Consider the following 57,671-nt stretch of genomic DNA (forward strand, 5'->3'; position numbering starts at 1 on the left):
ACACGCGTACCGGTAGATCTGTATTACTCGACGAACCAGCGAAGTTTTATTCGTATTGGTTCAGCAGAGGATCAAGTCAAGCGGTTTGTCATTCTCAATGATCGGTTACGTCAAGTACCTTCGGAACAGCTACGAGATACGGCGACCTACAAATATAATCGCTATGGCGAAATTCATCCAGGAATGATGAGTGAACGGACGTATCAGGAATATTACCGGGATAAATTTACGAAAATGAAAACCCCTGTAGGTGGATACAGTCTGCTGCTGATGCCTGAGCAATTACGTACGTTTATCGGACCCAAAACGAATATTCCGACGAACGCAAGTGCGGATGTACTTCGTGCAAATGCTGCCATTCAGCAGTGGTATGGAGAGTATAGTCTGCCCGCCGAGCCTTACGTGGTTCAAGCCGGAACGAATCTGGCCGAATATGGGCGCACCCATGGTGGGTTGGATGCGAAGTCACCGATCTTCCTGAAAAATGGTTATATTGTTGTGAACTTTAACTTGGAGTCGATCCAGGAAGGGAATCTGGGGGCTCCGCATCTGCAATATATCCATGCACCGCTAATGAACCAATGGTTGCTGGAAGGATTCCAGCGTCAAGTCGAAGATAGCTACGGCAACTCGTTCACTTTAAGGGACGGAGACGTGGTGTTCTACCATGCTGATCGTTCCAGCCGAGATGATTTCAGTGCACAGGTGCCACATTAAGCGAGAATATACAGTTAAAATAAGCCCCAAATAGGCTGAACGTTTAGAACACAATAGGTTGAAATAAGCAAGAAATAGAGTCCGGCATCGGACAGATGGAGAACGCGATGAGTAGAATACAAGTAACCCCGGAGCGTTTGTTTGAAGCCTCACGAGAGGTTGAACGGACTCGCGCGCAAATGGGAGATACACGAGAGGAACTCGTTCGATTGATCCGCTGGATGGAATCGATGTGGTCCGGGATGGTACGAGAACGGTTTTTAGAACGATTTGAAGAAACCCAGCCCCGCATGATCGAAACGCTGGAGCATTTGACCTACATCGCGAAGGAACTCCGAGACATTAGTGTCCGTTTTCAGCAGGCAGATGAGATGAGCGGGGCAGCAGTGGCAGGTGCCGTAGCTACGTTGTCTATCGGGCTGAAAGCAGCGAATAGTCCTAGTGATAAAGGATATCGAATGGTGTACAATTCTCAGTGGCATATGTGGCTACCGGTTAATGAGAAGGGCGTGACAGATCAGGCAGCCCTTCAGGCGTTTGAAAAGGATAAGGGTAATTTAGATATTAGTACCTTGAATCAGGGCTCTGGTCCTGTCGAACCACTAGATCAGGATTTGATCCAATTACAGATTGAAGCTTTCGAGTTGGGTGTTAATCCCTTTACAGGAGAGCCGGTCACGGAATCCTATGCCAAACTGATGATTGCATCGCTAAAATGGAGTCAAATTGTAGCCGGAATCGGGCTGGTCACTGGAAGTCTATCTGGAGGGAAAGGTCCATACAAAGGACGCGGGACCAATCCGGCAATCGCCAAGGTGAAACAGACCATTAAGGATGCAAAGGTGAAGAGAGAGAAGTCGAGCAATGACGCTAACGGAACGAGTAAAGGACTTAAAATACCACAAGGATTAACGCAAAAACAATTTGATAAAGTTTCAGCGATGATTCGGAAAAAAGTTGGACATTTGAGTGATGATATCGTTGTTCAAGGCAGTAGAGCAAAAGGAACAGCTAAAGCTACCTCAGATATTGATTTTGCGATACGTGTCTCACCAGAGAAATTTAACGAATTAATTAAGGATTCATTTAGTAAAATAAAAGCTCCAAATCCAGGTTCTGCTAAAGAAAAAACAATGTTACATGCTATTGAAACGGGTAAAATTCAATCTGGCGAAGCAAAGTTGAGTAAATTTAGGGAACTACTGCAACAGGAGTTAGGTATAGATGTGGATATTTCTATAATTAAAATAGGTGGACCGTTTGATAATCCTCCATTTACCCCAATTAAATGATGAGAGGTGCTTTTAGTGGAATATCAATATGATTTGTTTACAAAAATATTTTTAGATACAGATTTGGAGAAAACATCAGTTGTAGAAACAGTATCATTAATGGTTAAGGGCTCTACTGCAGGTTCAAGGATTGTGACTGAACAAGCTGAAATATTTATATTTAATAATGGGGATTTTGATGAAGAGAGAAGAAATAGGGGGAGTGATGAGTTTCTATATTATAAATATTATCTTGATATAGAGCCAATTGAGGATGTCGAAGAAACGCTCTATATCAAAGAAATTTCGAAAATTCTCACAAAATTGTGGGACTCAGGATACAAAGCAGTTGCCTCATGTGACTTTGAAGAGGAGCTCCCAAGAAAAGGCGGTTATAATTTTGAAGAACGTTAAGATGTAGAGTTATTCCCTGAATAAGCATTTCTAAATATGTGATCCTGTATTACCTGTAAACTATCCCTGAGTCATGAGCAAGCTGCAGAGCAAAATAGCGGCGCGGGGAGTGTATCTCCCTAAGAGCGGTTTGAAATGCACGCCTTGCTTTCTCACCAATTGAATGTGTTGAATTTGAATGAACAAGCCGGTCCAATTGTGGGCTGACTTGTTCATTTTGAGTCAAAGGTACTATGAGGGATTTAGTTAAGCCATGGCATTGGATTTACCCACCCAATCCTGTACAATGAATAACGACAAAAACAAAGGTAGATTAAGGATGGATTAGCACGATGAGAATTATCATATCACCAGCTAAAAAGATGAAGATCGACACCGATCTGATGGCTATCGCGCAGATGCCGCATTTTATAAACGAATCAGAACAGCTATTGAGTTTGCTTCAAAAGTTATCCTATGACGAGCTCAAAGCGATGTGGAAGTGTAACGATGCAATCGCTGAACAGAACGTGGAGCGGATTCGGAATATGAATATAAAAGCAAATCTTACACCGGCCATCTATGCCTACGAGGGTATTCAGTATCAATATATGGCGGCGGGCGTTTTTCAACATGAGGAACTGGCGTATCTTCAGCAGCATTTACGCATATTATCCGGTTTTTATGGCATTTTACGGCCTTTGGATGGCGTTACGCCGTATCGGTTGGAGATGCAGGGTAAGCTGCAAGGTCCAGGTTTCAAATCGCTCTATCAATTCTGGGGCAGCAAGTTGGCGGATCAGCTTCAATCTGAAAGCAATTGTATTCTGAATTTGGCTTCCAAAGAGTATAGCAAGAACATCACGCCTTTCCTGAAAGAGGAAACCCAGATGATCACTTGTGTATTCGGACAAATGGTCGATGGAAAACTTGTTGAAAAGGCAACCCGGGCCAAGATGGCCAGAGGTGAGATGGTACGATACATGGCTGAGCGGAAGATTACAGATGTGGAGGATATCAAGAGCTTTGACCGGTTAGGTTTTGTTTTTTCAGAAGAGAAGTCGGAAGAGAGTACTTATGTATTTATATATTCAGAGGGACAGTAGCCTGTTGTACAATGGTTTATAAATTTTGGTTCGTATAGAGTTACACATTGGTAAATGCCATCAAATAATTTGATGGCTCTTTTTTTTGTAAGACTAAGGCAGTCTTGTTCGGAATATGTTTGTATCTACAGAGGTCTACAGGAAGTGACGCCGAATATCCTTGAAACCTAATATGAATTTACAAAGTATATATAAAGAAGGATATAATTAGTTGCTATTTATAAATTTGTACTCGGTTACATCCAAAGAGGGGAGGACGAATATGCCATTTATTGGGGGAATCATTTTAATCTTGATCCTAGCATTTATTCTATGGGCATTAATGATCCCGCTATTCAATAAAATAGGTAGTAGAATTCTGAAGAAATATAATAAATTCAAACAAGAGGAGAATGTTGATGAAAAATTCAAAGACGTTTAGAACAGGGGCGATCACGGTTGCATTGGTTATTATCGTGGGAGTATTACTGGTGACCTTCTTTGTCACACGAATTCCTAACGGATATGTTGGGGTTGTATATTCACCCAATGGAGGCGTAAAAGATAGCACACTGAGTCAAGGGTGGAAACTGGTTGGAGCGTTCGATAAAGTAACCAAATATCCGATCCGAATTCAAACGGTGGAATACAGAGATATTCAAATTGCTACATCTGACGGAAAAAACATCACAATCGATTTTGCTTACAACTACCAAGTAGAACCAAGTAAAGTATCTTCTATATTCAATACATTTGGGCCAATTAGCATTCAAGAAATTGAGGATACATATCTCAAAACACGTTTCCGTGACGCAGCTCGTAAAGGTATTTCCAAGTTTACAGTCATTGATGTGTATGGTGAAAAGTCATCTGAAGCAGGCGTGGACGTGCAACAACGTTTCTCTGATGACGTTAAAGAGTTAGGTTTTATTGTATCCAACGTTACTGTAGGTGTTCCTCAACCTGACGCCAAGACTCAGGAAGCCATCGATAAACGTGTCGAAGCATCTCAAGAACTGGAACGTAAAACGACTGAACTGGAGATCGCCAAGAAAGAAGCAGAACGCAAGCGCGTGGAAGCACAAGGTAATGCAGACAAACTATTGATCGAAGCAGAGGGTCAAGCTAAAGCCAATAAAGAGCTTCAACAATCCTTATCGAGCCAACTCGTTGAATATGAAACCATCAAGAAATGGGATGGAGCCCTTCCATATGTGAGTGGATCAAATACGCCAATGATTCAATTACCGACTACAAAAACAGAGCAAAATAGCGGCGCAGGGAGCGTATCTCCCTAATTAGCGGTTGAAAATGCACGCCTTGCTTTCTCAACAAATTAATGTGTTGAAATTCGAATGAACAAGCCGGTCCAATCGTGGGCTGGCTTGTTTATTTTTGATGCATTTCAGAGGTACGACATGAGGCACTGGATTTATTTACTTTAAAGTTTCGATTCAAGAGTAGTGCGAACGTGGCATTGTTGGGTACAAGTTCAGGCTTATTGTGGCAAAAAGAGACTCGGCATTGCCTTGGCCATTTTGCTCAGGTACTGCTCTTAGGATAACGTCACAATGAGAAAAGACGCAGCGATACATATCCCTGCGCCTAATCAAGCTAACGTAATTGTTAGCAGAAGAATGAGCTGTCATATCATATTGGGGGGCGATCCGATTCGTATCCAAAGATGATGAACTTGTAGGCTTACTTCTCGTATTCCTCAGGATAGAACCAGGATAGCCAATTCCTCCAATATTCAGATTACATTCTTCCTGTTAACGAACATTAATCCAAGCGGTCCACTGTGTTGGAATGTTAATAGAATAGACCGTACCTACAAATTGTCCACCTGTTGTATTAGGGGATTCATAAACCCAAGAATGGGCAAAAGCATCTATGACACGATCACCGTCCAGATCAATAGCTTAAGACCAGTTATTAGTCATTGTATTGCCGGCGAGTTTGCCGTAGTGACTGCTGTCATAACCGATCTGGAACGTAATACACTGAATCCAAGCACCACCGTGATCATTGGTCGTGGAGAGCGGGTTATTATTGAAGCCGTAAATTTCTTGACCGCCATTAGGAGATACGACACCGTATACATTAATGTGAGATACGTTCGGAGCAGGCCCAAACAGAACTGGACCACCCGTATCTTTAGACTTCTGCGCTTCAAATTCAGCCTTAGCCGCTTTTACAGCTTCACGGAATTCTTTGGAATTAATAATCTCTTCCTTTGTCAACGGTTTGGCTTGAGTCACATCACCATCTGCATAGGCAGCCATATTAAACGAAAGTACAAGAACAAGAATAATAGCTAAACCAACCAATTTTTTCATAGCAATAAATTCCACCTTTCTTGTTATGGGTATTCTTTTACAAAAACATGCGGTTACGACAAATAGACCTGCTTGCAACTTAAAGCATCTTGCCCTCCTCTCTTTTTAAGATGGTTCTTCCCCTTTTTTCTTTACTGAAAAAGAAATTAAGGAGGTAGAACTCTACAGGCTAGAAAACTCTATGAAGTAGGAATGTATATGTAAAATGAATGCCTGCCAATGATTATGTGTTGCAGACAAAATGGGAAATTCATGTATAGGCATTAATATCTTAACTACTGGTAGGTTCTTATACCCATCTTGAAAATATAAGATTCAAAATAAAATTGTAATATATTCCATTTATACAAACATATAGTACAACCGATCTCTAGTTAAAGTCAAGTTTATTCATTAGTTCTATGAATTGTTAAAGCGTGTTGCTCGTCGCAGTAAAGATGCTACAGTATTCTGTATTCGTCAAATAAAAGAACCCTCAGGAACATGTATACACCTACATAGAGATCGTATGGGCTGAAGAACGGATATAAATCATTCTGAGCGTGGATTCATGCAGTGAAATCAGGAGGTTAGGCGGATGTATTGTACTAGTACTTCTGCTAACATAGGTTAATCATATATCAGATGAGCGGTGAAAACGGATGAGTACAATTAAGGTGACTCCTGAGCAACTACATCATGTATCCAATCAGGTGGATCAGGCCAGACAACAGTTGGAGCATATTCGCAGTGAACTGACGAGACAGATCATGTTCGTTCAGATGATGTGGATGGGGGCGACGAAGGAGCGATTCTACTATGAGTTTGAACAGTCGCGCCCTATATTGGATAAAGCACTGGAGAGTATGGTGGGAATCTCCAAGGAACTCAAGGAGATCGCTACGCGATTTGAGAATGTCGATGCTGAAAAGGTGAGTCTTGGAAGTGCTGTTGGCGCAGTGGGTGTGGGAGCAATGATGAAGACCTTGGGTAATGATGCGGGTACGGAGGATAAAGGCTACCGGATGGCGCAAGTCAATGTGTATGGGAAGCTGATGTGGATGCCTGTGAACGAGAATGGTGTTACGGATCAGGCAGCCCTTCAGGCATATAAGAAGGATCAGGGGCATTTGGATATCAATCGGATGCAAGCTACGGATGCTGAAGCGCCTGGGGAAGATATTTATGCGATGCAGATCAAAGCCTTTGAAAATGGAATTCATCCCTTCACAGGCGAGCCTGTATCCGATAAGTATGCTCAGATGATGTTGACTTCTCTGAAGTTCAGTCAGCTATTTATGGCATTTCAGATGGTTCGCGGGAGTATGCCGGGTGGCAAAGGGCCGTTTCGCGTACCTTCTTCTCATCCAGCTGTGGCGAAGATTAAAAAGAATATGGAAGCGGCTGAAGCGAGGAAAGCGAATGAGCAGAAGAAGGGTTCTGAGGGCAAGGGGCAAGCAACTAAGAAAGTAATAAGTGAACATGTAAGTGATGCTGAGAAATTGCAAAGGCCATATGCTCACCTAGTAAACGTTGATGGATTTAAGAGAGGTAGCAGACCTGGAGTATCAGGTGGTCATAATATGGACAAATTTAATGAGGCCTTACAAGAAGACGCAAATAAGTATGGGCTGAGTGTTAAAAAGGATTATTTTATAGGTGAACCCAAGAAGCACAATGTCGAGGGGATCTACGAGGTGGAGTATCAAATTCCGTCCTTGAAACGAAGTGAATCAGATAAAAGTATTTTTGAACCGATAACGGACTCAAATGGAAATGTGCTTGGGAAGAGAGTGAATGATCCCAAAACAGTATATGATCCTAATATAATTTCTAATGAAAAAATGTATAATTGGGGAAAAGCAGCATTAGAGCCACAGATACAGGCTGGAAACGTGAAAAACGGGATAGTTAAAGGAGAACTAAATGGGCTGAAATTTGTGGGGTTCGTAGATGAAAAAGGGAACATAAAGAACTTTTATCCTGCTTTTTAATTAATATCGGAGGAGAGATATGATGTACAAAATTTTGACAACAAAAGCTGAAATAGATAGATTAGTCGAATCTTATTTCTGGATTATTGATTTTCCGAGAGCTTTAACATACTTCGGAGATCATGAGAGACATGGTTATGGTTCAGGTCCACTGGAGGTACAATTTTCATCCTATCATATGCCAGAAGAGGAAGAGTATATTGGTGATCAGAAAGTGTGTTTTATTGGAGAGCCTCCAGCATACGATGAAGATGTAATGGCAGTGATGGAGCATGATGAATTTTATAACTATTTGATGATTTACAGTGAGAAGTACGTGGAGGAGCACCCAGAAGCTAAACAGGATATTTATAATTTATTAGATATGGTAAAAAAAAGATTGGGTTTACATTCTTAACTCACTGATTGTGAATCATAAATCATTTGGAGGAACAACGAAAGTTCGTTTATCTTATACGTCCATAGTATTCATAGTCCAAGTACTGGCTGTTGTACAGTTGGGAAGATATGCAAGCACTAAAAACGTTACCGTATGACCCCGATTGGTGTTATAAAAAATCCGAAAGCTCTTCCCACCTGAATGTTGTGAGGAACGAGCTTTTTTGTATGCAGAAAATAAACCAAAGAAGGTGAGAGGACAGCAAATAGAGGTGCTGAATGAATTATTGTAGGCTATATTGATATGATTACATCCGCCTATACGTTGTATTAAAAGGATTGGAGATACGAACATGATTAAATATAGGTATATAATGGAATATAAAGAAGATTTCAACGAAGTTATCGTGGACCTAGGCATAGATTCATCATTAAAGAATGGTTATCTGATTAGTAATTCTTTGGGATCGGATATATTTGGAGATTTCGTCGCGATAGAGGAAGAAATCGGAAACTTAATCGAAGTACTGAAAGGGAAAATAACGTTATACGAAGGTGGAGGGAATGTGAACTTAATAAAATCTGATAAGTCTTTTACAACTTTTGAAGATATCTTTGCAGAAGAAGATGAAGAGGACAGTACATGTGAAATTGAGACGTTAGAATATATAAAGATACTATTGATATGGGCAAAAGAGAACTTTCAATATAAAAGCCAGCGAGGCGTTATATTGAAAGAAGAAGCGGAATTAGCATTAGATTGGATAAACAAAAAATATATTGAAATCTGTGAGATTGAGAGTCAATAATCGCAAAAGATCGTTGACCATGCTCATCGTTTATTAGATACGTTTAATATTGAGTTTCAAGATTCTTTCTGTCTTGTTGTTTTCAAAATTCCAGAAAAGTAGTAAAAGGTCAGGGTGACTAAATGTGATGCCCAGTAGAAAACTACAAATATATTTCTAGACTAGAGACAATGAATTCTAAAATTAATGATAAGTCCGGTATAAAACTGATAAAGGAAACTACAGAAGTCAGACAGAATATTAATCAATTAATTTTGCAAAGAGACGATATAACAAATGTTATTAAAACTATAAGTGTGGAAATTGAAAAATTGAAAAAAATGATTATAGCTCGACAAATAATAACACTTATTCCAGTTGAAATTTGTCCAGTTTGCTTGCAAAAAACAAACATTCTTCCTCCCAACAATGGTCAGTGTAGTTATTGTTCCAATGAAGTTGATAGTGACGATCTTGAAAGAATATCACAGTATAAGAGAATGTTAGAAGAATCATTGTTTGAGGCTAATAAAGTAAGAGAAGAACTTTCAATACAAATAAAAGAAACAGAGAATATAAAAAAAATCAATGATAAAAAAATAGAAAAGCTCAAAGAAAAATTTTTAAAAGAGCAACAGCAAAATAGTTCTCCAGCTGAAACTATTATTAACTCTATAAAAGAACGTGTAGAAAGCTTGACTAAAAATGAACAAATGCTTGAAGTCCATCTTAGTTATCTAAAAGCAATTGATGAGCTTAAGAATCAAAAAACAAGCTTGAACTTGAAATAAATACATTAAGAGATGAGTTAGATCAATTAGAGAAGAGTGTTTTTTACTCAGAGGAAGACAAATTAGAAAACTGGAGAGAATTTTTTTCTGAAGAGTTAAACTACATTTTTGGACATGACATGAAAGCAACATTAGACTCAGAGTATACACCATTTCTCGATAATATCAACATAAGAAATATTTCTTCTGCAAGTTTGAAAGTGGCCACTCGACTTACTTATATAACATCATTGTTCCATTTAATGGACCATATAGATATTAACCACTTAGGGTTTATTCTGTTGGATTCACCTAAAGATAAGGATTTGGATACAGATAAGTATAAAAGATTTCTTGAAATCATTGAGAAAAATCACAATGGTCAAGTTATATTAACTGGAAGTATATTGGAAAAAGATCTTTATAATGAAGATCATGTAATTATGACTTTAATGCCTGATCGAAAATTGTTACAATAATATAGTTTATTCTAAGAAAGAAATAGCATAATTGGATGCTAAAATTGATTAACTGGTAAATAAAAGTGAAAAATGTGGTTAGTAGTATAGTGTTATTATACTACTACTTCGTATTTCACAGAGAAACAAAGTCACTAAAAATTTATGTTAGTTACGATTTAATTCTTTTATCTCAGATAAGCTTGAGGGATATGAGTCACAGCCTCTTATGAATTCAATTTAAAAAGATCAACGGAATTCTTCCATGCTATACTTATACTTTTGTCACTTCAATAAAACGCTCTCAAGTATTTTTTTTTGAATTGGTTATTTGATTTTGATTATTCGGATACGAATTTTTTGAAAAACTCAAAGTGAATCAACCTAAAGGATAGGGCTTCTTTACACTGGTCCGATTTAAAAGATAATCTGTGCTAGTCTGATGATAATCAGCAAGCTTAATCAATATAGCGGTAGGAATGTCCAACTCGCCACGTTCATAGTTGCTATAAACACGTTGGCTACAGCCAAGATAGGTGGCCATTTGTGTTTGGGATAAGTCTTTGTCTTCACGCAAATTACGTATACGAGCGTACATTATCATCACCTCACCAATATCATACTTTAGCGTGCTATCCGCTATTGATTTTTAGCGTAAAATCCGCTAAAGTATAGTGAGAATAGTTGGTAAAAAGACTAGGTGGGGATAACATGTCAAACCTGATCGAGGATTTGTTTCACGGGAACCTGCGGTTGGACGAGTCAATTCATCCTGAGCAAACTGAGTATCAAGAAATCAATCGCCAGATATCGGACCTGATGCAGGATTACAAAACACAGCTTACCGATAACGAATACGATGCTCTGGAGAAACTGATCGACTTGATCGGACAGTCCACATCGATGTATGTGGAAGCAGCGTTTGAGCAAGGTTTTCGCACAGGCGGCAGACTGATGATTGAGGTTTTAGCCAAGCCGTGAGTATCTATCTACCTTATAAGCCAGTAGACAATACAAAGTAATTCAAAAATCCCCTTCTCCATTACCACTGATCAGGCTGCCATGGGGGAGGGGATTTTGCTTTTAAATTATTCCTTTATCTCAATAACTACCACTTACCTCGCACCAATATTCGTACCCGATGGCGTACCTGACCCAATCAGATCACTGCCATTCGCAAGCTTGAGGAAATTACCCAAAACAGGCGTTCCGTCCGCGCTACGTGTTACCGAAGGCACGAGGGAGACAAAGTCGGCTGCGCTGGCGAGCAGGCCTTTGTCGTTGACGCTTTTTTTGTTCTTCCACCAGACGTTAGTGCTGCTGACGTCGGTTCCACTTGTTTTGTCGCTGGCGCCGCCTTGGAAGGACAGGTTGTTGGTGAAGATGTGGGTACCTTTGTCAAAGGCAAAGTTGCTTTGTCCATTGTTCCAGGAAGTGTTGTTTTTCATCTGGATCGAACCTGGATTGCTGTTGTAGGTGAAGCCGTGCTTTTTATTATTAAAAGCAATATTGTTCTCAACGATATGATTCACCGCAATCTTCTCGCCGCCAAGCTTGAAGCCGTTGCCGTCGCTGTTGGAGGTAGAAGTGCCGTCTGCGGTTGCACCGTTAGCGTAGGCAATACTGTTGCGGATCGTGACCGAGCCGATGGCGCCTGTGTCCGTTTTGCTATACAGATCCCAGCCATCGTCCACGTTACAGGCGGCAATACATCCATCGAAGACGTTGCCCGGGCCTACAGTTAGTTTTGCCGCAAAACCGTCTGCATCCTCGCCGTCATCCGGATCATAGTTGTTGTGGGAATACGAACGAATCACTTCATTATAAGCAGGCCATTCACTCTTGGCGGCCGTGGACGCATAACGTCCCATTTGAATACCCGTATCCCGGTTGTGATGGGCCTCGATCTGCTCCAAGCGGTTGTAACTGCCTCCGATGAAGATGCCGTTGTCGCCCGCACCCTTCACCTCAAGCCCTTTGACGAACCAGTAGTCTCCGAACATTTGCAGCCCGCGGTTGGTGGAAGCGAAGGCTTGGGCCGAGAAATCAAAGACTGGTTTTTCCGATCCATACGCCACCAGATTTTTACGTTGTGAGGAGGTGCCGCTGTTACCACGTTCAATGGTAATGGTCTGCGAGAAGCTGTAGGTTCCGCCGCGTAGATAGATCGTTTTACCCGGAGCGATCTGGGTCAATGCGTTAGCCAGCGACGTTGGACTATTTATGGTTCCCGGATTACTGGCTGAGCCGTTAGGGGAGACATAGAGATCACCCGCAGCAAGTGTCACACTTGAGGTAGCCACGGCTTCTGATGGATTATTCTGCAAACTGCTCTCGATTACATCCGCCGCGCTAACTGATCCACCACCAATCAATAAAAGAGGAAATGCGGCACTCAGACAGATCTGGGCCATTTTTGATTTGAGGGAGCGCTCCTTCAGGGAATGTACAGATCGTGCAGATACATGAGTAGATGTGGATGGGAATAATTTCATTAATAGACCTCCTTGGTTAATGGAAAATAGAATGCGGAGCTGTTGCGGTATGCCAGACAGATGCATCAATGATGTAGCTCATTGCGATGGGATGATACTCTCTGTACAGCATAGTTTTATGGTAAATGTTGTAAACGTTATCTTCAATAATCATTTGATCAGATGGGTCTAGATACAGGCAGGTTAGGCGTAGTCGCTCCCAGTGCCTGGGGTTTCACAGGTTACGTGTAATCCTGACATTGGCTGGTAGCCCTGATTTAACGATGAATCATCTGAAATGAACCTAGAGATGCACGCGTTTACAACCCCCAAGGCACGAGACTCACCCTCAATCCACCCAAATGAACTTCGCATTTTCAAAAAAGACCAACGTATTCAATAGGGGACATAAACATAATCCGTGCCCTCTATCGAAATGATGGGACAATCAACGCATAACAAAAAGCCCCATAGCGGCTGCCAGAGGCAACGAGACTATTGGGGCGATGTTCGAAGTGGCATTATCTGATCATTGTAGGCACTGTCCTTCATGGCATGGCTCATCGAATCAAGCGATGTGCTCCATTAAACCAACGCTGGGACTTATCGTCCGAACAATCTCATGCATTATAAGCGATGCATAGAAGAGAGTTCTACAACGCTGCCCACTTTAATATCCGTCCGTCTCACGACTGCGCTTCTTCGCTTGCTCGACACTTGGTTCATGTTTCGGTTGGACTGTCGCACTATCATCGGTAGGCACTGAGGCCAGTCCTTCCGCCACACGACGACCGTAATCGGCATCCGCTTGGGTAAAATGAGAGATCATGCGCTCCCGGATATCCGGTTTGCATTGGGCCAGAGCATCGACCATGTTGCTGATCAGCTCATCCCGCTCCCAATCCTCGAACGCCCGGTACGTATCCCCGGCTTGTCCAAAATCATTCGTACGTTCGATCTTCTCACGCACTAGCCTGCCTTCCACCAACGGTTCATGTTCCGGGCCGCGCGGTGTAGCTTCTTTTAACCCACCAAGGGAGGAAGGCTCGTAGTTCACATGCGGATTCTGACCCGGTGCACGATCCACCTGATATTGCATCTGCCCGCCGCTCTGATTGGTCGCAACACGGTTCTTTGGCGCATTCACAGGCAGTTGCAGGTAGTTCGCACCGACCCGATGACGCTGGGTATCCGAATAGGAGAAGGTGCGTCCTTGCAGCAGCTTGTCATCCGAGAAATCCAGCCCATCCACTAGGACACCTGTTCCAAATGCCGCTTGCTCCACTTCATTGAAATAATCTTCGGGATTACGGTTCAACGTCATTTTGCCAACGGGTAGAAAAGGGAACTGCTCCTGCGGCCACAACTTGGTTGGGTCCAGCGGGTCAAAGTCCAGCTCCGGATGCTCGCCATCTTCCATCACCTGAACGCACAGCTCCCATTCGGGATAATCGCCTTGTTCAATGGCATGATACAGATCCAGCGTGGCATGGTTGAAATTCTGCCCCTGAATCTCGCTCGCATCTTTTTGCAGCAGGTTACGTATGCCTTGATTCAGCGGTTCCCAGTGGTATTTGATGAGCACACCCGTGCCTTCCTCATTGACCCATTTGTATGTATTGACACCTGACCCTTGCATCTGACGGTAATTGGCCGGAATACCCCAAGGGGAGAAGAGGAACGTCACCATGTGGGTCGCTTCAGGACTGAGCGAGACAAAATCGAAAAACCGCTCCATATCCTGTGCATTGGTCAACGGGTCTGGCTTGAAGGCATGTACCATGTCCGGGAATTTGAGCGGATCACGAATGAAAAAGATTTTCAGGTTGTTACCGACGAGATCCCAGTTGCCATCTTCGGTATAAAATTTCACCGCAAAGCCGCGCGGGTCACGCAGCGTCTCGGGAGAATGCCCACCATGAATCACCGTTGAGAATCGAACGAATACGGGGGTTTCTTTTCCTTTTTCCTGAAACAGACGTGCACGTGTGTACTTCGATACCGGCTCATCACCAGCTGTTCCATACGCTTCAAATACGCCATGAGCGCCAGCGCCGCGGGCATGAACCACCCGTTCCGGAATACGTTCACGGTCGAAGTGAGTGATCTTTTCAAGAAAATGATAGTTCTCCAGTGTTGTCGGTCCACGGCTGCCAACAGTTCGTACGTTCTGATTGTCCGTGATGGGGTGACCCTGTCGGTCTGTTAAAGTCTCGCTTGATTGGTCTGAGGAATGCTCGGATTGTGAAGAATGGTTATCCATAGAGTGGAACGCCACCTTTCCTTAAGTTGGATTCCTGTATATATTTTCCCTGTGGGCAGGTTCTATACATCATGGCAACCAACGAACATCTAAGCGACCTTTAGAAAAACCTATCCAACTGCCCTTCGAGCTCCCTCGTAAAAAAAGCTTGTCACCCGCCTCGCTGCGTGAGATAATTAACTTTTGTCCAGCGGCCTTTTTGGAACGGGAAAATGAAATAGGACCGCTTTGTCTAAGAATGGAGGCTGACCTAGGATTGTCTACACAACGTTATCCTTTTGCATATGATCCGGCTGAACCTTTTGTATCCCGTCTGGGAGAGTGGGTTGCCGATGTTTTTTACGATATTTTGCCTGAGTCCGGCTTCGAGGTACGGGATGAACAGATTTTTATGGCGTACCAGCTCGAACGGGCCTATGGAGATAAAAAGACCATTATGGCGGAGGCCGGTGTTGGAACAGGCAAGACGTTAGTCTATCTGCTCTACGCGGTCTGTTATGCACGTTATACGGGCAAACCGGCGGTGATTGCTTGTGCCGATGAGTCCTTGATTGAACAGCTTGTGAAGCCCGGCGGAGATATTGCGAAGCTGGCTGCACATCTGGATCTGGAAGTGGACGCACGTCTCGGAAAATCACCAGACCAATACGTCTGCCTGAACAAATTAAGTGCGGTACGATTCGCGGATGAGGATGCGCCTGTTATTGAAGAAGTGCATGAAAGTCTGCCTGATTTTGTGAACACGCCAGGTACGCTTCAGGCTTTCCATCCGTATGGTGACCGCAAACAGTATCCACATCTGAACGATCGTCAGTGGAACAAAATCAACTGGGACCCGTTCCAGGATTGTTTTGTTTGTCCAAAAAGACAACGCTGCGGCCTGACGCTGTCGCGTGACCATTACCGTCGTTCCAAAGACATCATCATCTGTTCCCATGATTATTACATGGAGCATGTGTGGACCTATGATGCGCGCAAACGCGAGGGACAACTGCCCCTGCTGCCTGACCACAGCTCGGTTGTATTTGATGAAGGACATTTGCTGGAAGAAGCAGCTCTGAATGCACTGAGTTACAAGCTGAAACACCGCATCTTCGAGGAACTCGTGACTCGCCTGCTTGAAGGAGAGATTCGTGAATCCCTCGCGGAGCGTGTGGATGAAGCCATTGAGAGCAGTGAACGCCTGTTTGCGTTACTGGATACGTATACGGTGGCGATTCCGGGATCGGAACGGAAAGAAGTTCGGGTAGAAGCTCCGCTGCTGCGTGAGATTGAACGTCTGACCAACGTATTGGATGCCATTGGCGAAGAATTGGTATTTGAGAGCGGATTGTTCTCGCTGGATGGGTACCAGATGCGTGTCGTTGAAGAACATTTGGACATGATTCAGTCTGCACTTGCGTTGTTCCGTAAGGAGGATGGTTATATCTGCTGGGCGGAAGAGAGTGAAGACGAGACGACATTATCGATCATGCCGCGTACGGTGAAGGAAATGCTGAACGAGCGTGTGTTCAACACAGGCATTCCAATCGTGTTCTCCTCTGCAACGTTATCTGTGGACAGTTCATTCCGTTATGTGGCGGACAGCCTGGGCATTGATGATTTTGTATCGTTCTCGGTGGCTTCCCCGTATGATTATGCGGACAAAATGAAGATGAAAATTACCGATGAAGCTGTACCGGGTCACCCGGAGAACGAAAATCGCATGCGCGACGCAGTATCCATGCTTCAGGAGAGTGGAGGACGTGCGCTGATCCTGTTCCGTACGATGGAAGAATTGCGCGCGTTCAAGCAGGATATTGTTCATGTGCCTGAAGCAGAAGGTTTGCGCTTTATGTATGAGGGTGATCGGGAGATCAGTGATCTGATCGCGGCATTCCAGCAGGATGAGGAGAGTGTGCTGTGCTCCGTCAATCTGTGGGAAGGATTGGATGTTCCAGGACCGTCATTATCCAATGTCATGATCTGGTCGCTTCCATATCCACCACAGGACCCTGTCTTCAATGCAAAACGCAGTGCATCGGCAGCACCATACGAAGAGATAGATCTTCCGTATATGCTCCTACGTGTGAAGCAAGGTCTTGGACGTCTGATTCGGACAAGCACGGATTCCGGTTCCGCGGTCATTCTCGATGAATCCCTGTATACCAAAAAGGAAGCCAAAGACCGCATTGCGGCTCTGCTCCCTGAAGGTGTGGAATGGACAACCCTGACACACTAATGACTGAATTCTAAATCATACAAAATCGTACTAAATCCTACATTTACATTGAATTATACGTTCTAACCGGGCCGAAATGGCTCTCAGAAAAAAGCTCTTGTTCTCTGCGGATGCACCATCCGTATGTGAGCAAGAGCTTTTTTTATTATGATGGTTTCTCCAATGAACTTCTCTTCCCTTTTTTTCGAGGGATTTCCCCTCGCTCCTCGCTACCAATCGCTCCAAAATTCTAACGAACCTATCATACCTTATTGGGGTGATAATGAAGAGATGTTAATTCTGACGAATCCCAGTAACGTTATCCCGCCGAAAATAGCTTCTAAGCCCGTAAATCAACCCAATTCGGGGAAATAACGCCGCTGTGATTCGTTACACTTCAAACCTGCATAAATAGGAGCGAATAGCGTGTCTCAGGTTCATTAGAAGCAATGAGCGCTTAATGAACAATACATGTGTGAGTACTAAATGAATGCTCATAAGGGAGGGTCTCTGTCAAGCTTATAACTTATGGGCTCAGGGCTTGTGGGACATGGAAGCCCCTTTTTGACGTGTAAAGATGTTAGCTGTGTTAAAAAATACCCATGCTCAGATACCGTTCCCCGGTATCCGGCGCAATGCAGAGCACCCGGTGTCCCGGCCCCAGTTCCTTCGCGATGCGAAGGGAGGCCCACACCGAAGCGCCAGAGGAAGGGCCGAGCAACAGCCCTTCCCGGGCAGCAAGCTGCCGCATCGTATCCAGTGCGTCCTCATCGGACACTTGGATAATGGCATCCCACACGTCGGTATTCAGGATGTCCGGAATGAACCCCGGACTTGTACCGACGAGTTTGTGTGGTCCGGGCTCGCCACCGGACAACACCGGAGACCCTTTGGGCTCCACCGCATAGATACGGATATCGGGCAACTGCTTACGCAGTTCTTCCCCGGTGCCCGTAATCGTTCCGCCGGTTCCTGCTGTAGCGATGAAGGCATCCAGTTTGCCATCCATCTGCTGCATAATCTCGGGCGCTGTGGTGATTCGATGAATGTCGGGGTTCGCCGGATTCTCGAATTGCTGCGGAATGAAACTTCCCGGAATGTCTGCCTGAAGTTCTTTCGCTTTGCGAATCGCACCAGGCATCCGCTCCGCAGCAGGGGTGAGCACCACATCTGCGCCGTAGGCTTTCAGAATGTTGATGCGCTCCTTAGACATATTGTCAGGCATGATCAAAATGGCTTTATATCCTTTGGCGGCGGCATTCATTGCAAGACCAATCCCGGTATTGCCGCTGGTTGGTTCAATAATGGTAGCACCAGGGAGCAAGTGTCCCGCAAGTTCAGCCTGAACAATCAGGTTGTAGGCTGCACGGTCTTTGACGCTGCCACTTGGGTTGAAGTATTCAAGTTTCACGTATACATCAGCGGAGTTGCTGTCTGTGAGTCTGTTCAGTTTAACGGCAGGTGTCTGGCCGATTAGTTCGGTTACATCTGGGGCAATGCCTGTATGTGCGGGTGTTCGTTTAATCGAATGTGTATTCAAATCCATGAAGTACAGCTCCTTGATTGATAAGACGTTGAGAGTATATCCAGCTGAAATCAATTCATGCCTTATTGGAATGGTTGGATATCTCTATTCCATCTTAATGAACGTAACCTTCCGTGGTCAACTTGTTTTGCTGGGGATGGGTTCAATGTTGTCAGAGTTGCATCAACTCTGCGCCAAGTCCATCTGCAGATGCCGACTGAGCTCTTTTTTCACTTCATTGCGTGCGAACGTCCACAGCATGTAGAAACGTTGCCAATACCCCCTGCACATATACAAGGTTTCAATTCCATCGGCCTCACGTTTCTCCTCCAAAACTTTGACACCACGAGTTCTCATCTGTTTGCGAAGACCCAGCATCTCCTTGAGTACATTGTTCTGAATGCGGGTCAGCGACAAAATGTAGACTTCAGGCATCTTCAGCAGCAGCGTATCCAAAGTTCGAATATCCCGTTCAAGTACATCCAGCAATAGCGTGCGAACAACCAGACCTTTAATCAGACGATGATCTTCATCCGCAGGGGATGGGGCGGAAGTTGAGGATGTCATATGTTCACTTCCTTAACCTTTAATTGGAATTTTTCATTTACAGAACATGTGTTCCTATATTATAATCAATATATGTAATGGAGATACACAATACAACCGAGAAATATTGGAAGTAAGCATTAACGTATTTTCCTGAGGATACAGATCGTGAATGAGGCTAAGGATTTGAGGACAAGCCCGCTCCAAAATTAGGTATAATTTATGGGTTTTGCAGGAAACCTAAGGCCATAAACCAAATAAGCCCTATGCAATGCAGTCTGCTACAGAATTAATCACAAGCAATGAATTAAAGCAGTCAATTGCGATAATGATTCAAGGACGCCGTACCTTTAACACGATGGCACCAGGTCAACGAGTAGAAGCAGTTTTATTTTAGCAAAAATGAGCAACAAAAAAGCCCCTGCCTTGGGCGGCGGGGCCTCTGGAATACTGCCGATTCAGCGGCAGGTTTGATGATGTGTTCAGAAATTAGGCAAGATATTGAGGCTTTTCGTAGAACGCCTCTTTTTCAAGGATGACCTTATAAGGTCTTTCCTTGCCCTTCAGGGAGGGACCAATGGTAGTTAGCGGTACGGCCGGCTTGTGGAAACGATCTTCTTCCTTGGGTTCCGGAACCGGTCGTGATGATTCGGGCGCAGAACTGAGGCGTACCTTTTTTTCGCTGCCCCAGCGCTTGCTTATTTTTTTCGTTTCCGGTTTCATTCCGGTTCGCCTCCTAACAAATCGTTGATGGCGTTGAACAGTTGACGATTCTGTAGGTCAATCTGCTGAAATACCGCCTCATCCGCTTCAATATGTCCAATAATGTGAACGGTGATTACATACCTCTTGGCTACAGGATAGCATAGCAGATACTCTTTCTCAAGGTAATCATCATACAGGTTGATCTTGATTTTATTCTCCCGGTAAGAATCAATAACCAGGATGCGCTTGGGATCATCCGGTTGTTTGTCGTCATTAGCGGACAAGTCATACTTTCTCCCCGGTTCTCCAACATTACCACATAATTGCTCAATATAACCACTGTCATCTGTACGGTATATGGCTGTGCCACGTACAGCGAATGGAGGATGAGAGACAAAGGCAGTACGCAGGGCATCGCTCATTCGTTCCAGCATCTTGGCATCTGCTTTGCGGGTACGCAGCAATTCCCTAAAGAACCGCAGCAACTTAAGCAGTTGTAACCTTGCTTCTCCCTCAGTGCGTTTATGCTTCTCAATGATGTTCTCCAATTCTGGATCACTCCAGCGTCCTTGTTCCTCAATACTGTCTGCGATTTTGGAACATGCCACGGACACGGCTGGTGCCCACTTTCCGTCAGAACGGATTTCATATACGAGTGGATTTAACCCCAGCAGATCTGTGGGCATACGCAATCCTTCGACCTTGGTTGTGTCCTTGATGTCTGTAATATCCTCAGGAAGAATGAAAAAAATACGTTTTCGTCCCAGACGACCCATAAACAGACCCATTTCCAGCATTGTATTATCCCGGACCGACGCGTAGTACTTCCCGCGAATTTTGGATATATCATCCGGATGAAAAATAAAAATGGCAAAGTCGGTCGTACGGACCTCTACTTCCAGATCGTCCATGGTATAGCTGCTTGGATTAAAAACCCCAGAATACCAAGGGGTAACTTCGGCTGAAAAACGTAAGTTTTCGTGTACTGCGGCTGCAATCGGCTTCGCTTCCAGCGAGCAGCCAATAAAGACTCTTGGCTTTAACGTTTTCATCAATCCGCCTCGCTTAAACGGTAGTGGGATTCAATTGTTATATTATACCATAAACAGCAGAGTAAGTCTGGAAACGTCTGAACTGGACAAAGAATAAGCCGATTACGTTTGCTATAGTGTATGTATGAAAGGAAAATGATTCCTTTAAAAAGCACAAGAAAATAAAAAAAGGCCCCAATTTGTCACAGTTGGGTGACTGACAGTTATTTTTGGAAGCTTTGGTCATAGAATAAAGGAGCAGGTTGCACCATTAGCAAGCATTGCTTATCCTAGTGTTGCCGTATGACTGCTGGAGCAGTCCAGAGGCTGCTTTATGCCTGTTTTTGAGGGGTCTGCTGTTTAGACCCGGTCACGTTGGTGTTATATAATAGAAGAACAAGCAAGTTAGCTTTGGTGTTTAAACTGAATGAACTTGCAACTGCTGTAAGTTGGATTTACAATTTACACAGGAACGAAGAGTGCAGAGCCCATCTATAGAAGCGAAGCGTTCGCCTGAAACTTTCTGGATGAAAGCAGTTTGGGAAGCATAAGCTATCACCGGATTTTCCCCAGAGGGAAAATGGAATTCCAAAAATCCGGGGATAACCGCGATCGAAAGAGGGTACTGTAGTCCAAGTGTAAGTGTACAATTAAATGTTCAAGCGTATGCATTGTAGTTATTTTTCAGTTTAACTGAGCACAGCTAACCACAACAGAACAGAAAGGATCAGGATACCATGAGTTCCCGAAGGACAATCTCCCCAAGGACGATCTGGAAACGTTACGATCTCTCATACACATAGCGCCCCTTGTAGAGTACACCAACCGGTTCAAAAAAACGGCTGACTCTGCGAAAGAGGGGATTGGAATGAATATTCGAAGGACGTACACGATGATTTCTTCCAGGCTTACCTTTTGCAGGGTACGGTCGGTCTAAAAAACCAACCTACAAACTGCGAGGGAACCTGAATGAAGAGAACATCGTTAACCTTACAACACGTTAAAACAGAGGCGATCAAATTCGCCATTATGCTGCTCGGTACATTTATTTTAGCTTTTGCCTATTATCACATTAACTTTCAGAATCATTTATCGGAGGGCGGATTTGTTGGTCTGGCCCTGCTCGGAAAATACGCAACAGGCTTATCACCTGCCATCGGTATGTTGTTACTGGACATTCCGGTCATGATCCTGGCCTGGTTCCTCAAAGGCTGGAAATTCATGATTCAGGCATTGCTTGGCGTCGGTGCATTTTCCCTATTCTATGACGGCTTTGAACGATACTCCACACTGGTATTGTCGTTTAACGGAAATCTGTGGATTCCGGCAGTTCTATCCGGTATATTGACAGGGGTAGGCGCTGGGATTGTGCTTCGATTCGGTGGAGCGACAGGCGGAGACGATATTCTCGCCGTGCTGGTTAGCCGCTGGAAGGGATGGAAGCTGGGAACAGTTTTCTTTGTCAGTGATGCTTTTGTATTGGGATTGTCGCTTTTCTTTCTTCCGGTAAAAGAAACTTTATATACGATTCTGGCCGTATGGATTGCCAGTAAAGTCATCACGTACGTCGTTAGTGTTCCGGCTCGCGGAACCGTGGTTACAACTTCGGCTGTGAAATTGCCGATGCCATCGGCTGCAGCCAAGGCAGTTAACGCTGCTGCTATTTCACAACGGACTACGGTGGCTAGAGGGGTATCCAATTAACCATACGTTTCAGAACAACCATAACCTGTATGAATCATATTCAGGTCTTGATAGTTAACGTTCATATAAAATCCCTTTTGACTGCTCTTCAGCAGCAAAAGGGATTTTGTTGTTCTCCGATCCATTCAGGGCTTGATCGAAGAAGCAATCTGACCATCCTGATTATGGATAATCGCTCGAATATTTTGTTTGCTACTCAGTTCTTTGGCCTTATCTACAGCTTCTGCCTTAGTATCAAATGTGGACAGATAGGTAGACTTTCCTTCTTCCTTGATCGCCCAACCGGAGTCGGTAGGTACTACATGGATGTTGTCATGACTTTTGGACGAAGAGACGGGCTCGGAATGACGACGTTCCGTGGAGCCCGATTTCGAACTTTCCGGTGTGGGATGATTCTCATCCCATTCTTCCGCCTTAGCTGTCGCTATGGCAATCGAGCGTCCTTCCTCATACCCGTCATCGAGCAGAGCATTAGCAATCTCAATTGCTTTATGTCTGACACGTGGTTCCAGGTTCTTCATGGATACCGAATATTCCTGTTTGTTCCAAGGCATATGAACCCCTCCTGTACAATGATGAATTAGTTGTATATTACCCTGTGAGGAGAGGGATAAACGATGATTCAGAAAGATCTCGTTCCTATACTTTTGCAAGACAGAGGAGTATAATGCTGTCCATGAAAGAAATAAGTTCAACAAAAGGAATATAAAGGAGTACATACATATGTTTAGTCTTAGCCTGGCAATCCCTATGCTGTTCACCATGCTGATTCATGCCGCAGACAGCTTGTCATACGCGCTCCGCCTCGGTGGATTACGCACCCGCAGAATCGCGCTGGCCATTTCATTGGCAGGTATCTTACTGCTGGTTTCTCGAACCTCGAATATGGCCCAGGGTCCAATGGTAGGTAATCTGGTGGATACCGCAACACGTGGAGCCAATCCACACTTTGCAGCACAGCTGCACTGGTTAATGGGTGCGGCAACGATTGGAACGGCATTAGCCATATTGTGTTTTCCAACCATGGTGAAGCTCTCATCGAGAATGGTCGTGCATTTTGAAGCAGCTGGTTCCATCCCTGCGATGGTTCGCGGTATGCTGAATCGAAGCAAGATTAGAAATGCAACGTATTACATCACCCCGCCATCCTGGAAGATGGCCAAACGATTGGTAAAGCATGGGATGCCAAGACGGTTAATGTTGCTTAATGTAGCGGTAACCGCAATCTATACCACAGGTGTCCTGTCCAGCTTATACGCAGCGTACCTTTACCCAGGGCAGGCTGTAGCTGCATCCCAATCAACCGGGTTAATTAACGGAATAGCGACTATTTTGTTAACCATCCTGATTGATCCGCGGATTTCCTTGCTCAGTGACCGATCAATACGTGGTGAGATCCGTTTGGATCGCATGAATCAGATTTATGGCTGCATGCTCGTATCCCGTCTATTCGGTACTCTGTTGGCACAGTTGTTATTAATTCCATTTGCGTATTGGATCGGTTGGATCGTAAGTATGATGTAATTGTAATGTACAACAAAAAGAGCAGCGGGATCATCCCACTGCTTTTTTTTGTATTAAAACTTATTGGAAAAGGACGGCGTACTCACCGTATCCTTCTTTTTGCAAGTCTTCTTTGGGTACAAAACGAAGGGCCGCAGAGTTGATGCAATAACGCATTCCACCTGCTTCGGCAGGACCATCGTTGAACAGGTGACCCAGATGGGAATCACCCTCACGACTTCTCACTTCGGTACGAATCATGAAGTGGCTGAGATCGGTTTTTTCCTTCACGTTGTGGTCACGCAATGGACGTGTAAAGCTCGGCCAGCCGCAGCCGGAATCGTATTTGTCCGTAGAACTGAACAATGGCTCGCCAGATACGATATCCACATAGATACCATCACCGTGGTGATCCCAGAATTCATTATGGAATGCAGGCTCAGTCGCACTGTTCTGCGTAACTTCATATTGAAGCGGCGTCAGACGCTCTTTCAGCCCGTCTTTATCCACGTTACCGGTCCAGTTACGTTCGATGAAATCTACACGTCCAGAACCTTTGCTGTAGCGTTTGTAATGGGCAGGGTTCTTCCGGTGATAATTTTGGTGATGTTCTTCCGCTTCATAGAACGGTTTTGCTGGCAAGATCGGAGTGAAGATCGGTTTGTCAAAACGTCCACTTTGTCCCAGCTCCGCTTTGGAAGCTTCTGCAATCTGGCGTTGCTCTTCGCTGTGATAGAAGATAGCCGTCTGATAGGAAGATCCACGGTCATGGAATTGCCCGCCTGTATCCGTAGGATCAATCTGCTGCCAGAACAGTTCAACCAGTTTCTTATAAGGGAAGATGGCAGGGTCAAACGTAATTTGCACAGCCTCTACATGTCCTGTTGTCTCCGAGCAGACCTCTTCATATGTTGGATTCTCGGTATGTCCTCCTGTATAACCCGATACGATCTTATGAATACCGGGCAGTTCTTCAAAGGGGGATACCATACACCAGAAGCATCCGCCTGCAAAAGTTGCTAACTCACTTGAATGTTGTTCCATGCTATAGTCACTCCATTTCTGATGAAGATTTAGCGCTCGTGTTCGAGCTCCAGCAATCTACCGTTTTATTAGAACTTGTTACACAAGCATTAGGCTTGCTCTTCTATTATATCCTGAATTGGCAAGCCAACCAAGCCGGAATGAAAACAAGCTGAATCTGAACGGTTTGCGAATTTTGAATTCAGGCTTTGTTGCGTGACCGAAAGCGAAATAAGAGCAATACAATGGCCATGAACACCAGATATCCGGCAAGGATGGCCAGGCTCAGCCAGATTGAGGTTTCAGCTTGTGCACCTGCATAGGCAAATACAAAAATCGCTGGCATTTTCCCGATGGCCGTGGCAACCATGAAGACCCAGAATGGCGTGTACGTTATACCTGCGTAGATATTAACGGCCATCTGAGGCACGATCGGCAACAGTCGCATCGACATGACGCCCATGAACGGATGTGCTTCCATCCATGTGGTAAAACGGTTTAGACCCCGAATGCGTTCGAGGTACGATCTCGCCTGATGTCTGAAGATGGTTCTTGCTCCGCCATAGACGAGCATGGCTGCAAGTGTGGTGCCAAGCCAGCATATCCAGGCTGCCGTGGTGGTACCGTAACTGTAACCAAAGGCGATAATAACAAACTTATAAGGAATGACAGGCACAAGAGCAAACAATGTTGCCATGGCGAGTAACAGCGGAATGGACTGATGAAGATCGGTCCAGGCCAGCAGTTCATATCTGTAAATAAACGTGACTCCTGCAAGTAAAACATATAACAGAAGCCATAACCATTTTCGCAAAATCCCAAACGCTCCTTTCAGATCAGGCAGGTCTGGTCGTGTCCCGATCTGTACTGCTGTTCCTTATAAGTTTACCACGTTCGCCCGTTGTCTGAACAATTCGAGCGAAGTCTGCTGCAATCACTGGCAAGTTGCTGTCCGAAGGGTTACACTATAGGACGTGGAAATATAGAACCGAACTGAAGGTGGAATGATCATCATGGAAACAACCCAACGTAAACGAGTTGCAATTATCGGCCTCGGCGATATTGCACGTAAAGTATATTTGCCGCTGTTAACAGCTCATCCGAACGTGGAGATTGTAGGCATTATGAACCGATCTCCGGAGCCGGTCAAAGCCGCTCAGGAGGCGTATCGATTAGAACGGGGAACAACGGATCTGAAAGAAGTGTTGTCCTGGGACTTGGATGCCGTGTTTGTACATACAGCAACGGAAGCACACTTTGACATTGTCATGCAATGTCTGGAACAGGGATTAGCCGTGTACGTAGACAAACCATTATCCTATACGATTAGGGAGTCGGAAGAGATGACTGCTTTTGCCGAGGCACAAGGGCTGTTGCTGGCAGTGGGCTTCAACCGCAGATTCGCACCGATGTACCAAAAAGCGAAAGAATGGATGCAGGGTGGAAAAGGTTTTGAGTCCCTGACAGTGACCAAACATCGTACAGGCATTCAGGATCGTCCTGCGGCAGAAACCATCTATGATGATCTCATCCATATGCTGGACCTGATGTTGTGGTACTCGGATCATAATGTGGAGTTACTTCATCAATGGATTCGGAAGAATGATCTGGACAGACTGCTGCATGCAACCGGAACGGCCAAGCTGGGCAGAACAGCCTATGGTCGATTTGATATGGTGCGTGAAGCTGGGGCAGATCTGGAGAAGATCGAATTGCATGGTGGTGGACGATCTGTTGAAGTGGTGAACATGGACACGATCAGCTGCATGGAACAGGGAAGTCTGGAAACCAAAGAAACGTTCGGGAGCTGGGACACCGTGTTAACACGCAGAGGTTTTAGCGGAGCAGTTGACAATTTCCTGGCTTGTCTGGACTCACCTGATGATTGCCTGATCAGTGCAAGTCATGTCATGGACAGTCATGAACTGGCGGAACAATTGATTCGCAAATAATTGCAGAGCAGAATACACATACGGAGGAATACAAGTCATGGATGAATATGAAAAGGAACGTAATAAACAGATCGAGGAAGCTGTCATTGAAACCTATAAACAGGAAGAAGAGATGATGATCCTCGTATTTGCCCAGTGGTGTGTCAATAATGGTTTGGACCCGGAAGAGATGTACCGGCAAGCCTACCCGAATCAGCAGAGCAACGAGCGTTTGCAGCAGGTGCAGAAGCTGATTGTATCCAAGGAGGAAGCCGGTGAGATCCCGGATGATACCGTACTTGGCGTGTTGTCCATGTTTGGCAATGAAGATCTGGCGATGGTTGTATCCGAGGCCATAGCCGCGCGCAAATAAGTTCAACTTACGTATACTGGTATGATTACATCTGTTCCCGGTGAATGACGCGGAATTCCTTCGGCGACATGCCGAACCGGGAACGGAATACCCGATGAAAATAGGTATAGTTGTTAAAGCCGGAAGACTCAGACACTTGCTCCAGGGTCATCGGACTGAATATAATCCGTTCCCTGGCCATGTTCAACCGTACGTCAAGCGTGTATTGCATGATGCTTTTGCCAAACGCTTCTTTGAAGAGATGTACACCCCGTGAGACACTAATGCCAATATGTGTTGCCACATCATCCAGCTTGAATAAAGAGGAAGCGTTTTCTTCAATGTAGTTTTTGATCTCATAAGCCACGTAATTGGTGTTGGTTATCGTTGGATGCTCCGCGAGCAGACGATCCACTTCCAGACATAAAATTCGCATATAATAACTTGAAATTTCCGGATAAGGATTGGAGATGCGGCGCTGCTCCAGTACGAGCTGTCGAAACAGGACCAAGAGGCTTTCCGTCAGTTCGACTTTGATTCGGGTCGGCCGTTTGTGACGCTTCCACCATTCATCCACCCAGGAACCATTGAAGAAGATATGATAGTCACCACTCTCCACCAGTCGTTCTCCCATGGGATTGGTTTCATTGTCTATTCTCAGCTCATAGGGCTCATCAGGATCAAAAAGAAGCAGATCGCCCGCATCCACCAGGGACATGTCCCCATCAATGCGTGCACGGCAACGTCCGTCTGTTTGCAGTCTTAACAGGTAGTTCTTTACCCCTTCAGGCTGCACCATAGCGTAGGGTTTACGATGAAATGAAAAGCCTGCTGTAAGAACTTGGCAGGTTTGATCTGTCGGCATGGGCATACTCCTTGCAATTTGAAAATTATGACCAGATAGTTCATGTTTCAATCATATTATTCATTTTAATTGAAGCTGAAACGGAATACCATAGTATTAGATTTAAGGAACAGGAAACATCCAACAAAACATATGTATCTCAACCATTCAAACGCAGATTTTCACCATGCGTAAGGAGATGAACGTCACAGTGGAGAAAATGAAAGCAGGCATCATCGGGTGTGGTAACATCAGCGCCATCTACTTGGAAAATCTCAAAAACAACCCGGTCATTGAAGTCGTGGCTGTTGCGGATTTAATTCGTGAACGCGCTCAGGAACGGGCAGATGAATTTAATATCGCAAACGTTTACAATGTAGATGAGTTGCTGCAAAATAACGAAATTGAACTTGTGTTGAACCTTACGGTTCCTGGCAGTCACGCGATGACCGATTTGGCTGCACTCGAAGCAGGCAAACATGTGTATGCCGAGAAGCCGCTGGCAATTTCTCTTGAGGATGGTCGCAAGGTTGTTGAGTTGGCTGAGGAAAAGGGATTGTATGTTGGTTCTGCACCGGACACCTTCCTTGGTTCAGGCATACAGACAGCTCGTAAAGCCATTGAGGATGGGCTGATTGGTAAGCCGGTTGCAGCGACTTCATTCTTTATGGGTGGAGGACCAGAAGCTTGGCATCCTAATCCGGAGTTCTTTTATGTTGCAGGCGGCGGACCCATGTTTGATATGGGACCTTACTACCTGACCGCTCTGATTACGCTGCTTGGACCGATACGCAGAATCAGTGCCTCGGCAGGCATACAGATTGCAGATCGCAAGATTGGCTCTGGGCCGAAGGAAGGTACAGCACTGCAAGTAGAGACGCCTACCCACTTGGCAGGAACCATTGATTTTGCAGAAGGTGCCATTGCAACCATGATCACCAGTTTCGATATTCGCGGAGCTTCGGATCTGCCACGTATTGAAATCTATGGTACAGAAGGTACGCTTAGTGTACCGGACCCCAATTATTTTAACGGGGAAGTGAAGGTTCGCAGATACGGTCAAGACACTTGGGAGACGGTCAAACCAGTCTTCGAAAGTGGACAAAACGAACGAGGCATCGGCGTAACCGAAATGGTCGAATCCATTCGTGCCGGACGGGAACACAAAGCCAGTGGCAAGCTTGCTTATCACGTACTGGAAGCCATGCATTCATTCCAGCGTTCTTCACTTGAAGGCAAGCATATACATCTGGAAAGCAGCTATGATTCTTTTGCAGTAACTCGCACAGTTCAAACTGAGATTGAAACCGTGGAATCCCACTAGTCTGAGTAAAAAGTGTTCGAAGCTTGATGCTCTTACGAGTGAAGCAGAATAACCAGTATTCTTACGTTCAATTTCAGGATAGAAACACTCTCGATTTTCCACACTAATCAAACAGGCATGTGATCTGAACGGTAATTGTAGTTCAATATTATGAATTCAGCAATCATACGATATCTAATCCAGGGAGGAATCGCACTTGAAACTCGGCGTATTTTTGGTACTATTCGGAGGACGTAAATTGGAGGATGCTCTTGATTATGTAGCATCCAAGGGATTAAAAGCAGTAGAGATCGGAACAGGCGGACATCCAGGCAATGCACATTGTAAGCCAGATGAGTTGTTAAGCAATCCTACAGCATTGAAAAACTTCAAAAATGCAGTGGAATCACGTGGTTTGACGATCAGTGCACTTAGCTGTCACGGTAACCCGCTACATCCGCAAAAGGATATTGCCAAAGGATTTCACGATGATTTTGTTAAAACGGTAGAACTTGCTGAGAAGCTGGAAGTACCTGTAGTGAATACTTTCTCCGGTTGTCCGGGAGACCATGAGGATGCCAAATATCCGAACTGGCCTGTTGCACCATGGCCAAATGACTTCCAGGAGATCCTGAAGTGGCAGTGGGAGAACAAAGTTATCCCTTACTGGACAGAGTGGGGTAAATTTGCAGCAGATCGTAACGTAAAAGTTGGATTGGAGCTGCACGGTGGATTCTCCGTTCATACTCCAGCAACATTGCTGAGACTCCGTGAAGCAGCCGGTGAAGTGATCGGAGCCAATCTTGACCCAAGTCACATGTGGTGGCAAGGTATTGATCCGGTTCAGGCAATTCACATCTTGGGACGTGAAGGAGCCATCCATCACTTCCATGCAAAAGATACAACAATTGATCCGGTAAACGTGAACAAACACGGTGTAACGGATATGCAGGACTATACCAATATGCTGGATCGGGCTTGGCAGTTCCGCTCGGTTGGTTATGGACATGATAACAAGACATGGGCAGACATTATGAGTGCCTTGCGTCTTGTCGGATATGATTATGTAGTAAGTATTGAGCACGAAGACGGTCTCATGTCGGTTGAAGAAGGATTCTCTAAAGCCGTGCAAAATCTCCAGCAAGTATTAATCGAAGAACCGCTGGGCGATATGTGGTGGGTTTAGAGCTACACTAGGGGGAAATTGAATATGATCAACGTCACCATTTGGAATGAATTTGTCCATGAGAAAATTCACGATGAAGTAAGGGAAGTCTACCCGGATGGTCTGCATCGAGCACTGGCTGACGGACTTGGCGGCGAAGGCTTTGCTATTCGTACAGCTACACTGGATCAGCCTGAACACGGATTAAGTGATGAAGTGCTGAATTCCACAGATGTGCTCATATGGTGGGGACATATGGCACATGATCGCGTAAGCGATGAGATCTCACAGAAGGTCGCGCAGCGAGTGCTGAACGGGATGGGAATGATTGTGCTCCATTCAGGTCATTTCTCCAAACCATTCAAAGCACTGATGGGAACCAGCTGCGATCTGAAGTGGCGTGTAGCTGACGAGCAGGAAATTGTATGGTGTGTTAACCCATCTCATCCGATTGCGGATGGCATCGAAGGCAAGATTGTATTGGAAAAAGAAGAGATGTACGGTGAATTCTTCGATATTCCAGTACCGGATGAACTGGTGTTTGTAAGCAACTTCCAAGGTGGGGAAGTATTCCGGAGCGGATGTACGTTCCGGCGTGGTGAAGGTAAAATCTTTTATTTCCGACCAGGTCATGAGACGTATCCGACCTATTACAAACCGGAAATATTGCGAGTAATCAGCAACGCAGTGAAATGGGCATATCCTGCCCGCAGTTTTAAGCCGGAATTTGGCAAGAGCGAACCTGTAAGACCATTTGGTGGCGTGCTGGTCTAATTCACTAGCTCAATCGTGAAATGGAAATTATATAAGTTTTATTCAAAAAGAATCCTTCTCCGAGTCATTGATGACTGTGGCAGTTGGGTTCTTTTTGGGTAAGATAGTACTATGGGGAAGTTATACGATATTTCCCATGGTTACGACGCAGCGTGTAATGTATACTGGGATGTATGATCCATTTTGGATGTTATGCTTCTAAAATTTAAACTTTTTAGTTGCAGGCGTTTTCTTTGAAGCTTAAATATGTTATTATGAAATATACTAACAAAATGTAAGTTGGTTTGAGTGATCTCTAAAGAGGTGATTAATGTGGAAGGTCAAGACTTGCGGATGTGTCCGCGTTTTGAGACGGCGTTTTCTTTTTTGGGCAAGCGCTGGAATGGTTTAATTATTCAAACGTTGATGAGTGGTTCGAAGCGATTCAAGGATATCTCCAATCTGATTCCATCCATGAGTGATAAGATGTTATCCGAACGGATGAAAGATTTGGAGAGTGAAGGTATTCTGGTTCGTCACGTCTATCCCGAGACGCCAGTTCGTATTGAATATGAACTGACGGAGAAAGGTAGAGCGCTCCAGCCCGTCATGAATCAAATTCAAGACTGGGCTGAGCAGTGGGTTGACTAACGTATAAGCATCACCCACTTTTGTTACATGAATGGCATAGACTCCTGATTTCCGTGGAAATCAGGGGTTTTTGTCTTAAGTATTAGGTGGATCGGCGTTTTTCTCCTGGGCTATGCACATGTTGTCATGAGTTGTAGTATAATCTATAGAAAATGGCCACAGACGGCCGGAGCGAAGGAGGCCCACTTGTCATGAGAGAAGAAAGCTTATCCCGTGAAGTACGCTACGGCAAAGAAGATATTGCAGAACTTGAGAGCGCATCCATTCAGGTCCATCTAATTTATAAAAAAGCTGCGGAGTTGTTCAAGCGCACAGCATATTCCCGTTCAATTAAGGATGATCTTGCCGAAGTGAATACGCATTCTGTGAACAACGATGGTCCGAGATTAGCTCCGGCGGTGCTGCAAAAATGGATTCAAACGTCCAGGGGCTGGAAGTGTATCGGATGTGAGCTGGGACAACCTGATTCAACGACTTCTCAGATGGAGGAAACCATCCATGGTAAGCGGTTGGTTCTGGATGTGGGAGAAGGTCGGCTGGTTCAGGCAGAAATGCTGATTCAGGCGGTTGTTTGGTCACAATATGAGAAGATTCGAATGTTTGCACCATGGCTTGGTGATGAACCCTTTTACAGCGTGCAGGAACTGGATGTCATTGCCCGTTATATTGTGCCTACCTATTTTTCGGAACGACCTTTGCATGAGCAAGGGAAGGTGTTCAAGGTACATCAACAATATGGGCAGATTCCGTTGTATCAGGAGTATGTAGACGCACCTTCATGCTGCGTGCAGGTGGACGGTGGATTGCTTGAAGGGCGATTGCTGACAGGTGTATACGTATCTGAGGAGCAGTTCTTTGGGCTTAATCCATATCTGAAAGATGGCGACGGAGGACGGACATATATGCAGGCTAGTGTCCAGTGATAACGTAACCAATGAGAACATAAAAATGATTTTGATTGGAGAGCCTGTGTGCAGGCTCTCTTTGTTGTATAAGCCCTCTCTGGAGGGCACGCGCAATAAAAGTAACGGCTTTGACACTTTTTTTTGCCTAGGGTTGTGCCATAATAGAGGTTATGGACAACAGGGTGAATGATTTTACGCAGGGTGGTGTTACCTACATGATGAAGAAAATCCCCGGTTACATAGGTGTATGTTTGCTCCTGCTGGCGATCTTGGCTGGTTGTAGTGAGACACAGCCTTCTGAACAGCCAATTGTCAAAGAGACAGAAACAGCGAATACAATCACAGTGGCTGTAGATGGCAGTACGTTTTTGCCTGATGCAACAAAGTCCATTAAGCGAGATTTTAGTGAGGGTTTGACACTCAAAAAAGCATTACTCAATAGCGGACTGGTCGATTTTACGGCAGATGGCAAACGGATTCAATCCGTCGGTGAAGTTTCTCTGGATTCTTCGCTTAGCTGGGCTGTCAAATTGAATGGCAAGGATATTGAGCAGGAAGATTGGGACATGGAACTTCATGCCAAAGATGAAGTGATCATTTACGTGAAAGCCGCTGACAGTGGGGGGGATGGCGTTGCATATCAGACAACGTTACTCAAGGTTAGCGGTGGAAACATTATGCCAACCCTTAATCGTCAATATGCCGGCGTCTACGTTCAAGAGTGCACAGTTCGCGATGTGTTGAAGTCCAGCGGCATTGTAAGAATGTCGGAGAATAACAAATTTGTCGTTTCGGTCGAGAATGTCACGCCTCGTATGAATGAGCGGTGGGTCATTATGGTGAATGACAAAGAATTAATGGAAAATGGTCTGGACATGAAATTGAATCCACGTGATGCGGTAAAGCTTGAATTGACCAATGCATCCTAAGTATACCAAGAAGCCCAATCTCTTTTTAGAGAACTGGGCTTTTTTTCATTAAATTTATAAGTAATACCCGATTAGCATAGCCAAATGTTAAATACGACAGATCTCGTTCGGGCAAAGCTCACAGTGACAGATCCCTTGCAGCATCTTCAGATCTTTGATGACAATCATGCCATTGTCATATTCAATCGCATCTTTCTTGCGCAGGTCGCTTAACATGCGGTTTACACTTTCACGAGTGGCTCCAATCATATTGGACAGGTCCGTGTGGGTAATTTTTTTGTGTATAATGACATGCTCTCCATGAGGCTCACCATACGAATTCGACAACCGAATGAGGGTGGAGCAAAGTGCACCCGGTTTGCCATATAACATGAGATCCCGGAATTTGGTCTGTGTCAACCGGTGGTGGATGCCCATCCATTTCATAAAGTCGATCGCAAAGTCACAATGCTGGCAGATCAACATCTCCAGGTCTTTATGCTCCAATACACCGATCTCACTGTCCTCCAGCACTTCCGCTGAGAAGCTGTGTTTAGAGCCAAAGAAGGGATCAGCCTGCCCAATCATATCACCGGATTGATACATGTACATGATCAGTTCCTTGCCTTCATCCGTGGATTTGGTGATCTGGGCACGACCCCGTTTCATATAATAAAGTTTGTCAGAGATGTCGCCTTCCCAGTACAGATGTGTACCTTCCGGATAGGTTCTATCTTTCATGGTAACCAGCAGATGGTTGAAATTTGCTTCCGAGAAACAGTTAGTATTACCGCGCTTTTCCAGTACAGTTGTTAGTTCTCTCATAAGTCTATCTCCCCTTTATGTCCATCGGACGACCTTCTGTAGTAAGCAGTAGCCTCCGAGGTTCGCCGCAAACCGTTGCCGTCCTGATCAGGGTCATCTCGGCCGGGAGGAAGGACGGTACAAATTGCGGTGGTTCAATTTTTAAGTTCAGTATATACCTAATCTTACCGTTTGAGGGGGAAGGAAAGGGGGCAAAAATGACGAAATTTCAAACATTGTGATAAAATTCACTTTTAATGGGGAGGATGAATTTTACAGCCCTATATTTTAAATAGGAAGTGAAAATGGTTGTATGGAGGACAATACAAAACTTAAATTAAATTTGTTATACTTTGTGAAAAAAATCACATAATTAAGTTTATTGTCATGTTACGATGTGAATGTAAACGAGAGAGACAAACTAATACGAACCTTTAGGAGGATGAGGGAGATGGCTGTAAAGAACGAAGTCGCCCCAGCAAAAGAACCGACAGCAGGTCAGTATATTCAAACGTTAATCGACAAAGCGAATAAAGCACACGCCGCATTCATGAAGATGGATCAGATGCAGATTGACCGGATTGTGCAAGCGATGGCGCTTGCGGGTCTGGATAAACACATGATGCTCGCCAAGATGGCCGTAGAAGAAACAGGCCGCGGAGTGTATGAGGATAAAATCACCAAAAATATATTTGCAACAGAATATGTGTACCACAGCATCAAGTATGACAAAACCGTAGGTGTGATTGAAGATAATGAATATGAGAGCTTCCAGAAAATTGCGGAGCCGGTCGGCATTATTATGGGGATTACACCGGTCACGAACCCAACATCAACGACGATGTTTAAAGCATTGATTTCCATCAAGACGCGTAACCCGATCATCTTTGGTTTCCACCCATCTGCACAGAATTGTAGCCGGGAAGCTGCTAAAATCCTGCTGGAAGCGGCTGTGAAACATGGTGCACCAGCAGATTGTATTCAATGGATTGATGATCCTTCCATGGATCGTACAAACGAACTGATGAATCACAATGATGTGGCTCTCATTCTGGCAACAGGCGGATCAGGCATGGTACGTGCAGCGTACAGCTGTGGTAAACCTGCACTGGGCGTAGGACCGGGTAACGTACCTTGCTTTATCGAGAAAAGCGCGGATATCAATCAGGCAGTGACCGATTTGATCCTGTCGAAGTCCTTCGACAACGGTATGATCTGTGCTTCCGAGCAAGCGGTCATCATTGAAGAACCGATCTTCGATCAAGTGAAGAAAAAAATGATTGCGAACGGCTGTTACTTTGTTAACAAAGATGAAGCAGCAAAATTGACAGCAGGTGCGATTAATGCCGAGAAATGTGCGGTGAACCCGGCGATTGTTGGTCAATCTGCGGTGAGCATTGCGAAGTTGTGCGGAATTGAAGTTCCAGCAGGCACCAAAATTCTCGTGGCCGAGATTGAAGGAGTAGGTACGAAATTCCCATTGTCGGCTGAGAAATTAAGCCCGGTACTGGCTTGTTACAAAGTTAAAACGGCAGCAGAGGGCATTGAGCGTGCAGCAGAAGTGGTTGCTTTTGGCGGCATGGGTCACTCCTCGGTTATCCACTCCACAAATGAAGAAGTGATTGGCAAATTCGCAGATCGTCTGCAAACTGGACGGATTATTGTGAACTCACCATCCACACACGGTGCCATCGGGGATATCTACAACACAAACATGCCATCATTGACACTGGGATGCGGATCATACGGACGTAACTCGACTTCTTCCAACGTAACCGCTGTGAACTTAATCAATGTGAAAAGGGTGGCTCGCCGTACCGTGAATATGCAATGGTTCAAAGTGCCGAACAAAGTCTACTTCGAAAAAGGGGCAACACAGTATCTTGCCAAAATGCCTGATATCACACGTGTGGCGATTATTACGGATGCCATGATGGTGAAACTTGGATATGTTGAAAAAGTAGAACACTATCTGCGTCAACGCCAAATGCCAGTAGCGATCGAAGTGTTCTCCGATGTTGAGCCAGATCCATCCACAACAACGGTAGACCGCGGAACCGAAATGATGCGCCGTTTCCAACCAGACTGCATTATCGCACTCGGCGGTGGATCACCGATGGATGCTGCCAAAGCTATGTGGTTGTTCTATGAATATCCGGACACGGACTTCAACGATCTGAAACAAAAATTCATGGATATCCGCAAACGGATCTACAAATATCCACGTCTCGGCGTAAAAGCGAAATTTGTAGCGATTCCAACCACATCCGGTACAGGTTCTGAAGTGACATCGTTCGCGGTTATCACAGATAAAAATCAAGGTAACACCAAATATCCATTGGCCGACTATGAGCTGACACCAGACGTAGCGATTGTCGATCCGGAGTTCGTATACTCCCTGCCTAGAACAGCCGTTGCCGATACAGGTATGGACGTACTGACGCATGCGATTGAAGCTTATGTATCTGTTATGGCAAATGATTACACGGATGGACTTGCGATCAAAGCAATCCAGCTGGTATTCCAATACCTGGAGCAATCTGCGCTGCAAGGAGATAAACTGGCACGTGAGAAAATGCATAATGCTTCCACGATTGCCGGTATGGCGTTTGCCAACGCATTCCTGGGTATTAACCACAGCTTGGCGCACAAATGGGGCGGTCAGTATCACACCGCACACGGACGCACCAATGCAATCCTGATGCCACACGTCATTCGTTACAACGCAAAAAAACCGACTAAATTCGCATCGTTCCCGAAATATTCGCACTTTGTAGCGGATGAGCGGTATGCTGAAATTGCCCGCATCTTGGGATTGCCTGCTCGCACGACAGAAGAAGGCGTAACCAGTCTCATCAATGCCATTCGCAAACTGAACAAAACATTGGGCATTGAAGAATCGTTCCAGGAAATCGGATTTGATGCCAAAGACTTCGAAGCACATGTAGATTATCTGGCTGACCGTGCCTTCGAAGACCAATGTACAACCGCCAATCCAAAGTTGCCGCTGGTAACTGAACTGGCTGATGTGTACCGCAACGCTTTCTACGGAAAGTTTGAATAAAGAATCTAGAATGAAGCGTGCCTTACGGCAAGAAGATCAGGGTTCCCCGAGAGGGGAGCCCCGATTGCCGTCTTTCGCACAATAACGAAGAGGGCAGAAAAACAGAAGAGCGAAGCACCTGTTTTTCAGGATTTATTTTAAGATTTGATTTGCTCCGAGCATAGAGGAGCAAAAGGGTTCTAAAGAGGTGGCATGGAATCCGTGACGTGGCTGTTTGAGTCAGATGTTCGCACAATAACGGAGAGGGCAGAAAAACAGAAGAGCGAAGCACCTGTTTTTCAGGATTTATTTTAAGATTTGATTTGCTCCGAGCATAGAGGAGCAAAAGGGTTCTAAAGAGGTTACACGGAATCCGTGATGTGACCGTTTGAGCCAGATGTTCACACAATAACGGAGAGGGCAGAAAAAACTGAAGAAGCGGAGCGTTCGCCTTTATCCCCGGATTTTCCCCTTTGAAATATAAAATTGAAAAAATCCGGGGATAACAGCGATCGGAAGTTGTTCTGCCCGCGGAGTGGCTAAGTGTGAAACTAAATAGGGTTCAATGGGACACAGCACAGGTGGAGTGAGTTAGTTCACTGACTTTGTGACAAAAATCACAGATGGTGAAAGCCTCAAGTCGTATACTGAAAATGTAAGAAAAACATTCATTCCGCGGTTCCGGTTCCCAAGTAGAGAGAACATGTTCCGGTTTATGTGAAACAATTCACATTAATCGCGGCTCTGGGCACACAATGCTACGAATAAAGCAAGATGTTATGTGTCCAGAAATCCAAATTAGTGGAGGGATTACGATGTCGGTGATTGAAAAAGATGTCAAACAACAAACAGGCTGGAGAAACTTTACCAAAGGAACATGGACCAAATCCGTAGATGTGAATGATTTTCTGGCACACAACTTGTCTCCGTATTACGGTGATGAAGCATTCCTAGCAGGTGCAACCCAGAATACCAAAGAATTGTGGGAGATCGTATCTGATCTGACCAAAAAGGAACGGGATAACGGCGGTGTCCTTGATGTTGATGTGAACACACCAGCGACTATTGTTTCTCACCAACCAGGTTATCTGGATCAATCCAAAGAACAGATTGTCGGCGTTCAGACGGATGCTCCATTCAGACGTTCCATTCAACCAACAGGCGGAATCCGGATGATGATTGATGCATGTGAAGCATATGGCTTCGAATTGCCTCAAGGCGTCATTGATATATTTACAAACATTCGCAAAACACATAACCAGGGTGTATTCGATGCTTATACTTCCGATATGCGTGCAGCGCGTAAAGCAGGGATTATTACAGGTCTGCCAGATGCTTACGGCCGTGGCCGGATCATCGGTGACTATCGTCGTGTAGCTTTGTACGGGGTAGACTTCCTGATTCGTAACAAAAAAGGTGAATTGAACGCACTCGAAGTTGATGTTATTGATGAAGATGTCATTCGTCTGCGGGAAGAATTGTCTGAACAGATTCGTGCATTGCAAGAATTGAAACAATTGGGCGAAATGCACGGGTTCGATATTTCCTTGCCAGCGACTACAGCAAAAGAAGCATTCCAATGGTTGTACTTCGGTTATCTTGCTGCGATCAAAGAACAAAACGGTGCTGCGATGTCACTGGGACGTGTATCTTCTTTCCTGGATATCTACATTGAACGTGACCTGCAAGAAGGTATTTTGTCCGAAGAACAGGCTCAGGAATTGGTTGACCATTTCGTAATGAAACTGCGGATTGTCAAATTCTTGCGCACACCGGATTACAACGAACTGTTCAGTGGAGATCCGACATGGGTGACTGAGTCCATCGGCGGTATGTCTGTGAATGGTGAAACACGTGTAACCAAAAACAGCTTCCGTTTCCTGCATACACTGCACAACCTGGGTCCTGCACCAGAACCGAACTTGACTGTTCTCTGGTCAACGAAACTTCCAGAAGCTTTCAAAGATTATTGCAGCAAAGTATCCATCGAAACCAGCTCAATCCAGTATGAAAATGATGATCTGATGCGTCCAATCTACGGTGACGATTACGGTATTGCATGCTGTGTGTCGGCGATGAAGATCGGGAAACAAATGCAATTTTTCGGCGCTCGTGCCAACCTGGCAAAAGCTCTCCTGTATGCGATCAACGGTGGTCGTGACGAGAAATCCGGAGCACAAGTTGGACCTGAGTATCCTGCCATCACTAGCGAAGTGCTGGATTACAATGAGGTTATGAAACGCTTCAAACCAATGATGGAGTGGCTGGCGAAACTGTATATGAACACCCTCAACGTCATTCACTACATGCACGATAAATACAGCTATGAGCGTATCGAAATGGCATTACATGACCGTGACATTGTACGTACGATGGCTTGTGGTATAGCCGGTCTCTCGGTTACAGCAGATTCACTGAGTGCAATCAAATATGCCAAAGTAAAACCAATTCGTAACGAACAAGGCATCGCTGTTGATTTTGAAATCGAAGGAGACTTTCCTTGTTACGGTAACAATGAAGACAGCGTAGACAGCATTGCTGTTGAACTGGTCGAGAACTTCATGGGCATGATTCGCAAGCACAAAGCTTACCGTAACGCAGTTCCAACACAATCCGTTCTAACGATCACTTCCAACGTGGTATATGGTAAGAAAACAGGGACCACACCGGATGGTCGTAAAGCAGGTGAACCATTTGCTCCAGGCGCGAACCCAATGCATGGTCGTGATAAAAAAGGTGCACTGGCATCCCTTGGCTCTGTAGCCAAATTGCCTTATGAACACAGTCTTGATGGTATTTCCAATACCTTCTCCATCGTGCCAAAAGCATTGGGTAAAGAGGAGACTACACGTAAATCCAATCTGACTGCGATGATGGATGGTTACTTCGGTCAAAACGCTCATCACCTGAACGTTAACGTATTTGATCGTCAGCAATTGATTGATGCGATGGATCACCCGGAAAACTATCCGCAACTGACTGTACGGGTATCCGGATATGCCGTTAACTTCATTAAACTGACTCGTGAACAACAGTTGGATGTCATCAACCGTACGTTCCATGGCTCGATGTAAATAATTTGCAAGTAGAGGACTGCTAGAGCAAGGCATTCCAAACATATTAAACGCACAGCGGATGCGGATACAGAAAGGAAGAGGCAGCATGGTTAAAGGACATATTCATTCACTCGAAACTTTCGGGACGGTTGACGGCCCAGGCATCCGCTTTGTGCTTTTTATGCAAGGATGTCTACTTAAATGTCAATATTGCCACAACCCTGATACATGGGCGCTGGATGGTGGAAAAGAAATGACGCTTGAGGAGGTACTGGCTGAAATTGAGCCGTATCTATCCTACTACCGCAGCTCGGGAGGCGGACTCACGATATCTGGCGGAGAACCAACGTTACAGGCCCACTTTGTAGCCGAAATCTTCAAGGAAGTGAAGCGGCGCTGGGGATTGCATACGACACTGGACAGCAACGGATTTAACGAACCGGAACGGATTCACGATCTGTTGGATCATACAGACCTGGTTCTGCTGGACCTCAAACATATTGATGATGAGAAACATATCAAGTTGACAGGTAAATCCAACGAGAGAACGTTGAAAACGGCCAAGTGGTTATCTGAGCAAGGTCGGAAAATGTGGATACGTCACGTGTATGTTCCTGGCATTCATAACGAGGAAGAGGATCTGCTTAACCTCGGACGATTTATTGGAACATTAAATGGCGTCGAGAAATTCGAAATTCTTCCATACCATCAGATGGGGATCTATAAATGGGAGGCGCTCGGCAAAGTATATCCACTGGATGGTGTTCCTTCGCCAAGTGAAGAAGAAGTGGAGCGGGCGTATCGCCTGATCGAACAAGGTCGCCAGGAAACGGCTGGCGCGGCTTGTTCCGGTAAGTAATCAACATTTATATATAACGTAGAAACTAAGAGCCAAGCAGCCCTTGCGAATACACTTCGCAGGGGCTGTTTTTTGTCCAGTGAAGGATTTTATCCCTCCATTGATGAATTGTCATCCTTACGATGTAAGCTCCGGCTTTTTATAATCAGAGTGTAAAGCCAAATGCTCAATATCTTGAGGAGGGTCAACCAGATGAAAAAAGGAATGACATTACTGCTTTCATTATTGCTTATCACTTCATGGACTTTGGCGGGATGTGCAAGCTCAAGTAACGAGCCACAGCAAGGCGCAGGCAATACACCTGTGGAGGAAACAAGTAAGGAACCGGTTGAAATGCTTCTCCGCCACACGCAGGTGGGAGCCGACAAACAGAAAAGACTGGCCATTCTGCAGGATGTTGTGGACAAAGTTGAGGGTGAGATACCCAATCTGACCTTTACGCTGGATGGTGTCGAATCCGATGTAAATCGTAAGGAAAAGCTTCGCGGAGAGATGGCAGCAGGTAACCCGCCGGATATATTTGAACTGTTCGGCAGCCCGGATTCCAAAGTGTATGCCAAGGAAGGTATGCTGCTTGATCTGACCCCAATCCTGCAAGAGCTGGGCATTCAGGACCAGTTTACATCCCTTGAACCGTTTACGTATGAAGGCAAAGTATATGGACTGCCGATTGGCGGTTCGGGCGAAGGTTTTTTCTATAATAAAGAGTACTTCGAACAAAAAAGGATGGAAAGCCCCAACTACCATGGCTGAACTGGACAATATATTGGCCGAGATCAAGGCTGATGGCAAAGTGCCGCTTGCTTCCGCATCCAAGGCGGGCTGGGTACCGCTTATGTTAACCAACCATCTGTGGTCCCGATATGCCGGGCCGGAGATTACCGCAAAGTTTGCAACAGGTGAAGCGAAGTGGACCGACCCGGGTGTTGTGCAAGGTTTTGCCAAACATAAGGAATGGGTGGATAAGGGTTATTTCAAAAAAGGTGAACTGGGCTTCGAGTATGCCGAATATACCACGCAATTTACCAGTGGAGAAGCGGTGTTGATGTATGACGGAACATGGAAATCATCTGTATTCAAAGAAGGGCAGAGCGGTGAATCGCTCATTGGCAAGGTTGGATTCTTCAATATGCCTCCGGTAGAGAACGGAGCAGGTGATCAGACGTCTTTGATGCGTGATGTGAACAATGGATACGGATTCTCGGCAGCCGTGGCGGATGACCCGCAGAAGCTGGAAGCAGTGAAAGCTTTTATCAAAAATTTCTACAATGAAGATATGCAGGTTCGCGGCCTTGTGGAAGATGGTGTGTTGCCTGCCATGAAGCTGGATGAGAAAGTGTTAACCGATAGCATTACCGATGATCTGATGAAAGAAATTGTGGCCGTTCTTAATGCGTCCAAGACGTCGTTCCCGGCATTTGATGCACTCGTTCAGGCGGATGTGACGACAGAGATCAGCAATCTGCAAATCCAGAAGTTGATTGGTGGGCAGACCACGCCTGAGAAAATGGCAGAAGAGCTGCAAAAGGTACAGGAAGAAGCAAACGCTTCAGTGGAATAAATCAATCCAAGCTGAAACTGCGATCGTTGAAGTGACTGAAGGAGGCTGACCATGAATACTTCACTCCGCAGCCCGTTAATCTATACGTTGTTTGTAATGCCAGCCCTAATCCTGTTTGTGATGTTCTTCCTATATCCTATTGGCAGCTCCCTGTATTACAGTCTGACGAGTTGGAATGGGGTATCGGCTGAGCCACGTTTTGTGGGTTTATCCAACTATGTGAAGGCGCTAACCGATGAACGTTTTTGGATTTCCACACGGAATAACGGCTTTTTCATCGGATTTTCGGTACTGATTCAGGTACCTCTAATCGTCCTGTTTTCGCTACTGATTGCCAATGTGAAAAGGCTGAAAGGTCTGTATAAAACAGCTGTTTTCTTACCATCCATCATGTCGACAGCCGTTATCGGTATCTTGTGGGGGTTCATCTATGAACCCAATATTGGACTGTTAAACAAAATACTTCATGTGCTGGGCATCGAGCCCATCTACTGGTTATCGGATAACCGATTTGCCATGTTGTCCATTTTGGTAACCAACGCCTGGCAGTGGACGGGATTTTACATTGTCATGGTGCTGGCGGCCATTCTGGCGATTCCCCGTGATTTGGATGAAGCGGCTGCAATCGATGGGGCAACGGCGGTACAACGTGCAATGCGAATTACGTTGCCGCTGATCCGGCCGATCATATCAGTGGTGATCATGTTGTCCATTGCAGGAGCCATGAAAGCAGCTGACATCGTGATTGTCATGACCAAAGGTGGGCCCGCTGGGTCCACCGAGGTTCTGGCGACATACATGATCAAATATGCGATTACCAATTTCAAATATGGTTATGGCAATACCATTGCGGTACTGATCTTTGCTCTGACGCTTGTGCTTACTGCGGTGTATCAATTGCTGGTGGCGAGAAAGAGCGAGAAGGTGGAATATTGATGGCGAAAAACATAAAAAGCAGTATACCTCATGTGTTGTTAATGTTGTATTTAATCGCAATTTTGTTTCCCTTTTTATTTGTGATTTTCTCGTCTTTCAAGCAGGATAACAATGAAATTGCCTTGAATCCATTCGGTCTGCCGACAACATGGGAGTTTAACAATTATGTGGAGGCCTGGGTGAATGCGAAGATTGGCACGTATTTCTGGAACAGCCTATACATCTCGATTCTGTCTTCGGCGTGTACAATTGCACTCGGTGCGATGTTTGCTTTTGCCGTAACCCGGATGAGACACCGGAGATGGAGCCTGTTTCTGTACAGCCTGATTCTGGCGGGCATGCTTATTCCAAATAATGCACTCATGCTGCCGATCTATCTGCTTGTTCGCAAAATGGGTATATTGGATACACATCTGGCATTGATCGTGCCCTATGTGGCTAATGCGATCCCCTTTACCATTATTATACTGGCGGCTTTTATGCGTTCTCTGCCTGGAGAAATTGAGGAAGCTGCGGTCATGGACGGCTTGAGGGCCCCGGGTATCTTTGCTAAAATAGTGATACCTCTTACCGTTCCGGCTATTGTTACCGTTTTTATCGTTAATTTCCTCGGGAACTGGAACGAATTTTTACTCGCCAACTATTTCTTATCCACCGATAAATTGCGCACGCTGCCCGTAGGCATGGTCCAGTTTCGGGATCAATATCAGATGAACTATGCCCAGATGTCGGCAGGTATTGTTTACAGCGTTGTACCTGTACTTGTGATCTATGCCATACTCCAGGAGAAAATTATAGAAGGAGTCACTGCAGGTGGTGTCAAAGGTTAATACCATGAACCAGTGAATAGGGAGAACGGGATATGAACTTGCGAATGAAGCTGGCCTTGGCATTTCTGCTGCTGATCATTGTACCGATGTGTGCGCTGGGCATTGGCATGTTTCTGGTCACATCACATACGATTGAGAAAAAATACAATCAACAGGCCGAATATGCGCTTCAGGCTATTAGTTACAATATCGAGAATGTATTTCAGCAGATTAACAATGTGACCGACAACGGGATAGCCACATCGGTTTTCCAAATGGCATTGAACGCCAAAGATCCGACCAAGCAGGATCTGGGGACCGGTAATCAGTTATCCCTGAATGCCAGCCAGCGCAATTTTCGTTCCCTTCTATATAACTATCCATTCATCAGTTATGCCTTTTTATATGATTTGCGTTCTTCCGAGAACAACCAGATTGTCTCCATTTTCACCAAAGAGAACTTTCAAGCCCTTCCTTTTCAGCAATTCAAAGTGCATCCTTTATTCAACGAAATTCAGCAACTTAATGGTGTGCCTAAATGGCTCGCACCTCTGGAATATCCCGAATTAACCGGGGTAGAGCCTGTCTTCACCCAAATCAGATTGGTCAAAGAACTCAGTTATTTTCAAAATATCGGCGTGCTTGTTGTTCAGATCAAAAAAGGAGAGATCGACCGGATCTTCCGTCACCTGCAAATCAGCGATTCGGCACAGGATACGTCGTTCCTGTTAATTAATGAAGAAGGACTGATCGTTTATGATCCTGCAGGTATTTATAACGGTGAGAACATGCAAAACCTTGGTGCTGAATCCGGCAGGTACGGTCCCGGCTTTAGCAGTGTCAGAACGGTCTTTGACGGCAAGGAGAGCATCATTTCGCAATATCATCTGAAGAACTATAATTGGAGTCTCGTCAGTGTGACTTCATGGGAAGCCTTATCTGCGGAAACCAATGCCTTTGCAGGTTGGTCTGTCATCATTATTCTATTATGCTTGCTCGCAGCAATGATCTTTAATCTTTTTTTCATGAATCGCATCACGGGTAACATTGCTGTACTTGTACGGTTTATGCGGCGTGTGGATGATGGTGATTTTAATGCGAGGGTGGAAGGAAAAGGATTCGATGAAATGCAGCTGCTTGCGCAAGGGTTCAATGAACTATTGGATCGTATCGGGGGATTATTTCGTCGTGTTCGTGCAGAGCAAGAGCAGAAAGCCCAAGCGGAACTGCGTGTACTACAGGCTCAGATCAAACCTCATTTTCTGTTTAACACATTGGAATCCATTAATGGATTAGCGCTGCGTGGGGAGGGCCGTAAAGTAAGCGAGATGGTGACCAGACTTGGCAATATGCTTCGTATCAGCATTCAGGATCAGGAGGAGATTCCGCTGGGTGAGGAAATAAGACATTTGCAAAGTTATCTGGAGATTCAACAGTACAGGTTCAGTGATTTGTTCACCTATGAGATTGACATTCCACCCCATCTATACAGCTCAATCCTGCTTAAGCTTACCCTCCAGCCTCTGGTGGAAAACAGTATTCAACATGGGTTTGAGGGGATCACCTATCCAGGTGTACTGCGGATAAGCGCATATGCAGAACGGGGTCATCTGGTGTTATGTGTTGAGGATAATGGGATCGGTATTCCCCAGGAAATGCTCGCACGATTTGAGTATATGGCAGAAGATCCGCCGGAAGATATGCTCACGGAAGGGGCGGAATCATTATCGTCTATAACTGAACGCAGGGGATTGGGATTACGAAGTGTGGCAGATCGAATTCGTATTCAATACGGTGCCGGGTATGGCATATTTATATGTTCAGCACCGGGGGACGGCACAGTTATTCGATGCATCATTCCATTATATGAGCAGGAGGAAGCCGGATGAATCTGACTGCAATGCTGGTTGACGATGAGCTGCCGATTCTGGAGAATCTGAATTACATTTTACCATGGAAAGAGATGGGCATTGAAGTAACGGGTACAGCGAGAAGTGGCCTAGAAGCACTGGATAAAGTGACAGAAAGTCATCCAGACATTCTCTTGTGCGATATTCGGATGCCGTCTATGGATGGATTGGAACTTATTCGTTTACTGCGAGAGCAGGGTGAAACGTGTGAAATTATTTTGCTGACCGGCTATCAGCAGTTTGAATATGCTCGAACCGCTATCAAGTATAATGTACATGAATACATATGTAAGCCAATTGATTATTTGAATCTGGAACATAAACTGCGTGAGCTTGCCGGGCAGATCCAGAAGAGACGCCTGGAAAACGAATCGCAACGTTATCGCAGCCAAGAGATGGAAAGCTGGATCAGACACAAACAGTTGATTGACCTGTTGCGAGGAGAAGCACCATTGAAGGTGGCCTATCCTGCCTCTGTTCCTGAATTCATAACAACTGCTGCACCTTATACGTTGCTGCTGGTGGATGCGGTCGGTTATTTTCGCCATTCTATCGGCTGGTCCGAGCTTCAGCATCTAGGATGGCATGAGACCGTAAGTTCCAGACTTAGGGAAGTGGCAGAGAGAATTAAGGGGGACTGCCAGATTCTTTCGACCCGCAAGGGTGAGTGGTGCATCCTGCTGGAGGCATCGGGGGAGTGGAAACGTCGCTCAGAGGAACTGGCCCATCAACTGTGTCTCGAATTAAATATGATATTGTCCTTGGATTCAAGTGTGAAGTTCAGGGTTGTTCAGGATGCTGTGCCCGTGAACCTGGAAAGTCAAATTCTGGAGCGATACCGGTATTGTCAAAAAATACTGATGTCCCATTCGGAGAGTGAAGACAAGGTGCTGAAGGCGAGTTGTCCCGAAACCGCCTTATCGTATGATCATACGGCCTCCAAAGGGGCTAACTCATGGATTACAAGAGAAGATCTGGAGCTTGTTACTCGGTGGATTCGTCAAGGCAACAAGCAGGGGTTACGTGATGTATTGGATCGGCTTAAACAGCAAATGGGGAATTCAGGACAATCCTCCAGCAAGATAGATGAAACCAATCTTCGGTTTATGCTTGTACACATGCTTCGGGAACTGCGTGAAGTACAGGCCCTCGCTGAAGAGCACGAAGCGAATTTTTGGAATGCACTGCAAGGAGCCGTATCCATGAGGGAACTCCTTGAACTTGCGGAGGCTGTTACCCATGTCTGTCAGGGCAAACAAACGCAGCCACGTCCTTCTGTATCGGAACTGATCCTGTCTGCATGTGAGTATATGGATGCACGGCTGCAACAGGACTTGGGAATAGATGAAGTCTCAGATTGGCTCGGAATCAGCCCGGGATACTTCTGCCAGCTATTTAAAAACCAAATGGGTGTTACTTTTGTAGAATACATGACGCAGAAACGGATGGAAAGTGCCGCTTTATTGTTGAGTACAACCGAATGGAGCATTACAGCGATTGGGGAAGCCACAGGGTTCAAGGAGCGCCGTTACTTCTCCAAGGTGTTTCATAAACACTTCCACATGAAACCCTCCGAGTACAGGCAGAGTAAACGATTGGGTTCGTAGTGGCAAGGGAAACGGGAGGAGAGGTCAAATGAAACCCTTGAATGATCTGACATTGGAGCAAAAGGTAGGCCAATTGTTGATGTGTGGATTTCACAGTCAGCACGCAGATGAACAGATTACTCGCTTAATCCGTGACTATCACGTCGGCGGCGTCATTTATTTCCGCCGCAATGTCGAAAGTGTAGATCAATTGACACGGCTGTCCGCCGAACTGCAAGATATGGCTGCTGAAGCGGGGGCCCTACCACTCATGATTTCGGTGGACCAGGAAGGTGGCATGGTTGCACGGATTGACAAAGAGGGAATGACCCAAGTGCCGGGTAATATGGCACTTGGTGCGACAGGCAATCCGGAATATACCCTGGAGTGTGCTCAAATTCTGGGCGGTGAGTTAAAACACATCGGTATTGATATGAACCTTGCGCCAGTGGTCGACGTGAATAACAACCCTCTTAACCCGGTCATCGGCGTTCGTTCGTATGGTGAACATGCTGAAAGTGTGGCCGCTCATGGCGTAGCAGCCATCACCGGATATCAATCACAGGGCATAGCTGCTACTGCCAAACATTTTCCGGGACACGGAGATACTGCTGTAGATTCTCATCTTGGTATGGTTACGGTACCTCATGATCGAAACAGGCTGGAACAGATGGAGTTGTTACCGTTCCGTAAGGCGATTGAGGCCGGAGTTGATGCTATTATGACAGCTCATGTGATGTTCCCTTCGATTGAGCCCGAGCCCATTCCGGCAACGTTGTCGCAAAAGGTGTTAACGGGTCTATTACGTGAGGAAATGGGTTTTGAAGGCATTATTATTACAGACTGTCTTGAAATGCATGCGATATCCAAGCCATATGGGGTAGCTGAAGCTGCGATTCGTGCTGTGGAGGCAGGAGCAGATCTGATCCTGGTGAGTCATACCTTGCACGATCAGGTTGCTGCGCTGGAAGCCATTGTGGAAGCAGTTCGAACGGGCCGAATCTCGGAAGAAGTTATTCATCAGGCGGTTGAACGCATTATGACATGGAAAAGAAAGCGCTGCGGCCAGCAGAATGATCATCTGGTTTCGCCGAAAGCGAGTGAAACGGTCGAAGCAACCGATGTTGAACCTGTTGATTGCACTGAATCCACTAAACCCACAGAGCCCAACGAATCGACGTTGTTCAAGATTGCTTCAAACAGTATTACCATCGTTCATAATGATGATGGGCTGTTGCCGTTGGACCCAGAGAAGGACGTGTATGTCATCTGGCCTGAGGTTGTGCAACGGACAGAGGTGGATGAACCTTGGTCTCATACAGAATCGCTGGGTATTGCTCTATCGCAGCTACGAGGCAGAGTTCGTGAGCACAAAATTACTACTCAGCCCACTTATGATGAAGCAGATCGGATATTGGCGGATGTGTCGGATAGTGAACAAGTTATCGTATGTACGTACACATCGGCAGGTCATCTTCCGAAAGGGCAACAGTATTTGGTTGAAAAGCTTAGTGAAAACCATTCGCTGATTGTAATTGCTTTGCGTAATCCATATGACCTGCTGGAGATTTCGAGGCCGGGAAGTTATGTATGTACGTATGAGAATACACCTGCAGTTGTTCGGGCCCTGTCCCATGTGTTAACCGGTGGACTGCAGCCAACAGGAAGTCTGCCTGTCCGTTTGCGCTAGACCTATTCAATCCTTAAATCTCTCTGCGATATGGTGCTGATTGACCATCTCCTGGAGAGATTTTTTTGTTGGAATTTTTATTGGTTAATTTTGGGATACAAATGCTAAAAAGATAATTGATAGATAACTATTTTCATAGTATTTTCCTTCTATTAAAAGTTTACAATTCTCCTCTTAACTTTTTAGCAACTTTTCCCGGTTCCAAGCGTCTAATAATATGACTTTTTGAGGGGGATATTTATAAAATGGGAGCAGAAGGAGCCAAAGACAAAGAATGAATTTGAAGAAGAAATTGTCCATACTTACCGCTTTTGCTGTGTTTCAGGCGTTTGCAGTGATTCCTGCCAATGCACAATCAGCAGATCAGAGCGATACTACATCAGTGAATACAGCCAAAGTTAAATCCGTGGAGGTTGTGAAGAAAGAACAAACCATCGCGGAATCCGAAGTGAAATCCGGAACAAACACTCCAACAACAAATAATGAAACAACTGAAGAAGTGAATTCCGAAACCAATGTTCCTACAGCAACAGAAGTTACTCCAGTTAATCCGGTAACGGAACCGACGGACGAAGAAGGTACAGCTGAGGAAACACCAGCACCTGCACCAGTAGAAGTGGAGCAACCATCTACAGGGAGTTCATCTGTTGCTGGAGGCGGGGGTGGAGACCTCACTCTTTATATGAACAGTAATAAAATGATGCAAGATGGCAAAACGTATCTTGCTGGACAGCCGATGGCTGTTAAAAATGGTGTATCCTATGTAGCGATCCGTGCTCTCGTTGATCGGGTTGGCTATGATGTCAAATATGATAACACAACCAAAGAAACGATCATTATTAGTGGTGAAGATGAGTTGCGTTTCAAAACAAACAGCAAGATCTATACCGTTAATGGTGTGTCCAGAACGATGAAGGGCGCGGCTTATCAACAAAAAAATACGTTCATGGTGCCGTTGACTTCAATTACCCAGGCTCTGGACATTACGTATAAAGTAAATCAATCTGCCAAAACGGTTGTATTGAATCTGAGTACCAAACCGGTGGCGAGCTTCACGGTACAAAAAGAGGTTTTTGCCGGAGACCAGGTAACCTACACAACTAAATCCAGCTCTCCCAAGGGACTCAGTATTGTAGATGAGCGTTGGACAGGCCGTCAGGATTCATTCGACCAACCAGGTGTATACACAGTAACCTATGCGGTCCAGGATTCAAGTGGCCAATGGAGTGATCCGTATTCGGTTACGATTAAGGTTGAAAGACCAAATCTGCCACCTGTCGCGATGTTTACGACAGATAAAGAAGAATACAAAATGGGTGAGAAAATCACTTATATTGATCAAAGTACAGATGATGAAAATGCGATTGTAAAAACCGAATGGGATAACAATGCACTTGCATTCTTTGTTCCAGGACCGAAGACCGTAACGATTACAGTTACCGATAAACATGGTGCTAGCGATAGCTATACCAAGATGATCAATATTACGGGAGAAACACTTTATAGTTTGACTGACTTCAATCAATTGTTCACACCAGTCGGTGAGAAGTTCACTTTTGACGGTGGTGGAGTGCCGGCATTGGAGAAAGTACCTTTCACTTATTATGATGAACCAAGTCTCCTGATCCGCAGTAACAGCCCGGAAACAGTGAATACAGAAGGCATTGTGTACAAGGAATCTTCCTTCGGACAGACACGCTTCATGATTCACCATGTGAACAACACGGGCAAAAATGTGAAAATGTATGTTGTAGCGACAAACAACAATGCATACACGGCGTCCATTGACCAGCAAAACATGGGCTTTGCAGGACCGTCTCCTTTTGCAACGGTAGCTGGAAAGTTGTCCATTGATCGTTGGTTCCAATCCATGCAGAATGGTACTGGACAAAAGAAAGTGTACATCCAGCCAGGAGAAAGCAAGCTGATTCTTAATGATCTGAGCGTTCTTCCGATGAAACAGGGACAAGTCATTTCCTTGTATTCGGATGTATTCAGTGACTATGAACTGGATTACAACATTATCATGATTGAAGAAAACAAGGACCCGATGGAAGTGTTGTCAAGCCTGCCAGTTCTGGATCGTGATGGAGTTCACAACCGTGGTACCTATCCAAATGCAACACGGATCATTACGTACGATCAAGAATTAGGATCGAAGCCTGCACGTCTTCCACTTGGAGACAATGCAAGTGATCCAAACCTTGTAGGAACGGACCCTATGGCTTTCACTGAAGCGTCCAACGCAGGTAACTTCGGTGTATTGTACAAAATTACATTGAATAATGTTGCTCCGCGCACGTTGATTTCATTCAACCCTCGTGGAGGCAGATATTCAGGTGTGGCACTCGTGAATGGACAGGTCGTTCAGATTTCCACAGGTAAATCTGTAACTGCACCTAATGAGCAAAGCGTAATGTATCGCACAGGTTCGTACGGCGAGAGTGTAACTATTCTCTTCTCGGCGGCACCAGGAAGTAACTTGCCTGTTAACCTGCTGTTCACGCCGCTTCCGGCTGAAAAGTAATATCATGAACATGCACGGACGGTTTGGAGTGAAAGCTTATATCATATATACCCGTTCACCCCAAAAGTCGCCCGAACGATTGATCATCTGAACCGTCAGGAAGGGACTCCATCAAAATGTAATGTCATTAGCTCAAGCTAGACTAATGCAATGCATGTGTATGGAGTCCTTTTTATGTGATGTTGAAATGACCTAACCCGGTGCCTTCGTTGACTCTAATCGTAATTTGATGCATTATTAGAGGTATACAAGAAAGCAAAAGTTTTCGCTTTTGTCGAATATACTGTCGCTCTATGAATGATGTGCAAAATGCTCGTATGACAGGAGGTGCTTTAGATCATGCTGTCGACAGAACAGATTATTTCGACCATGTCCTCACAGGGGCTTCGCATTACCGATCAGCGGAAAACACTGGCCCGGTTATTTGCTGAGTCTCCCGGGTATCTTACACCCAAGGACGTCTATGAATATATGGGTAAGACTTACAGCGGACTGAGTTTTGACACAGTATATCGTAATTTGCGGGTGATGCAGGAACTTGGTGTACTGGAACAGGTCATCTTCGAAGATGGCGTTAAATTCAAAGCGCACTGTAGTGAAGATCATCATCACCATCATATGATCTGTCTGAAGTGTCAGAAGACATATCCTATAGTTTTTTGCCCGATGCAGCTTGCGGATGCGCCTGAGCAATTTCAGGTTGTAGACCACAAGTTCGAGGTATTTGGATATTGTAAGGACTGTGCAGAGCATGCTCCGGCCAAAGCGGCATCGGGACATCAACACGCTCATGGGAAGCACTGATCATGAAGTTATCGCGCAGAATTGCTCAGGCACCCATTCGGGTGTACCGCAACTATATCTCTCCATTAACACCGCCAACATGTCGGTTCTATCCGAGCTGTTCGGCTTATGCCATGGAGGCGATTGAAGTGCACGGTGCGCTCAAAGGTTCGTTGTTAACAGCGAAACGTATTGCCAAATGCCACCCGTTTCATCCAGGCGGTGTAGATCTGGTACCACCAAAGGCGGAAAAGTCTATGATGGTATCAGAGTAATGTTATAGCCGGAAGCATTCGGATGAACTAGAAGCAGGCCAGGATTGACTTGAGGATGCTGTCCACTTGACAAAGGGGTCCGCGGTTCAGTATATTTTTCCTATATATGCACGTTCAAAAAGTCTGGTTTTCAGTACCGAGAAGATGGATTGAAGTAGAAATGGAGTAGCGGAGCGTAGGAAACTACGTGAGCAACGGACATTTCGACTGAATTTCAACTTCGATGCTGATGATGCCGGTAGGCATGATTCGTAATCAAAAGTGGACTTTTTGAACAACCTCTATATGATTTCCAGTGAAGGGATAAGTACAGACACACCCCCAGTGCAGAGAGCCGGATGAGCTGAGAACCGGTCTGGGAGGAGGATGGAATATGGTCCCGGAGGAACCTCTTTCGAGCGTGCAGACAGTGATTTCAGAGCTGCTGTCGTAAGGCTGAGGCGTGATCCAGCGTTAATGGGCGGTCGAAGGACCGACAGAGCCTTTGTTTTGCGAAAAACATGGGGAATTTGGGTGGTAACACGTGAGAGCAACTCTCGTCCCATAGGGGCGGGAGTTTTTTGTGTTCTTTTTTAGTTGTTTTGGACTAAGGGATCACATGAAGCAGGAACATTTGAAGGAGGAGAAGTCATTCATGGCTGACCAAAAAACATTTTATCTGACAACCCCGATTTATTATCCGAGTGACAAATTGCATATTGGGCATGCGTATACAACTGTGGCGGGAGATGCGATGGTTCGTTACAAGCGTCTACGCGGTTATGATGCTCACTATCTGACAGGAACGGATGAGCATGGACAGAAGATTGAGCGTAAGGCACAAGAGAAAGGACAGACACCGCAAGCTTTTATCGACGATATCGTTGTGGGGATCAAGGAACTGTGGAACAAGTTGGACATTTCCAATGACGACTTTATCCGTACAACCGAAGAGCGTCACAAAACCGTCGTTCAGGATATCTTTGACCGTTTGCTGAAACAGGGAGATATCTACAAAGGTGAGTATGAAGGCTGGTACAGCATTCCGGATGAGACGTATTACACGGAGACTCAACTGGTGGATGTAGAGAAGAACGAGAAGGGTGAGATTATCTCGGCCAAGAGCCCGGATAGCGGCCACCCCGTTGAATTGGTCAAAGAAGAATCCTACTTCTTCCGTATGAGCAAATATGCAGATCGTTTGTTGAAATATTATGAAGAGAACCCGGGCTTTATTCAGCCGGAATCCCGTAAGAACGAGATGATCAACAACTTCATCAAGCCAGGTCTTGAAGATTTGGCTGTATCACGGACTACATTTGAATGGGGCGTCAAAGTTAAAGGCGATCCAAAACACGTCGTCTACGTATGGATTGATGCGTTGTCCAACTATATTACAGCACTGGGCTACGGTTCATCTGATGCATCCCTGTATAACAAGTTCTGGCCTGCGGATGTACATCTGGTAGGTAAAGAAATTGTTCGTTTCCATACGATTTACTGGCCAATTATGTTGATGGCGCTGGATCTGCCTTTGCCGAAGAAAGTGTTTGCACATGGCTGGTTGTTGATGAAGGATGGCAAGATGTCCAAATCCAAAGGCAATGTTGTTGATCCAGTTACCCTGATTGACCGTTACGGTCTCGATGCACTGCGTTATTACCTGCTGCGTGAAGTACCGTTTGGTTCGGATGGTACGTTTACACCAGAGAGCTTTGTAGAGCGTGTCAACTCCGACCTCGCAAACGATCTGGGTAATCTGTTGAACCGTACAGTTGCCATGGTAGACAAATATTTTGAAGGCAAAGCCCCTGCGTTTGCTTCGAATGTAACGGAATTTGATGCTTCTCTGGAAGAAGCAGGCCATGCTACGGTGGAAAAAGTGGAACAGGCGATGGAAAACCTGCAGTTTTCCGTAGCACTGACAGCGATCAGCCAGTTTGTCAGCCGCACCAATAAATATATTGATGAGACGCAGCCATGGGCGCTGGCTCGTGATGAGGCAAAACGCAATGAATTGGCATCCGTTATGGCTCACCTGATCGAAAGCTTGCGAATTGCTTCGATTCTGTTGCAACCGTTCCTGACACGTGCTCCTCATAAAATCTGGGCACAGCTCGGCATTCAGGAAGGTGAACTTACGGCTTGGGATACAGCTAAGCAATGGGGTCTGGTTCCAGCTGGAAACGCATTGCAAAAAGGTGATCCAATCTTCCCGCGTTTGGATTCCGAACAGGAAATTGCTTATATCTCCGAAGCAATGACTGGTGGCCAAAAAGCAGCAGAGTCTGAAGCAAGTCAAGCAGATGCTGGAGCTTCAGCAGCTGTTGAACCGGTAACAGCACCTGAAGGTACAGAAGAGATTGGTATTGAAGATTTTGCCAAAGTTGAACTGCGTGTAGCGCAAGTCATTGCCTGCGAACCAGTCAAAAAAGCGGATAAGTTGCTGAAATTGCAGCTGGATCTGGGTTATGAGCAGCGCCAGGTCGTATCTGGAATTGCGAAGTTCTATTCGCCAGAAGAGATGGTTGGACGCAAAGTCATCTGTGTGACCAACCTCAAACCGGTGAAACTTCGTGGTGAACTGTCTCAGGGTATGATCCTTGCAGCATCACATGGCGACCAGCTCACACTGGCTACAGTACCAGACAACATGCCTAATGGCGCACAAGTGAAATAAGAAATCAAATCCTGTCGTAACTATGACTCAAGGTGGCCCGAAGTAACTCGGGTCCCTTTTTTTATTGATAGAACTCGTATCTGACTGGAAGAGAACAAGCATATACTGTTATGAACTCCGTACTTCAGGAAAGAATGAATAGGACGGGATAGCTTGACAAGTAGGTTCAGGTTACCTATAATTCTTTCAGTAATGTTTACGATTAAGAGATGCGGAGTGAATCATAATGACATTTTATAAAGTTCAACATCAAGTTCTGGATAACCAGACAGAGAAGACGAGCAAAAGAGGCAACATGAAGTTACTTTGGACGGGTTTGCTTATTCTAACTTTGCTGGTATTGTCAGCGTGTGGGCAGGATAATTCCAATAGTGCGAAGATAGTGGAAGGCAAGGTAAACGTTGTGACGACATTTTACCCTGTATATGCTTTTACGACCGCAATCGGTGGTGAGGATGCCAATGTCATTAACCTGCTTCCAACGGGAGTAGAGCCACATGACTGGACTCCGAAGAGTCAGGATATCGTTAATACGTCTAAGGCACAGCTGTTTTTCTATAATGGAGCTGGACTGGAAGGATGGGTGCCGAATTTCCTGAAGTCGCTGAATAGTGATACTCAGGTGAAGTCTGTTGCCGTCAGCGAAGGGGTTAAGCTGTTAACCGCTGAGGGTGATGATGGGCACGGTCACGGCGAAGAGCACGAAGACGAGCATGCAGATGAACATACAGATGAGGCTACCAGTGAAGATGTCGCTGATCATCATATTGATCCACATACGTGGGTTAGTCCGAAATCGGCCATGATCATGGCTGAAAACATCAAAAATAGTCTGGTCGAAACAGATCCTGATCACAAAGCAGGTTACGAACAACGTTATAAAGAGCTTCGTACGAAGCTTGAGACGCTGGATCAGCGTTTTACAGATGAATTGGCTACCGTACCAAACAATGAAATTGTTGTCTCGCACCAAGCGTTTGGCTACCTTGCACGTGATTATGGATTAACCCAGCATGCCATTATGGGACTTTCCCCGGATGCTGAACCGACAGGACAGGATATTGTGAAACTTGCGAAACTGGTTAAAGATGAGGGCATTAAATACATTTTCTTCGAAGAGCTGGTTTCTGACAAATTGGCGAAAACATTGGCAAGTGAAGCAGGAGTAGAAACCATGGTCCTTAATCCCGTTGAGGGATTGACCAAGGAGCAGGC

General features: G+C 45.3%; 48 protein-coding genes and 2 pseudogenes (1 of these 50 running past the window's edge). 37 read left to right on the top strand and 13 right to left on the bottom strand.

Annotation, left to right across the window (positions count from 1 at the left end; genetic code table 11):
- From FE296_RS06280 to FE296_RS06300, 6 genes and pseudogenes are all read left to right on the top strand, one after another.
- A pseudogene (locus FE296_RS06280) lies at window positions 1–717 on the top strand (DUF5704 domain-containing protein); the annotation flags it as partial.
- A gap of 107 nt (window positions 718–824) precedes the next feature.
- Entirely contained in the window at window positions 825–2,009 is a 1,185-nt protein-coding gene (locus FE296_RS06285; protein ID WP_223868790.1) for a WXG100 family type VII secretion target, read from the top strand.
- 15 nt (window positions 2,010–2,024) lie between these two features.
- The gene (locus FE296_RS06290) at window positions 2,025–2,402 is read left to right on the top strand and encodes a 1,4-dihydroxy-6-naphthoate synthase (protein ID WP_223868791.1); all 378 of its coding nucleotides are present in this window, start codon (window positions 2,025–2,027) and stop codon (window positions 2,400–2,402) included.
- A 332-nt stretch (window positions 2,403–2,734) separates the two neighbouring features.
- Window positions 2,735–3,487: a peroxide stress protein YaaA gene (gene yaaA / locus FE296_RS06295; protein ID WP_150364533.1), complete on the top strand. Its 753-nt coding sequence runs from the start codon at window positions 2,735–2,737 to the stop codon at window positions 3,485–3,487.
- A 262-nt stretch (window positions 3,488–3,749) separates the two neighbouring features.
- A complete protein-coding gene (locus FE296_RS32660) occupies window positions 3,750–3,908 on the top strand; it encodes a hypothetical protein (RefSeq protein ID WP_190945054.1) in 159 nt (52 codons plus the stop codon).
- Window positions 3,886–4,764: a prohibitin family protein gene (locus tag FE296_RS06300; RefSeq protein WP_150364534.1), complete on the top strand. Its 879-nt coding sequence runs from the start codon at window positions 3,886–3,888 to the stop codon at window positions 4,762–4,764. The genes FE296_RS32660 and FE296_RS06300 overlap by 23 nt, the downstream gene beginning before the upstream one ends.
- Window positions 4,765–5,388: 624 nt before the next feature.
- Here the strand turns inward: FE296_RS06300 and FE296_RS06305 are convergent.
- Window positions 5,389–5,805 carry a DUF4879 domain-containing protein gene (locus FE296_RS06305; protein WP_223868792.1) on the bottom strand — a complete coding sequence of 139 codons (417 nt, stop codon included), beginning with the start codon at window positions 5,803–5,805 and terminating at the stop codon, window positions 5,389–5,391.
- Between the two features lie 641 nt (window positions 5,806–6,446).
- Between FE296_RS06305 and FE296_RS06310 the strand changes: the two genes are divergently transcribed.
- The 5 genes from FE296_RS06310 (at window position 6,447) to FE296_RS06330 (ending at window position 10,193) form a co-directional block, all read left to right on the top strand.
- Window positions 6,447–7,778: a WXG100 family type VII secretion target gene (locus tag FE296_RS06310; protein ID WP_150364535.1), complete on the top strand. Its 1,332-nt coding sequence runs from the start codon at window positions 6,447–6,449 to the stop codon at window positions 7,776–7,778.
- A gap of 22 nt (window positions 7,779–7,800) precedes the next feature.
- A complete protein-coding gene (gene cdiI, locus FE296_RS06315; protein ID WP_190945055.1) occupies window positions 7,801–8,175 on the top strand; it encodes a ribonuclease toxin immunity protein CdiI in 375 nt (124 codons plus the stop codon).
- 355 nt (window positions 8,176–8,530) lie between these two features.
- Entirely contained in the window at window positions 8,531–8,965 is a 435-nt protein-coding gene (locus tag FE296_RS06320) for a hypothetical protein (protein ID WP_223868793.1), read from the top strand.
- Window positions 8,966–9,135: 170 nt separating this feature from the next.
- Window positions 9,136–9,735, top strand: coding sequence for a hypothetical protein (locus FE296_RS06325; protein ID WP_150364538.1), 600 nt, complete (start codon window positions 9,136–9,138; stop codon window positions 9,733–9,735).
- 119 nt (window positions 9,736–9,854) lie between these two features.
- Window positions 9,855–10,193 (top strand): hypothetical protein, encoded by a 339-nt coding sequence (locus FE296_RS06330; RefSeq protein WP_150364539.1) that lies wholly within the window; start codon window positions 9,855–9,857, stop codon window positions 10,191–10,193.
- 358 nt (window positions 10,194–10,551) lie between these two features.
- Here the strand turns inward: FE296_RS06330 and FE296_RS06335 are convergent, their stop codons facing one another.
- A complete protein-coding gene (locus FE296_RS06335; protein WP_317889402.1) occupies window positions 10,552–10,776 on the bottom strand; it encodes a helix-turn-helix domain-containing protein in 225 nt (74 codons plus the stop codon).
- A gap of 107 nt (window positions 10,777–10,883) precedes the next feature.
- Between FE296_RS06335 and FE296_RS06340 the strand changes: the two genes are divergently transcribed.
- Window positions 10,884–11,153: a DUF6809 family protein gene (locus FE296_RS06340; protein ID WP_150364540.1), complete on the top strand. Its 270-nt coding sequence runs from the start codon at window positions 10,884–10,886 to the stop codon at window positions 11,151–11,153.
- A gap of 134 nt (window positions 11,154–11,287) precedes the next feature.
- Here FE296_RS06340 and FE296_RS06345 read toward each other — a convergent pair whose 3' ends face one another.
- Both FE296_RS06345 and FE296_RS06350 read right to left on the bottom strand, forming a co-directional pair.
- Window positions 11,288–12,667, bottom strand: coding sequence for a right-handed parallel beta-helix repeat-containing protein (locus tag FE296_RS06345; RefSeq protein WP_150364541.1), 1,380 nt, complete (start codon window positions 12,665–12,667; stop codon window positions 11,288–11,290).
- Between the two features lie 649 nt (window positions 12,668–13,316).
- The gene (locus FE296_RS06350) at window positions 13,317–14,909 is read right to left on the bottom strand and encodes a catalase (protein ID WP_150364542.1); all 1,593 of its coding nucleotides are present in this window, start codon (window positions 14,907–14,909) and stop codon (window positions 13,317–13,319) included.
- 238 nt (window positions 14,910–15,147) lie between these two features.
- Between FE296_RS06350 and FE296_RS06355 the strand changes: the two genes are divergently transcribed.
- Window positions 15,148–17,130 (top strand): ATP-dependent DNA helicase, encoded by a 1,983-nt coding sequence (locus tag FE296_RS06355; protein ID WP_150364543.1) that lies wholly within the window; start codon window positions 15,148–15,150, stop codon window positions 17,128–17,130.
- A gap of 568 nt (window positions 17,131–17,698) precedes the next feature.
- Here the strand turns inward: FE296_RS06355 and cysK are convergent.
- The 4 genes from cysK to FE296_RS06375 form a co-directional block, all read right to left on the bottom strand.
- Window positions 17,699–18,655, bottom strand: a complete 957-nt coding sequence (gene cysK, locus FE296_RS06360; RefSeq protein WP_150364544.1) for a cysteine synthase A — start codon at window positions 18,653–18,655, stop codon at window positions 17,699–17,701.
- 162 nt (window positions 18,656–18,817) lie between these two features.
- A complete protein-coding gene (locus tag FE296_RS06365; protein ID WP_150364545.1) occupies window positions 18,818–19,201 on the bottom strand; it encodes a YhjD family protein in 384 nt (127 codons plus the stop codon).
- Between the two features lie 468 nt (window positions 19,202–19,669).
- A complete protein-coding gene (locus tag FE296_RS06370) occupies window positions 19,670–19,903 on the bottom strand; it encodes a hypothetical protein (protein ID WP_017687536.1) in 234 nt (77 codons plus the stop codon).
- Window positions 19,900–20,937, bottom strand: a complete 1,038-nt coding sequence (locus tag FE296_RS06375; RefSeq protein WP_051447360.1) for a nucleotide-binding protein — start codon at window positions 20,935–20,937, stop codon at window positions 19,900–19,902. The genes FE296_RS06370 and FE296_RS06375 overlap by 4 nt, the downstream gene beginning before the upstream one ends.
- Before the next feature lie 948 nt (window positions 20,938–21,885).
- On the opposite strand from FE296_RS06375, the gene FE296_RS06380 reads away from it, so the two are divergent.
- Window positions 21,886–22,620, top strand: coding sequence for a YitT family protein (locus tag FE296_RS06380; RefSeq protein WP_036614465.1), 735 nt, complete (start codon window positions 21,886–21,888; stop codon window positions 22,618–22,620).
- Window positions 22,621–22,745: 125 nt separating this feature from the next.
- Here FE296_RS06380 and FE296_RS06385 read toward each other — a convergent pair whose 3' ends face one another.
- Entirely contained in the window at window positions 22,746–23,174 is a 429-nt protein-coding gene (locus tag FE296_RS06385; protein ID WP_150364546.1) for a DUF2188 domain-containing protein, read from the bottom strand.
- Between the two features lie 169 nt (window positions 23,175–23,343).
- Between FE296_RS06385 and FE296_RS06390 the strand changes: the two genes are divergently transcribed.
- Window positions 23,344–24,144 (top strand): lipid II flippase Amj family protein, encoded by an 801-nt coding sequence (locus FE296_RS06390; RefSeq protein WP_124116134.1) that lies wholly within the window; start codon window positions 23,344–23,346, stop codon window positions 24,142–24,144.
- Window positions 24,145–24,204: 60 nt separating this feature from the next.
- On the opposite strand, the gene msrA is transcribed toward FE296_RS06390, so the two are convergent.
- A complete protein-coding gene (gene msrA, locus FE296_RS06395) occupies window positions 24,205–25,167 on the bottom strand; it encodes a peptide-methionine (S)-S-oxide reductase MsrA (protein WP_036614455.1) in 963 nt (320 codons plus the stop codon).
- A gap of 181 nt (window positions 25,168–25,348) precedes the next feature.
- Window positions 25,349–25,960: a TVP38/TMEM64 family protein gene (locus FE296_RS06400; protein ID WP_074095721.1), complete on the bottom strand. Its 612-nt coding sequence runs from the start codon at window positions 25,958–25,960 to the stop codon at window positions 25,349–25,351.
- A 199-nt stretch (window positions 25,961–26,159) separates the two neighbouring features.
- Here FE296_RS06400 and FE296_RS06405 point away from each other — a divergent pair, with 199 nt between their 5' ends.
- Window positions 26,160–27,098 (top strand): Gfo/Idh/MocA family protein, encoded by a 939-nt coding sequence (locus FE296_RS06405; protein ID WP_150364547.1) that lies wholly within the window; start codon window positions 26,160–26,162, stop codon window positions 27,096–27,098.
- A gap of 37 nt (window positions 27,099–27,135) precedes the next feature.
- A complete protein-coding gene (locus FE296_RS06410) occupies window positions 27,136–27,450 on the top strand; it encodes a hypothetical protein (protein WP_091028755.1) in 315 nt (104 codons plus the stop codon).
- 25 nt (window positions 27,451–27,475) lie between these two features.
- Here FE296_RS06410 and FE296_RS06415 read toward each other — a convergent pair whose 3' ends face one another.
- Window positions 27,476–28,294 carry an AraC family transcriptional regulator gene (locus FE296_RS06415; RefSeq protein ID WP_036674960.1) on the bottom strand — a complete coding sequence of 273 codons (819 nt, stop codon included), beginning with the start codon at window positions 28,292–28,294 and terminating at the stop codon, window positions 27,476–27,478.
- Window positions 28,295–28,484: 190 nt separating this feature from the next.
- Here FE296_RS06415 and FE296_RS06420 point away from each other — a divergent pair, with 190 nt between their 5' ends.
- The 6 genes from FE296_RS06420 to FE296_RS06445 all read left to right on the top strand — a co-directional run bounded on the left by FE296_RS06420 (window position 28,485) and on the right by FE296_RS06445 (window position 33,979).
- Window positions 28,485–29,597 (top strand): Gfo/Idh/MocA family protein, encoded by a 1,113-nt coding sequence (locus FE296_RS06420; RefSeq protein ID WP_036614448.1) that lies wholly within the window; start codon window positions 28,485–28,487, stop codon window positions 29,595–29,597.
- Between the two features lie 196 nt (window positions 29,598–29,793).
- Window positions 29,794–30,762 (top strand): sugar phosphate isomerase/epimerase family protein, encoded by a 969-nt coding sequence (locus tag FE296_RS06425; protein ID WP_036674961.1) that lies wholly within the window; start codon window positions 29,794–29,796, stop codon window positions 30,760–30,762.
- Window positions 30,763–30,786: 24 nt separating this feature from the next.
- Window positions 30,787–31,515, top strand: a complete 729-nt coding sequence (locus FE296_RS06430) for a ThuA domain-containing protein (RefSeq protein WP_017687549.1) — start codon at window positions 30,787–30,789, stop codon at window positions 31,513–31,515.
- A 333-nt stretch (window positions 31,516–31,848) separates the two neighbouring features.
- Complete coding sequence (locus FE296_RS06435) at window positions 31,849–32,145, top strand: winged helix-turn-helix transcriptional regulator (protein ID WP_167483707.1); 297 nt, start codon at window positions 31,849–31,851, stop codon at window positions 32,143–32,145.
- A gap of 191 nt (window positions 32,146–32,336) precedes the next feature.
- Window positions 32,337–33,068, top strand: a complete 732-nt coding sequence (locus tag FE296_RS06440) for a hypothetical protein (protein ID WP_124116138.1) — start codon at window positions 32,337–32,339, stop codon at window positions 33,066–33,068.
- Between the two features lie 197 nt (window positions 33,069–33,265).
- A complete protein-coding gene (locus FE296_RS06445; protein WP_017687552.1) occupies window positions 33,266–33,979 on the top strand; it encodes a hypothetical protein in 714 nt (237 codons plus the stop codon).
- Window positions 33,980–34,066: 87 nt separating this feature from the next.
- On the opposite strand, the gene FE296_RS06450 is transcribed toward FE296_RS06445, so the two are convergent.
- Complete coding sequence (locus FE296_RS06450; protein WP_076333276.1) at window positions 34,067–34,783, bottom strand: Crp/Fnr family transcriptional regulator; 717 nt, start codon at window positions 34,781–34,783, stop codon at window positions 34,067–34,069.
- Window positions 34,784–35,213: 430 nt separating this feature from the next.
- On the opposite strand from FE296_RS06450, the gene adhE reads away from it, so the two are divergent.
- The 14 genes and pseudogenes from adhE to FE296_RS06520 form a co-directional block, all read left to right on the top strand.
- A complete protein-coding gene (adhE, locus tag FE296_RS06455; RefSeq protein WP_124116139.1) occupies window positions 35,214–37,826 on the top strand; it encodes a bifunctional acetaldehyde-CoA/alcohol dehydrogenase in 2,613 nt (870 codons plus the stop codon).
- Between the two features lie 794 nt (window positions 37,827–38,620).
- Window positions 38,621–40,879 (top strand): formate C-acetyltransferase, encoded by a 2,259-nt coding sequence (gene pflB / locus FE296_RS06460; protein ID WP_124116140.1) that lies wholly within the window; start codon window positions 38,621–38,623, stop codon window positions 40,877–40,879.
- Window positions 40,880–40,967: 88 nt separating this feature from the next.
- The gene (gene pflA / locus FE296_RS06465; protein WP_124116141.1) at window positions 40,968–41,720 is read left to right on the top strand and encodes a pyruvate formate-lyase-activating protein; all 753 of its coding nucleotides are present in this window, start codon (window positions 40,968–40,970) and stop codon (window positions 41,718–41,720) included.
- A gap of 192 nt (window positions 41,721–41,912) precedes the next feature.
- Window positions 41,913–43,281: pseudogene (locus FE296_RS06470) on the top strand (ABC transporter substrate-binding protein).
- Window positions 43,282–43,332: 51 nt separating this feature from the next.
- The gene (locus FE296_RS06475) at window positions 43,333–44,217 is read left to right on the top strand and encodes a carbohydrate ABC transporter permease (protein ID WP_124116142.1); all 885 of its coding nucleotides are present in this window, start codon (window positions 43,333–43,335) and stop codon (window positions 44,215–44,217) included.
- Window positions 44,217–45,047, top strand: a complete 831-nt coding sequence (locus FE296_RS06480; RefSeq protein ID WP_124116143.1) for a carbohydrate ABC transporter permease — start codon at window positions 44,217–44,219, stop codon at window positions 45,045–45,047. Before FE296_RS06475 ends, FE296_RS06480 begins: the two co-directional genes overlap by 1 nt.
- A 32-nt stretch (window positions 45,048–45,079) precedes the next feature.
- Window positions 45,080–46,915 (top strand): cache domain-containing sensor histidine kinase, encoded by a 1,836-nt coding sequence (locus FE296_RS06485; protein WP_150364548.1) that lies wholly within the window; start codon window positions 45,080–45,082, stop codon window positions 46,913–46,915.
- Complete coding sequence (locus FE296_RS06490; RefSeq protein WP_150364549.1) at window positions 46,912–48,543, top strand: response regulator transcription factor; 1,632 nt, start codon at window positions 46,912–46,914, stop codon at window positions 48,541–48,543. Before FE296_RS06485 ends, FE296_RS06490 begins: the two co-directional genes overlap by 4 nt.
- A 28-nt stretch (window positions 48,544–48,571) precedes the next feature.
- Window positions 48,572–50,212, top strand: a complete 1,641-nt coding sequence (gene nagZ / locus FE296_RS06495; RefSeq protein WP_150364550.1) for a beta-N-acetylhexosaminidase — start codon at window positions 48,572–48,574, stop codon at window positions 50,210–50,212.
- Window positions 50,213–50,486: 274 nt separating this feature from the next.
- The gene (locus tag FE296_RS06500; RefSeq protein ID WP_124116147.1) at window positions 50,487–52,739 is read left to right on the top strand and encodes a stalk domain-containing protein; all 2,253 of its coding nucleotides are present in this window, start codon (window positions 50,487–50,489) and stop codon (window positions 52,737–52,739) included.
- A 339-nt stretch (window positions 52,740–53,078) separates the two neighbouring features.
- Window positions 53,079–53,543, top strand: coding sequence for a Fur family transcriptional regulator (locus FE296_RS06505; protein ID WP_150364551.1), 465 nt, complete (start codon window positions 53,079–53,081; stop codon window positions 53,541–53,543).
- 2 nt (window positions 53,544–53,545) lie between these two features.
- Window positions 53,546–53,797: a membrane protein insertion efficiency factor YidD gene (gene yidD / locus FE296_RS06510; RefSeq protein WP_017687565.1), complete on the top strand. Its 252-nt coding sequence runs from the start codon at window positions 53,546–53,548 to the stop codon at window positions 53,795–53,797.
- Window positions 53,798–54,395: 598 nt separating this feature from the next.
- Window positions 54,396–56,456: a methionine--tRNA ligase gene (metG, locus tag FE296_RS06515; protein ID WP_150364552.1), complete on the top strand. Its 2,061-nt coding sequence runs from the start codon at window positions 54,396–54,398 to the stop codon at window positions 56,454–56,456.
- Between the two features lie 226 nt (window positions 56,457–56,682).
- A protein-coding gene (locus FE296_RS06520) for a metal ABC transporter solute-binding protein, Zn/Mn family (protein ID WP_150364553.1) crosses the window boundary here: on the top strand, window positions 56,683–57,671 show its 5' portion. The gene runs 70 nt beyond the window's last position; 989 of the gene's 1,059 nt are visible here — the first part of the coding sequence; the start codon lies at window positions 56,683–56,685; its stop codon lies off the right edge, out of view.

The organism is Paenibacillus sp. UASWS1643 (genome assembly GCF_008693195.1).
In the GTDB taxonomy this organism is placed as follows: domain Bacteria; phylum Bacillota; class Bacilli; order Paenibacillales; family Paenibacillaceae; genus Paenibacillus; species Paenibacillus amylolyticus_B.

What these genes read in the sequence shown, in the direction of transcription:
- cysK (WP_150364544.1), bottom strand. Translation starts at nt 18,655, where the DNA reads ATGGATTTGAATACACATTCGATTAAACGAACACCCGCACATACAGGC.
- FE296_RS06450 (WP_076333276.1), bottom strand. Translation starts at nt 34,783, where the DNA reads ATGAGAGAACTAACAACTGTACTGGAAAAGCGCGGTAATACTAACTGT.
- FE296_RS06485 (WP_150364548.1), top strand. Translation starts at nt 45,080, where the DNA reads ATGAACTTGCGAATGAAGCTGGCCTTGGCATTTCTGCTGCTGATCATT.
- FE296_RS06375 (WP_051447360.1), bottom strand. Translation starts at nt 20,937, where the DNA reads ATGAAAACGTTAAAGCCAAGAGTCTTTATTGGCTGCTCGCTGGAAGCG.
- FE296_RS06325 (WP_150364538.1), top strand. Translation starts at nt 9,136, where the DNA reads ATGAATTCTAAAATTAATGATAAGTCCGGTATAAAACTGATAAAGGAA.
- FE296_RS06445 (WP_017687552.1), top strand. Translation starts at nt 33,266, where the DNA reads ATGATGAAGAAAATCCCCGGTTACATAGGTGTATGTTTGCTCCTGCTG.
- FE296_RS06405 (WP_150364547.1), top strand. Translation starts at nt 26,160, where the DNA reads ATGGAAACAACCCAACGTAAACGAGTTGCAATTATCGGCCTCGGCGAT.
- FE296_RS06310 (WP_150364535.1), top strand. Translation starts at nt 6,447, where the DNA reads ATGAGTACAATTAAGGTGACTCCTGAGCAACTACATCATGTATCCAAT.
- nagZ (WP_150364550.1), top strand. Translation starts at nt 48,572, where the DNA reads ATGAAACCCTTGAATGATCTGACATTGGAGCAAAAGGTAGGCCAATTG.
- FE296_RS32660 (WP_190945054.1), top strand. Translation starts at nt 3,750, where the DNA reads ATGCCATTTATTGGGGGAATCATTTTAATCTTGATCCTAGCATTTATT.
- FE296_RS06370 (WP_017687536.1), bottom strand. Translation starts at nt 19,903, where the DNA reads ATGAAACCGGAAACGAAAAAAATAAGCAAGCGCTGGGGCAGCGAAAAA.
- FE296_RS06350 (WP_150364542.1), bottom strand. Translation starts at nt 14,909, where the DNA reads ATGGATAACCATTCTTCACAATCCGAGCATTCCTCAGACCAATCAAGC.
- FE296_RS06355 (WP_150364543.1), top strand. Translation starts at nt 15,148, where the DNA reads ATGGAGGCTGACCTAGGATTGTCTACACAACGTTATCCTTTTGCATAT.
- FE296_RS06345 (WP_150364541.1), bottom strand. Translation starts at nt 12,667, where the DNA reads ATGAAATTATTCCCATCCACATCTACTCATGTATCTGCACGATCTGTA.
- msrA (WP_036614455.1), bottom strand. Translation starts at nt 25,167, where the DNA reads ATGGAACAACATTCAAGTGAGTTAGCAACTTTTGCAGGCGGATGCTTC.
- FE296_RS06505 (WP_150364551.1), top strand. Translation starts at nt 53,079, where the DNA reads ATGCTGTCGACAGAACAGATTATTTCGACCATGTCCTCACAGGGGCTT.
- pflA (WP_124116141.1), top strand. Translation starts at nt 40,968, where the DNA reads ATGGTTAAAGGACATATTCATTCACTCGAAACTTTCGGGACGGTTGAC.
- FE296_RS06490 (WP_150364549.1), top strand. Translation starts at nt 46,912, where the DNA reads ATGAATCTGACTGCAATGCTGGTTGACGATGAGCTGCCGATTCTGGAG.
- FE296_RS06390 (WP_124116134.1), top strand. Translation starts at nt 23,344, where the DNA reads ATGTTTAGTCTTAGCCTGGCAATCCCTATGCTGTTCACCATGCTGATT.
- FE296_RS06285 (WP_223868790.1), top strand. Translation starts at nt 825, where the DNA reads ATGAGTAGAATACAAGTAACCCCGGAGCGTTTGTTTGAAGCCTCACGA.
- pflB (WP_124116140.1), top strand. Translation starts at nt 38,621, where the DNA reads ATGTCGGTGATTGAAAAAGATGTCAAACAACAAACAGGCTGGAGAAAC.
- FE296_RS06340 (WP_150364540.1), top strand. Translation starts at nt 10,884, where the DNA reads ATGTCAAACCTGATCGAGGATTTGTTTCACGGGAACCTGCGGTTGGAC.
- FE296_RS06320 (WP_223868793.1), top strand. Translation starts at nt 8,531, where the DNA reads ATGGAATATAAAGAAGATTTCAACGAAGTTATCGTGGACCTAGGCATA.
- FE296_RS06305 (WP_223868792.1), bottom strand. Translation starts at nt 5,805, where the DNA reads ATGAAAAAATTGGTTGGTTTAGCTATTATTCTTGTTCTTGTACTTTCG.
- FE296_RS06435 (WP_167483707.1), top strand. Translation starts at nt 31,849, where the DNA reads ATGTGTCCGCGTTTTGAGACGGCGTTTTCTTTTTTGGGCAAGCGCTGG.
- FE296_RS06415 (WP_036674960.1), bottom strand. Translation starts at nt 28,294, where the DNA reads ATGCCGACAGATCAAACCTGCCAAGTTCTTACAGCAGGCTTTTCATTT.
- FE296_RS06430 (WP_017687549.1), top strand. Translation starts at nt 30,787, where the DNA reads ATGATCAACGTCACCATTTGGAATGAATTTGTCCATGAGAAAATTCAC.
- metG (WP_150364552.1), top strand. Translation starts at nt 54,396, where the DNA reads ATGAAGCAGGAACATTTGAAGGAGGAGAAGTCATTCATGGCTGACCAA.
- FE296_RS06440 (WP_124116138.1), top strand. Translation starts at nt 32,337, where the DNA reads ATGAGAGAAGAAAGCTTATCCCGTGAAGTACGCTACGGCAAAGAAGAT.
- FE296_RS06410 (WP_091028755.1), top strand. Translation starts at nt 27,136, where the DNA reads ATGGATGAATATGAAAAGGAACGTAATAAACAGATCGAGGAAGCTGTC.
- cdiI (WP_190945055.1), top strand. Translation starts at nt 7,801, where the DNA reads ATGTACAAAATTTTGACAACAAAAGCTGAAATAGATAGATTAGTCGAA.
- FE296_RS06500 (WP_124116147.1), top strand. Translation starts at nt 50,487, where the DNA reads ATGAATTTGAAGAAGAAATTGTCCATACTTACCGCTTTTGCTGTGTTT.
- yaaA (WP_150364533.1), top strand. Translation starts at nt 2,735, where the DNA reads ATGAGAATTATCATATCACCAGCTAAAAAGATGAAGATCGACACCGAT.
- yidD (WP_017687565.1), top strand. Translation starts at nt 53,546, where the DNA reads ATGAAGTTATCGCGCAGAATTGCTCAGGCACCCATTCGGGTGTACCGC.
- FE296_RS06365 (WP_150364545.1), bottom strand. Translation starts at nt 19,201, where the DNA reads ATGACATCCTCAACTTCCGCCCCATCCCCTGCGGATGAAGATCATCGT.
- FE296_RS06380 (WP_036614465.1), top strand. Translation starts at nt 21,886, where the DNA reads ATGAAGAGAACATCGTTAACCTTACAACACGTTAAAACAGAGGCGATC.
- FE296_RS06475 (WP_124116142.1), top strand. Translation starts at nt 43,333, where the DNA reads ATGAATACTTCACTCCGCAGCCCGTTAATCTATACGTTGTTTGTAATG.
- FE296_RS06330 (WP_150364539.1), top strand. Translation starts at nt 9,855, where the DNA reads ATGAAAGCAACATTAGACTCAGAGTATACACCATTTCTCGATAATATC.
- FE296_RS06480 (WP_124116143.1), top strand. Translation starts at nt 44,217, where the DNA reads ATGGCGAAAAACATAAAAAGCAGTATACCTCATGTGTTGTTAATGTTG.
- adhE (WP_124116139.1), top strand. Translation starts at nt 35,214, where the DNA reads ATGGCTGTAAAGAACGAAGTCGCCCCAGCAAAAGAACCGACAGCAGGT.
- FE296_RS06335 (WP_317889402.1), bottom strand. Translation starts at nt 10,776, where the DNA reads ATGATAATGTACGCTCGTATACGTAATTTGCGTGAAGACAAAGACTTA.
- FE296_RS06385 (WP_150364546.1), bottom strand. Translation starts at nt 23,174, where the DNA reads ATGCCTTGGAACAAACAGGAATATTCGGTATCCATGAAGAACCTGGAA.
- FE296_RS06300 (WP_150364534.1), top strand. Translation starts at nt 3,886, where the DNA reads ATGAAAAATTCAAAGACGTTTAGAACAGGGGCGATCACGGTTGCATTG.